Annotated in this window: 59 protein-coding genes and 1 tRNA gene (2 of these 60 only partly in view); 35 read left to right on the forward strand and 25 right to left on the reverse strand. The window is 63.4% G+C overall.

Annotated elements, in window-relative coordinates:
* The 4 genes in view from GB927_RS16585 to GB927_RS16600 are tightly spaced (at most 46 nt apart) and all read right to left on the reverse strand, a layout consistent with a single transcriptional unit that may run on beyond the window.
* Positions 1-94: the 5' portion of an SOS response-associated peptidase gene (locus GB927_RS16585; protein ID WP_256118284.1), read on the reverse strand. It extends 578 nt beyond the left edge of the window; the window shows 94 of its 672 coding nt (coding positions 1-94); the start codon lies at positions 92-94; its stop codon lies beyond the left edge, outside the window.
* 9 nt (positions 95-103) lie between these two features.
* Complete coding sequence (locus tag GB927_RS34290) at positions 104-493, reverse strand: hypothetical protein (protein ID WP_305111726.1); 390 nt, start codon at positions 491-493, stop codon at positions 104-106.
* Positions 494-539: 46 nt separating this feature from the next.
* Positions 540-782 carry a hypothetical protein gene (locus GB927_RS16595; RefSeq protein ID WP_256118286.1) on the reverse strand — a complete coding sequence of 81 codons (243 nt, stop codon included), beginning with the start codon at positions 780-782 and terminating at the stop codon, positions 540-542.
* Positions 779-1,507 carry an ImuA family protein gene (locus tag GB927_RS16600; RefSeq protein WP_256118287.1) on the reverse strand — a complete coding sequence of 243 codons (729 nt, stop codon included), beginning with the start codon at positions 1,505-1,507 and terminating at the stop codon, positions 779-781. The genes GB927_RS16595 and GB927_RS16600 overlap by 4 nt, the downstream gene beginning before the upstream one ends.
* Before the next feature lie 418 nt (positions 1,508-1,925).
* Here GB927_RS16600 and GB927_RS16605 point away from each other — a divergent pair, with 418 nt between their 5' ends.
* Positions 1,926-2,675, forward strand: a complete 750-nt coding sequence (locus tag GB927_RS16605) for a DUF5131 family protein (RefSeq protein ID WP_256118288.1) — start codon at positions 1,926-1,928, stop codon at positions 2,673-2,675.
* On the opposite strand, the gene GB927_RS16610 is transcribed toward GB927_RS16605, so the two are convergent.
* Positions 2,630-3,568, reverse strand: coding sequence for a three-Cys-motif partner protein TcmP (locus tag GB927_RS16610; protein WP_256118289.1), 939 nt, complete (start codon positions 3,566-3,568; stop codon positions 2,630-2,632). The genes GB927_RS16605 and GB927_RS16610 overlap by 46 nt on opposite strands.
* Before the next feature lie 163 nt (positions 3,569-3,731).
* Here GB927_RS16610 and GB927_RS16615 point away from each other — a divergent pair, with 163 nt between their 5' ends.
* A complete protein-coding gene (locus GB927_RS16615) occupies positions 3,732-4,193 on the forward strand; it encodes a hypothetical protein (protein WP_256118290.1) in 462 nt (153 codons plus the stop codon).
* Between the two features lie 95 nt (positions 4,194-4,288).
* Here GB927_RS16615 and GB927_RS16620 read toward each other — a convergent pair whose 3' ends face one another.
* Positions 4,289-6,226, reverse strand: a complete 1,938-nt coding sequence (locus GB927_RS16620) for a hypothetical protein (protein WP_439655500.1) — start codon at positions 6,224-6,226, stop codon at positions 4,289-4,291.
* A 563-nt stretch (positions 6,227-6,789) separates the two neighbouring features.
* On the opposite strand from GB927_RS16620, the gene GB927_RS16625 reads away from it, so the two are divergent.
* Together GB927_RS16625 and GB927_RS16630 are read left to right on the forward strand one after the other, a co-directional pair.
* Entirely contained in the window at positions 6,790-7,002 is a 213-nt protein-coding gene (locus GB927_RS16625) for a helix-turn-helix domain-containing protein (protein WP_256118291.1), read from the forward strand.
* Between the two features lie 330 nt (positions 7,003-7,332).
* Positions 7,333-7,848 (forward strand): hypothetical protein, encoded by a 516-nt coding sequence (locus GB927_RS16630; RefSeq protein ID WP_256118292.1) that lies wholly within the window; start codon positions 7,333-7,335, stop codon positions 7,846-7,848.
* Between the two features lie 102 nt (positions 7,849-7,950).
* Here GB927_RS16630 and GB927_RS16635 read toward each other — a convergent pair.
* Positions 7,951-8,040: transfer RNA gene (locus tag GB927_RS16635), tRNA-Ser, on the reverse strand.
* Between the two features lie 238 nt (positions 8,041-8,278).
* Here GB927_RS16635 and GB927_RS16640 point away from each other — a divergent pair.
* The 3 genes from GB927_RS16640 to GB927_RS16650 all read left to right on the forward strand — a co-directional run bounded on the left by GB927_RS16640 (position 8,279) and on the right by GB927_RS16650 (position 10,515).
* Positions 8,279-8,599, forward strand: coding sequence for a hypothetical protein (locus tag GB927_RS16640; RefSeq protein ID WP_256118293.1), 321 nt, complete (start codon positions 8,279-8,281; stop codon positions 8,597-8,599).
* Positions 8,600-8,641: 42 nt separating this feature from the next.
* Positions 8,642-9,292, forward strand: a complete 651-nt coding sequence (gene msrA / locus GB927_RS16645; RefSeq protein ID WP_256118294.1) for a peptide-methionine (S)-S-oxide reductase MsrA — start codon at positions 8,642-8,644, stop codon at positions 9,290-9,292.
* Positions 9,293-9,522: 230 nt separating this feature from the next.
* Positions 9,523-10,515: a BMP family lipoprotein gene (locus tag GB927_RS16650; protein ID WP_256118295.1), complete on the forward strand. Its 993-nt coding sequence runs from the start codon at positions 9,523-9,525 to the stop codon at positions 10,513-10,515.
* Positions 10,516-10,575: 60 nt separating this feature from the next.
* Here the strand turns inward: GB927_RS16650 and GB927_RS16655 are convergent, their stop codons facing one another.
* Positions 10,576-10,809 (reverse strand): SlyX family protein, encoded by a 234-nt coding sequence (locus GB927_RS16655; protein WP_256118296.1) that lies wholly within the window; start codon positions 10,807-10,809, stop codon positions 10,576-10,578.
* A gap of 155 nt (positions 10,810-10,964) precedes the next feature.
* On the opposite strand from GB927_RS16655, the gene GB927_RS16660 reads away from it, so the two are divergent.
* Genes GB927_RS16660 through deoA form a run of 7 tightly spaced genes read left to right on the forward strand, consistent with a single transcriptional unit; the run spans position 10,965 to position 17,894 of the window.
* Positions 10,965-12,500, forward strand: coding sequence for an ABC transporter ATP-binding protein (locus GB927_RS16660; RefSeq protein ID WP_256118297.1), 1,536 nt, complete (start codon positions 10,965-10,967; stop codon positions 12,498-12,500).
* Entirely contained in the window at positions 12,497-13,630 is a 1,134-nt protein-coding gene (locus tag GB927_RS16665; RefSeq protein WP_256118298.1) for an ABC transporter permease, read from the forward strand. The genes GB927_RS16660 and GB927_RS16665 overlap by 4 nt, the downstream gene beginning before the upstream one ends.
* Before the next feature lie 5 nt (positions 13,631-13,635).
* On the forward strand, positions 13,636-14,607 hold the full coding sequence (locus tag GB927_RS16670) for an ABC transporter permease (RefSeq protein WP_256118299.1): 972 nt from the start codon (positions 13,636-13,638) through the stop codon (positions 14,605-14,607).
* A 3-nt stretch (positions 14,608-14,610) separates the two neighbouring features.
* The gene (locus tag GB927_RS16675; RefSeq protein WP_256118300.1) at positions 14,611-15,003 is read left to right on the forward strand and encodes a cytidine deaminase; all 393 of its coding nucleotides are present in this window, start codon (positions 14,611-14,613) and stop codon (positions 15,001-15,003) included.
* Entirely contained in the window at positions 15,000-15,812 is an 813-nt protein-coding gene (locus GB927_RS16680; protein ID WP_256118301.1) for a purine-nucleoside phosphorylase, read from the forward strand. The genes GB927_RS16675 and GB927_RS16680 overlap by 4 nt, the downstream gene beginning before the upstream one ends.
* Positions 15,805-16,578 carry a deoxyribose-phosphate aldolase gene (deoC, locus tag GB927_RS16685; protein ID WP_256118302.1) on the forward strand — a complete coding sequence of 258 codons (774 nt, stop codon included), beginning with the start codon at positions 15,805-15,807 and terminating at the stop codon, positions 16,576-16,578. The genes GB927_RS16680 and deoC overlap by 8 nt, the downstream gene beginning before the upstream one ends.
* 2 nt (positions 16,579-16,580) lie before the next feature.
* On the forward strand, positions 16,581-17,894 hold the full coding sequence (deoA, locus tag GB927_RS16690) for a thymidine phosphorylase (protein WP_256118303.1): 1,314 nt from the start codon (positions 16,581-16,583) through the stop codon (positions 17,892-17,894).
* On the opposite strand, the gene GB927_RS16695 is transcribed toward deoA, so the two are convergent.
* The 7 genes from GB927_RS16695 to GB927_RS16725 form a co-directional block, all read right to left on the reverse strand.
* Positions 17,884-18,420 (reverse strand): TIGR02281 family clan AA aspartic protease, encoded by a 537-nt coding sequence (locus GB927_RS16695; RefSeq protein ID WP_256118304.1) that lies wholly within the window; start codon positions 18,418-18,420, stop codon positions 17,884-17,886. The genes deoA and GB927_RS16695 overlap by 11 nt on opposite strands.
* A gap of 260 nt (positions 18,421-18,680) precedes the next feature.
* Positions 18,681-19,310 carry a uracil phosphoribosyltransferase gene (gene upp / locus GB927_RS16700; RefSeq protein WP_256118305.1) on the reverse strand — a complete coding sequence of 210 codons (630 nt, stop codon included), beginning with the start codon at positions 19,308-19,310 and terminating at the stop codon, positions 18,681-18,683.
* A gap of 105 nt (positions 19,311-19,415) precedes the next feature.
* The gene (locus GB927_RS16705) at positions 19,416-20,372 is read right to left on the reverse strand and encodes an adenosine deaminase (RefSeq protein ID WP_305111720.1); all 957 of its coding nucleotides are present in this window, start codon (positions 20,370-20,372) and stop codon (positions 19,416-19,418) included.
* 8 nt (positions 20,373-20,380) lie between these two features.
* Complete coding sequence (locus GB927_RS16710; RefSeq protein WP_256118307.1) at positions 20,381-21,610, reverse strand: phosphopentomutase; 1,230 nt, start codon at positions 21,608-21,610, stop codon at positions 20,381-20,383.
* 112 nt (positions 21,611-21,722) lie between these two features.
* Positions 21,723-22,289 (reverse strand): TadE/TadG family type IV pilus assembly protein, encoded by a 567-nt coding sequence (locus tag GB927_RS16715; protein WP_256118308.1) that lies wholly within the window; start codon positions 22,287-22,289, stop codon positions 21,723-21,725.
* Positions 22,286-22,873 (reverse strand): TadE/TadG family type IV pilus assembly protein, encoded by a 588-nt coding sequence (locus GB927_RS16720; RefSeq protein ID WP_439655501.1) that lies wholly within the window; start codon positions 22,871-22,873, stop codon positions 22,286-22,288. Before GB927_RS16720 ends, GB927_RS16715 begins: the two co-directional genes overlap by 4 nt.
* Before the next feature lie 123 nt (positions 22,874-22,996).
* Complete coding sequence (locus GB927_RS16725; protein ID WP_256118369.1) at positions 22,997-23,350, reverse strand: pilus assembly protein N-terminal domain-containing protein; 354 nt, start codon at positions 23,348-23,350, stop codon at positions 22,997-22,999.
* Positions 23,351-23,735: 385 nt separating this feature from the next.
* On the opposite strand from GB927_RS16725, the gene GB927_RS16730 reads away from it, so the two are divergent.
* The 9 genes from GB927_RS16730 (at position 23,736) to GB927_RS16770 (ending at position 32,715) form a co-directional block, all read left to right on the forward strand.
* Complete coding sequence (locus tag GB927_RS16730) at positions 23,736-23,924, forward strand: Flp family type IVb pilin (protein ID WP_256118310.1); 189 nt, start codon at positions 23,736-23,738, stop codon at positions 23,922-23,924.
* A 119-nt stretch (positions 23,925-24,043) separates the two neighbouring features.
* A complete protein-coding gene (locus GB927_RS16735; RefSeq protein WP_256118311.1) occupies positions 24,044-24,556 on the forward strand; it encodes an A24 family peptidase in 513 nt (170 codons plus the stop codon).
* A gap of 184 nt (positions 24,557-24,740) precedes the next feature.
* A complete protein-coding gene (cpaB, locus tag GB927_RS16740) occupies positions 24,741-25,547 on the forward strand; it encodes a Flp pilus assembly protein CpaB (protein WP_256118312.1) in 807 nt (268 codons plus the stop codon).
* Entirely contained in the window at positions 25,519-27,102 is a 1,584-nt protein-coding gene (locus tag GB927_RS16745) for a type II and III secretion system protein family protein (RefSeq protein WP_305111659.1), read from the forward strand. Before cpaB ends, GB927_RS16745 begins: the two co-directional genes overlap by 29 nt.
* Positions 27,103-27,113: 11 nt before the next feature.
* A complete protein-coding gene (locus GB927_RS16750) occupies positions 27,114-27,824 on the forward strand; it encodes a CpaD family pilus assembly protein (protein WP_439655502.1) in 711 nt (236 codons plus the stop codon).
* Positions 27,825-27,896: 72 nt separating this feature from the next.
* Positions 27,897-29,180, forward strand: coding sequence for a CpaE/TadZ family protein (locus GB927_RS16755; RefSeq protein ID WP_256118371.1), 1,284 nt, complete (start codon positions 27,897-27,899; stop codon positions 29,178-29,180).
* A 47-nt stretch (positions 29,181-29,227) separates the two neighbouring features.
* Positions 29,228-30,703, forward strand: a complete 1,476-nt coding sequence (locus GB927_RS16760; protein WP_256118314.1) for a TadA family conjugal transfer-associated ATPase — start codon at positions 29,228-29,230, stop codon at positions 30,701-30,703.
* Between the two features lie 9 nt (positions 30,704-30,712).
* Positions 30,713-31,723 (forward strand): type II secretion system F family protein, encoded by a 1,011-nt coding sequence (locus tag GB927_RS16765; RefSeq protein WP_256118315.1) that lies wholly within the window; start codon positions 30,713-30,715, stop codon positions 31,721-31,723.
* Between the two features lie 11 nt (positions 31,724-31,734).
* Complete coding sequence (locus GB927_RS16770) at positions 31,735-32,715, forward strand: type II secretion system F family protein (RefSeq protein ID WP_256118316.1); 981 nt, start codon at positions 31,735-31,737, stop codon at positions 32,713-32,715.
* Positions 32,716-32,796: 81 nt separating this feature from the next.
* On the opposite strand, the gene GB927_RS16775 is transcribed toward GB927_RS16770, so the two are convergent.
* The gene (locus GB927_RS16775; protein WP_256118317.1) at positions 32,797-33,612 is read right to left on the reverse strand and encodes a tetratricopeptide repeat protein; all 816 of its coding nucleotides are present in this window, start codon (positions 33,610-33,612) and stop codon (positions 32,797-32,799) included.
* Positions 33,613-33,749: 137 nt separating this feature from the next.
* Between GB927_RS16775 and GB927_RS16780 the strand changes: the two genes are divergently transcribed.
* The 3 genes from GB927_RS16780 to GB927_RS16790 all read left to right on the forward strand — a co-directional run bounded on the left by GB927_RS16780 (position 33,750) and on the right by GB927_RS16790 (position 36,422).
* Positions 33,750-35,141 (forward strand): leucyl aminopeptidase family protein, encoded by a 1,392-nt coding sequence (locus tag GB927_RS16780; RefSeq protein ID WP_256118318.1) that lies wholly within the window; start codon positions 33,750-33,752, stop codon positions 35,139-35,141.
* Between the two features lie 68 nt (positions 35,142-35,209).
* Positions 35,210-35,560 (forward strand): MarR family transcriptional regulator, encoded by a 351-nt coding sequence (locus GB927_RS16785; protein WP_256118319.1) that lies wholly within the window; start codon positions 35,210-35,212, stop codon positions 35,558-35,560.
* A gap of 7 nt (positions 35,561-35,567) precedes the next feature.
* Entirely contained in the window at positions 35,568-36,422 is an 855-nt protein-coding gene (locus GB927_RS16790) for a C40 family peptidase (RefSeq protein ID WP_256118320.1), read from the forward strand.
* 3 nt (positions 36,423-36,425) lie between these two features.
* On the opposite strand, the gene GB927_RS16795 is transcribed toward GB927_RS16790, so the two are convergent.
* The 5 genes from GB927_RS16795 to GB927_RS16815 form a co-directional block, all read right to left on the reverse strand.
* Complete coding sequence (locus tag GB927_RS16795; protein WP_256118321.1) at positions 36,426-37,379, reverse strand: 2-hydroxyacid dehydrogenase; 954 nt, start codon at positions 37,377-37,379, stop codon at positions 36,426-36,428.
* 17 nt (positions 37,380-37,396) lie between these two features.
* Entirely contained in the window at positions 37,397-39,031 is a 1,635-nt protein-coding gene (locus tag GB927_RS16800; RefSeq protein WP_256118322.1) for an ABC transporter ATP-binding protein, read from the reverse strand.
* On the reverse strand, positions 39,028-40,167 hold the full coding sequence (locus GB927_RS16805) for an ABC transporter permease (protein ID WP_256118323.1): 1,140 nt from the start codon (positions 40,165-40,167) through the stop codon (positions 39,028-39,030). Before GB927_RS16805 ends, GB927_RS16800 begins: the two co-directional genes overlap by 4 nt.
* The gene (locus tag GB927_RS16810; RefSeq protein WP_256118324.1) at positions 40,167-41,243 is read right to left on the reverse strand and encodes a microcin C ABC transporter permease YejB; all 1,077 of its coding nucleotides are present in this window, start codon (positions 41,241-41,243) and stop codon (positions 40,167-40,169) included. Before GB927_RS16810 ends, GB927_RS16805 begins: the two co-directional genes overlap by 1 nt.
* 153 nt (positions 41,244-41,396) lie before the next feature.
* On the reverse strand, positions 41,397-43,247 hold the full coding sequence (locus tag GB927_RS16815) for an extracellular solute-binding protein (protein ID WP_439655503.1): 1,851 nt from the start codon (positions 43,245-43,247) through the stop codon (positions 41,397-41,399).
* A gap of 181 nt (positions 43,248-43,428) precedes the next feature.
* On the opposite strand from GB927_RS16815, the gene mepA reads away from it, so the two are divergent.
* From mepA to GB927_RS16845, 6 genes are all read left to right on the forward strand, one after another.
* Positions 43,429-44,496 (forward strand): penicillin-insensitive murein endopeptidase, encoded by a 1,068-nt coding sequence (mepA, locus tag GB927_RS16820; RefSeq protein ID WP_256118325.1) that lies wholly within the window; start codon positions 43,429-43,431, stop codon positions 44,494-44,496.
* A gap of 83 nt (positions 44,497-44,579) precedes the next feature.
* A complete protein-coding gene (locus tag GB927_RS16825) occupies positions 44,580-44,960 on the forward strand; it encodes a methylglyoxal synthase (protein WP_256118326.1) in 381 nt (126 codons plus the stop codon).
* A 66-nt stretch (positions 44,961-45,026) separates the two neighbouring features.
* Positions 45,027-46,052 (forward strand): glucokinase, encoded by a 1,026-nt coding sequence (locus GB927_RS16830; RefSeq protein WP_256118327.1) that lies wholly within the window; start codon positions 45,027-45,029, stop codon positions 46,050-46,052.
* 118 nt (positions 46,053-46,170) lie between these two features.
* On the forward strand, positions 46,171-47,964 hold the full coding sequence (locus GB927_RS16835; RefSeq protein ID WP_256118328.1) for an ABC transporter ATP-binding protein: 1,794 nt from the start codon (positions 46,171-46,173) through the stop codon (positions 47,962-47,964).
* A gap of 20 nt (positions 47,965-47,984) precedes the next feature.
* Positions 47,985-48,803, forward strand: a complete 819-nt coding sequence (gene dapB, locus GB927_RS16840) for a 4-hydroxy-tetrahydrodipicolinate reductase (protein WP_256118329.1) — start codon at positions 47,985-47,987, stop codon at positions 48,801-48,803.
* A 25-nt stretch (positions 48,804-48,828) separates the two neighbouring features.
* Complete coding sequence (locus GB927_RS16845; RefSeq protein WP_256118330.1) at positions 48,829-49,464, forward strand: 2,3-bisphosphoglycerate-dependent phosphoglycerate mutase; 636 nt, start codon at positions 48,829-48,831, stop codon at positions 49,462-49,464.
* Positions 49,465-49,635: 171 nt separating this feature from the next.
* On the opposite strand, the gene GB927_RS16850 is transcribed toward GB927_RS16845, so the two are convergent.
* Both GB927_RS16850 and GB927_RS16855 read right to left on the reverse strand, forming a co-directional pair.
* Positions 49,636-50,508, reverse strand: a complete 873-nt coding sequence (locus tag GB927_RS16850; protein WP_256118331.1) for a methylated-DNA--[protein]-cysteine S-methyltransferase — start codon at positions 50,506-50,508, stop codon at positions 49,636-49,638.
* A gap of 69 nt (positions 50,509-50,577) precedes the next feature.
* Entirely contained in the window at positions 50,578-51,078 is a 501-nt protein-coding gene (locus GB927_RS16855; protein WP_256118332.1) for a DUF2244 domain-containing protein, read from the reverse strand.
* 79 nt (positions 51,079-51,157) lie between these two features.
* On the opposite strand from GB927_RS16855, the gene nth reads away from it, so the two are divergent.
* Positions 51,158-51,922 (forward strand): endonuclease III, encoded by a 765-nt coding sequence (gene nth / locus GB927_RS16860; RefSeq protein ID WP_256118333.1) that lies wholly within the window; start codon positions 51,158-51,160, stop codon positions 51,920-51,922.
* On the opposite strand, the gene GB927_RS16865 is transcribed toward nth, so the two are convergent.
* Positions 51,912-52,487: a TetR/AcrR family transcriptional regulator gene (locus tag GB927_RS16865; protein WP_256118334.1), complete on the reverse strand. Its 576-nt coding sequence runs from the start codon at positions 52,485-52,487 to the stop codon at positions 51,912-51,914. The two genes, nth and GB927_RS16865, sit on opposite strands and share 11 nt — an antisense overlap.
* 84 nt (positions 52,488-52,571) lie before the next feature.
* On the opposite strand from GB927_RS16865, the gene GB927_RS16870 reads away from it, so the two are divergent.
* The gene (locus GB927_RS16870) at positions 52,572-52,997 is read left to right on the forward strand and encodes a VOC family protein (protein WP_256118335.1); all 426 of its coding nucleotides are present in this window, start codon (positions 52,572-52,574) and stop codon (positions 52,995-52,997) included.
* Here GB927_RS16870 and GB927_RS16875 read toward each other — a convergent pair.
* Positions 52,980-53,705 carry a sulfate transporter family protein gene (locus GB927_RS16875; RefSeq protein ID WP_256118336.1) on the reverse strand — a complete coding sequence of 242 codons (726 nt, stop codon included), beginning with the start codon at positions 53,703-53,705 and terminating at the stop codon, positions 52,980-52,982. The two genes, GB927_RS16870 and GB927_RS16875, sit on opposite strands and share 18 nt — an antisense overlap.
* Before the next feature lie 155 nt (positions 53,706-53,860).
* On the opposite strand from GB927_RS16875, the gene GB927_RS16885 reads away from it, so the two are divergent.
* Positions 53,861-55,402, forward strand: the 5' portion of a protein-coding gene (locus GB927_RS16885) for a HAMP domain-containing methyl-accepting chemotaxis protein (protein ID WP_305111667.1). It continues 480 nt past the right edge of the window; the window shows 1,542 of its 2,022 coding nt (coding positions 1-1,542); the start codon lies at positions 53,861-53,863; its stop codon lies beyond the right edge, outside the window.

A 55,402-nucleotide genomic window follows, 5' to 3' on the forward strand; every position in this document is an offset into this window, starting at 1 on the left:
GGGCCTCAGTGTTTCGGCTTTTGATATTGTCGGTGAGGCGGTAGAGCGCGACCAACTCGCGCCAGGACAGCATTTGCGTGAACCGTCCGCACATATCTCCCCCTCAGCCCTTCAGCTTTCGTATCGCGACGCTGGTCTGGTCTCCGAAATGCATCGCCAGGATGTGATGGTCCGCCAAGGAAGCGATTGCCACGCAGGCCTCGCCCTCATCCCACCCTGCCGCGACGGCTTTCCAGACCAGCGCCTGAAACTCGGCTTCCAGCTCCTGTTCGCATCGAACGAACCGGTTTTCGCCTTCCTCTGTCGGGATCGGTCCACGGATAGCCATGAGTGAAGGATAGGGCGGGTGCGTCAGCTCGACAAGGAACCATTTGCGGTGGGTTTCCCCGGCTCCTTGTATGGGTAGTGCTCCCAGCACCACCAATGCATCGGCGCTGACTTCGAGGACGCAAATCCAAAGCCGCCCCACTTGGTACAGCCCGGATGCTCGCAATGATGCTCGTATATGCCAGGCGGGGTCGTTCTTGTTGTGTCGTCGCTCACGTCTTCCCCTTATCGATCAGAATATTTGCGGCGAGCAAGCAAGGAAAGTTCGCTTCGCATCGGTCGGTCCCGTAGAGGTCGCAACCGATGGCGAGCCGGCGGCGGATTTCCATGAACTCAATGCGGGCGCCGAACTTCTTCACCAGTGCCTTGCGGTCGTAGACGCCGTGCCGGTCGCAACGTCGGCAGTCCATGTCGATGGTCTCCCCGCGGAAGTCCTTCAGCTTTGGCCGCGTCATCGTGCCATCCTCCATTGATCCTGGCTAGCGCGGGCCACCTCCATCCGGCCGTGCTCATCACAAGCGCCGACCTCGATATCGAAGCATTCGCCGGCACGGGCGCGCATCAGTTCAAGAAACCACCTTGCGCGGCCAACGCCGGCCACCGGGAGGCGTTCGGAGGGCATGATGGATATTCGCCACCGGGTGGCCGAGGCGGTGGGCTGGCCAAAGTCCGTGGCCTCCGCCTGCCGGCGCCATCGGCGGATGATAAGCCCCATCGTGCCCGACTTCTCGGCCGCCAACTGGAGACGGCGAGATGCCACCATAGGCAGGCGAACCAGTTCGGCAACCATTACCGCAACGCCTCCGAAGCGAAGTATCTCTTCCGCGCTGTCGAGGACGCCATCCTCGTTGTCGCTGTGCACGAATGTCACCCGGCCCATACAGAGCCCTGCCTGCGCAATCGCAGGGGCGAACAGATCATCTCGCACCATGCACCACAGCACCGGCCCCGTTGTGCGTGCGGCTATCCCGGCGGCGAACAGAGGGGCAGCGGCACCTGTTACCGCGTCCGCACCGCCGCCGGCTATCTCGTGCGTCGATCCGAAAGCCAGGCCACCATTTAAGCGGTCATCGATCTCAGGAATGCCAAAGGCCAGGCGGGCACGTTTTCTCGCATGACCGCCGGCAATCTTGTCGATCTGCTCTTGAAGCTCGGCAATAACGCCCGCGTTCTGCCGCATCGCTTACGTTGCCTCGGTCGATGCCACGTCCCGGTCGGCCCGGGGACGCCAGCCGCGGGCGAAACCGCGGCTCATAGCACAGCCGGCGACATCCAGTTGCCAACGGAGATACGCGCAATCGGCCAGAAGCGTGGCGATCGTGGCGCGGACATTCCCATTATGCCAAGCGAGAGCAGCATCAATTTCCGAAGGTGCTTCAGTTTGTTTCTCGGGCGGGCGCACGTCGTCGTTCTCCTGTGTTCGGTGCCACAGCAGGCATGGAAATATGATTTGCGGGTTGGCGTCGCGATGGCGCCGTGTTCTTAGTATGTTCTCCCTGGGAAAAGAGTCAAGGCGCTGAGAAGATAATCCTAGGCTCTCCATTGGCGAAAAAATTAATGGCCTTTGATACAATGCCGGATAAGTGAGAGGGGCGCCCATGGCCGAAACATCAATTGAATGGACCGATGCGACGTGGAACCCGGTGGCCGGCTGTACCATCATGAGCGCCGGCTGCACGAACTGCTACGCCATGCGGATGGCGGCTCGCCTCGATGCAATGGGCGTGGAAAAATACCGGGGCCTGACGCGCAAAACGGGCCGGCGGGCGAAGTGGACTGGAGCCCTGTATCTCGATGACAACGCGCTCGGAATTCCTGCGACTTGGTCACGACCGCGCAACGTGTTCGTCAACTCGATGTCTGATCTGTTTCATCCGGACGTGCCGATCGAATTTATTCGTAAGGTATGGGCTGCAATGTCTGCGACGCGGCGGCATACCTATCAGATTTTGACTAAACGGCCTGATCGAATGGCCGAGATTCTCCGCGACGGTTTTGATGTTTTGCCGAACGTTTGGCTAGGCGCCAGTGTCGAAGACAACCGCGTGCTCCACCGGCTCGACGACCTTCGAGAAGTTCCGGCCGCCATTCGTTTTGTGTCTTTTGAGCCGCTAATCGGCTCGGTCGCCGGCGGTCGTCTGGAAGGTATCCAATGGGCAATTGTGGGCGGAGAGTCCGGCCCTCAAGCTCGGCCCATGAATCCGGCGTGGATCGATGAGATTTTTGATATGTGCACAGACGCGAACGCCTCATTCTTTTTCAAGCAGTGGGGTGGAAAGAACAAGAAGGCCGCCGGCCGCTCCTACCGGGGTCGAACCTGGGACGAGATGCCAGCTTTGAGTATGTGACCGGCAATTTGCCTTGCCAGCTTGTTCGCAGCCTTGCTTGGATTTGATACAGCAAAGAACAGAGAAGCCATCGGCGCACCATTTTTGTGGCGCAACCGGAGAGGGGGCAGGACGCTGCCCCTAAACGTCGAGCTGAGGTGGTCGTGCACCCACTTTTCGATGACATCGACTGTCGCGACGCGCCGCTCCTTGGAGGGGATCTGGTTGCCCCATAAGTCAATCTGGTGGCTCTGCGCCTCCATGGCGTACCACTCCTGCCGCCAACGGTCCGTGCCGAACACCCTTGTCAAAGCCTCAGATTTGCCGTCGTCAAGGTCCAGCGGATCATGCGGCGCATTTCGGTAGAGACCCGACAAAGGAAAGAAGTACCAGCAATCAAGTGCCTCGGTTCGCGCGATCGCTTCGACGGTCTTCCAACTCACCTCCATGCCGTATGGGTCAAGAAAAATCACTCCTCGAATTCGTTCCTGTTGCCACCTGTACCTCGCGCAAAGCGCCTGCACGATGTCGTTCGCGTCACCCTCCCGGATCTGTGCCCGACAGTCCGGATATTCGGCAAGAACCGCTTTGAGCGCGGCTACTTTGGCGGGATCCTGTTCAATGAAGACGTTTGCGTGAAATCTAGGCTCAGTCTCGAGAGCGATCCGCGCTGAACCTGGCGTCGATACTTCTTCGAGAACCTCCACTCCATTCTCCATGAAGGGGAGCGCTGCTCGAGTTTCCGTGCGGTTGCCAGTACCGGCGAATGCATCGATGTATATCCGCGCGAAATTCTGCTTTTGAAGTGCGATGGAGTAATACTTGAGATACTCGCGGAGGCAGTGCAATTTTCGCTCGGTTTCCGAGCTCCCGAAAAAATGGTGAAGGGCGGCGTTAGGAGTGGTTTCGTTCAACGTCTCCTCCAGTCGACAGATTATGTCTCGGCGAGCGGCATGCCGGCAAATCGGCGGCATGTGCAATTGACATGCGATAGACTTACAGGTTGCATACGCAAGTCAAGCTTACTTTGCGGTGCGTGGAAATTGAATTTTGCAGTGGCTGTTTTTAGAGGGTTCGGTGACCGATAATATCGACCATTTCAACGAGATCGTGGGGCTGGTGTTTGACCAGTTGTACCGATCATTTCCTATCGAAACGGACATTGACGAAGAGGCCATCGCAAAGGCTCTGGGCATCGAGATCATCGACAACACGCCTGATGACTGGCCGGCTCCCAAAATATTGAACTACGGAGTGGTGAGAGAGGGAGTGCCGTTCCGGCTCTTATTATATGCAACCCTACGCTGGCTCAACTCTGAAGGTTTTACTACTGGGAGAGGGGAGTATTCTCAGATGAGTGTTTGCCTGTCGGCCAAGGCTCTAACCGTTCTCAATGCCTCGCCTTCTGCTTTGAGCCAAAGTCTGGGGGCAAAGCTTGGGGAGGCAGTGAAGGGCGCAGGCACCGAGGCCGGACGATCGGTTATCGGCGAAACGGTTGGCCAGATCATCGGAGGCTTCACCAAGAGCATTTTAAGTTGATGCAACTCTAGCCAATCGTTCCCGCTTTCCGCGGGATGCGATCCATCAGGTTCTCTCGGTCCCCGGCAGGAGTGTCGACTTTTCACAAGAGGCGATCATTCTTCACCCCACATTTGGTTCAGGATCTTCGCCGCCATAGCCGCCTTGTCCTGGGGAAAGAAGCGGCCGTAGTGTTTCATGACCGTTTCGGGAGTGTCCTGAATGGCGTAGCTGGCTTGCTCGTACGAGCCCGTCTTCTTGAGGACGTGGGTGGCCAGGACATCGCGCACAGAATGCGGCCCATGAGGTAGAAGACCAGCGATCGCCCCGCGGCCCGTATAGGGGTTGTAGATACCGTACCGTTGGATTGCCAGCCGCCAAGCCTCGTAGAACGTCGCCTCATCGTATGCGGCGGATGAGGTGTTTCGCTTGGTCGATTTGACGAAGAAAGTCCCTGGATCCTTTGCCGGCCCTAAGAGCCGAGGCCTATGGCGTTCAATGTACGCCTCAAGGTGGGTGTACAGCCCGGACAGGTCATCGAGAAGTAGCCGGAAAGGGTTGGAGCCGAAGAAGGACGAGCCGGCGTTCTTGAAGGCGATAGCGGGGATGTAGACCTCCCATTTCCCTTCACGGAAATTCCACCGCAGCTCGCCGCACCGTCGCTCCGCAAGGCGCCGCTCAGAGGTGGGAAGCGCATCGCGATGGCACAACAACAACTCGCGAAGATTCCGCTGGCGGAGCCCCAAATGAAGACCCAGGCGCAGCATAAGATACGACCTACACGCCTCCGCGGCGGCCATTGGAAATTCTCCTTCATCTGGTAGCCGGCGCAGAATCTCGTCAGTGATCTTCCGATATTCAAGAACCGGATTTGCGGACTCGAGAATAGGCAGGATTGGTTCGAAAGGGTCTCTGTGCACCCGGGCAACCTGCTGCACCTCGGAAAACCGAACCGTCGCGTGCTTCCTGAGGTTCTCGCAGGTGCCTTGCCAGTCTAGTTGCGCGGTAGCAATCTCCTCCTCATCAATTATCGCGGGAATTGGCGTCAGCCGCTTAGCGAGGTCTGGACGCTGCCTAAGCCACCCTGTGTCTTGCTGCACGAGCTCGATCGCCGAGCTCAGCATGTTGCACTCCCACACGGTGAAGAACCCGCGGCGGCGCTCCCGCCAAGTCAAGTACCAGTCCCACACGCCGGGGAATGCCAGCAGCGCCAGCGTCAGGTCAGACATCGGTGCGCCGGCGCCGCATACTCGTCCTGATGGCTGTGAAGAGAGTGCCCCAAGTAGCAGGCCGAAGTGCTCGATCTTTTGAGCGGCGGTGAATTGCCCCCACTTCTTGTTGCGCAGCATTCCTTTCTCCGTCAGCGTTGCCGTCTTGAAACGGACAAGGTCGCGCATCTCTGCCGCCAAAGTCGCCGGGGCAGTGCGCCGCCTGCTCGTCTTCTGTGCTGCTCGGCGCTCAAGTGCAGGAAACCTTATCCCAAAGCTCTCACTGATCGTACCGGCCTGATACCGCCGGTAGTCCGTCGTTCTGGAAATGACGTTCTCGCGCACCCATTGAATTATCTCTGCCCGCTTCTCCGGGGGTATCTCATTGAAGTCGTCGGGCAGGTGCCACGCCAGGCGCCTTCTCTCTGCCGGCCCCACGGATAGTCCCGTTTCATGGCCCAATAGCGCTCGCCCCTGATGCGGGAGTTTCATCTTGAGATATCCCTCTTTCAATCCGTACCGCACCTCGATCCGGCGCAAGATTTCGACGCTGAGAACACCGCGGGGAACCTTGGTGCCACGCAACCACGTTCTCAGGGTCGTGGCGTTAAAGCGATCTCCCTGAATCACAATATGCTTGTGAAGAAAGGAGGCCGTTTCGCCGTGGCGCTGCATCTGGAACTTCAGCGCTTCGCGAAATGTGGGCGGGTCATACTCACTATCGAAGCGGGCAACAGCCGGTGTCAGGGTCGCCAACTCGGCAGCCACGTCACGAGTACGACCTGACTGATATTTACGGGTTGTTTTTGTCGCTGTCGGGTGCTGGAGAATCCATTTTTCGATCACGAGAAGGCCGACTTGGATGTTTCTGCACAGGTTGACTGGAAAATCTCCGTCCGCCCCACATGCCAACGAAATAGCGCGCCAGTCAGGGCGACCGTACCGTTTCGGGGGAGGAGCTCGGAAGACCACGAGGCCGAGTAAATAGCTGGTTATGCTGGCACACAGCTCGGGGCTTGTTATTGGAGCGATGCGCGCTTGGCAAAAGGCGGATACGCTGACTCTAATATCCTTGGAATTTACTTCTAGCACTACAATTTCCTAAAGCGGCCAAGGCGTTGGTGGTTGGCACAATCCCCGGAGGCTTGTCGTGCTTCGCCCTGGTGTTGAATTATGAGAGCAATCTAGATCTCATAAATCTCATATATTTCAACATGTTATGTTCACATCTGCCGCCATAGCTGAATGCGAGCGAAACCGTCAATGCGGGCTAGGGGCTATCCCGCCAATAGGTTATTTTTGTCATTCGGCGACGCTGCCATGGGGACGCGCACTTACCTCATGCGACAGGACACGGCTCCTAACCGGCGCAAGCGGCAGCAACTCAAAGAAATGAGGCAGAAAAAAAAATGACGGAACCGGATGGCCGACCGCCGGAAGGCGACCTTTTGATGGGTGCTGACGCCATTGCCCGATTCCTCGGGATCTCGCGGCGCCAGGTTTACCGCCTCGCCAATGACGGGATTATGCCGTCGTTCAAACTCGGAGGGACGGTGGCGGCCCGACGGTCTTCGCTCACCCGTTGGCTCGAGGATCTCGAGAAGCGCCCCGCCGGCGACTAGTCTCCTTTAGCCCGCACGCCGACGCCGTTTCCATCGTCGGGCAGGAAGGTGCACCCTGCCGATTGAAGCGCATTCAAAACTGCCTGCACATTTGCAACAGTGCTGGTCCCCGTCCCTTTTATTTCCATACGTTTGATTGTCTGCACCGATAGGCCTGACGCCTCCGCCAGTCGCCCCTGCGACCAAGCGAGAAAACCACGCGCAGCCCTCATTTGTCCTGAAGAAATCATGTTTTGCTCCTTTCTGTACAACGTTTGGCACTTTTTGATTGCCAAAGAGTTAAGCTTCTTGTACAGATCGTACCACACATGAAACAAAAGAGGCGACAAAATGCGCAATGAGCACAATATACTTGCTGTAAAGCTCTCCCCTGGCGCCCTGGCTTTCGGTGGCGAGCAGGTCCTAATATCGGAGATCTTCCCGCAGAGTTTTACTCCGGGGGAACTTCGAGCGCGTCTCGAGGACATCCACGGTATGTTACCGCTCGCAGAGATTTACGTTGCCGGGCAAGGGCCCTTGCGGACGAGAGAGAACCAAGCGCTCTACGATTGCACCCTTGGCTTCGCCAAAGAGAATGGCTTGTCATTCGCGGAGGTGGCCGGCGCACACTACCGCGGCGCATTCACGGGAAACACGCAAAGCAGCGGTGCAATGGTACTCGAGGAGGCCACACGGCTGAACTTGGGCGCCCGCACAGTGGCCGAGGCAGAGGCGATCGCTCTTTACCACTTCGCCCTAGATGGCATTCCGCCAAGTCTGCGCGTTGCGCAGCAAGCTTCATCTCTTCGAATGGCTTTACGCAATCCGCCGGTCAGTTTTTTTTCGGATGGAAGGGAATATGCGTAGCAATCGCAGCAATCGTCAGCGCCGCAAATATGGAAGGAAATAGGGATCAAATAGCAACCACTCGAGAATTCGAAGCCAATTCAAGTGCTTACGGAAATGAGATGGCGGACAGAGCGGGATTCGAACCCGCGATAGAGTCTCCCCTATACACACTTTCCAGGCGTGCGCCTTCAACCACTCGGCCACCTGTCCATCCGCTCGCAGCCGTCGGTCAATCCGGCGCGGACCGCTTTCCTGTTTCCATTCCGGCGAGACGGCGCGATATATACCGAGGTTTCACGCGGGATCAACCGCTTTCTGACAGATTCTTGAAGGTTCTTTCACGCACAGGTGCGAAGGATTGCAGAAGGTTGGCCGTCTTCCTATTTATAGGCAGGAATGAAGCGGAGCGAAATCGAGGCTCCCGCAGGCGGCACCAGGAGGGTGCGCGATGATACGATTCGTCTTGAGGGCCATCAGTCTTGTTGCCCTGGTCATCGCCGTCATGGCGGGGACGATCGACGCGATCCAGTCGGTTTCGGCCTCCGAGCCGGTGCTGACGCCCCTGGCAGTCGCATGGAGTACCGCGAGCCCCGATACGATCGCGCTCGTTGCCGACGGCATCATGCGCAATCTTCATCCCTATGCGTGGGATCCGGCGGCGATGTGGGTGCTGTCCCAGCCGGCCTTCGCCGTACTGCTCGCCGTCTCGCTGTTCTTCTGGGTGATCGCTTACAAGCGCCCATCCCCCGCAGGCCGCTTCTCCGCCTGACACCAACCCGCCGCGTTTCGCGGCCCGGCCAGGAGGCCAGATATGTTCCTGATCGACATGTTCAACAAGAAGACCACCATGCCCGCGCCGGACGCAGCCCTGCCCGGCCGCGACCAGCCCATCCCGACATCCGCCACCCATTTCGTCAATGGACGCCCGCTGCAAGGCCCCTATCCCGAGGGTTTCAAGACCGTGCTGCTCGGCATGGGCTGCTTCTGGGGTGCGGAACGCGCGCTTTGGAAGATCCCCGGCGTATGGGTGACGGCGGTCGGCTATTCCGGCGGCTTCACGCCCAACCCGACCTATCACGAGACGACGACGGGGCTGACCGGCCATACCGAAGTCGTGCTGGTCGTCTATGACCCGGCCACGGTCTCGCTGGAAACGCTGCTGAAGACCTTCTTCGAGGTGCACGACCCGACCCAGGGCATGCGCCAGGGCAACGATATCGGCACGACCTACCGCTCGGCGATCTATCTCGACGACGAGGCGGACCTTGCCACGGCGCGCCACGCGCGAGACGTCTACCAGGCGGCGCTGACGGCCGCCGGGCGCACGGACCGCATCACCACGGAGATCGCCAAGGCGGGGCCGCTCTACTTCGCCGAGGACGTGCACCAGCAATATCTCGCCAAGAACCCGGGCGGCTATTGCAGCATGCGCGGCACGGGCGTCGCCTGCGCCATCGGCTGATTTCACAGATTTTTCATCGGGCTACCGGCCGCCGGGAATGGGGTTTTCCGCCTTCATTCCCGGCGGCTCATATTTTTTACCAACTGAAAAATTTCTGGTGAATTTTTCCCGGAGCCGTGCAAGGATGCCGCCAGCCTGACCCAAGGGAAAGGGTCGGTGGCTCCGTCGCGCGCCTTTTCGGGCGGTGCGCGGAAGGTCCCTATAAAACCAATAGCGAACAGGGCTGCACAATGAAAAAAACCCTTCTCACCCTTCTTGCCACCGCCGCCATGTCGGCCGGTGCCTTTGCCGCGGACATCAAGCCGGCGATCATCTACGACCTCGGCGGCAAATTCGACAAGTCGTTCAACGAAGCAGCCTATAATGGCGCGGAAAAGTTCAAGGCCGAGACCGGCATCGAATACCGCGACTTCGAAATCGCCAATGACGCGCAGCGCGAGCAGGCACTCCGCCGCTTCGCCAGCGACGGCAACAACCCGATCGTGATGGCCGGCTTCTCCTGGGCTGCCCAGCTTGAGAAGGTCGCAGCCGAATATCCCGACACCAAGTTCGCCATCATCGACATGGTCGTCGACAAGCCGAACGTACGCTCGGTCGTCTTCAAGGAAGAAGAGGGCTCGTGGCTCGCCGGCATCATGGCGGGCATGGCCTCGAAGTCCAAGACCGTATCGTTCGTCGGCGGCATGGACATTCCGCTGATCCACAAGTTCGCCTGCGGCTATATCGGAGGCGCCAAGTCGCTCGGCGCTGACTACAATGTCCTCGAAGCCTATACAGGCACGACGCCGGATGCCTGGAACGACCCGGTCAAGGGCGGCGAAATCGCCAAGTCGCAGTTCGACCAGGGGTCTGATGTCGTCTACCATGCAGCAGGCGGCACGGGCGTCGGCGTTCTCCAGGCTGCGGCTGACGCCGGCAAGCTGGGCATCGGCGTCGATTCCAACCAGAACGCCCTTCACCCCGGCAAGGTTCTGACCTCGATGCTCAAACGCGTCGATGTCGCCGTCTACGACGCCTTCATCTCGGCCAAGGACGATACGTTCAAGCCCGGCATCAACGTGCTCGGCCTCAAGGAGAACGGCGTGGATGTCGCCATGGACGACAACAACGCCGCACTCGTCACCCCGGAAATGAAGGCCGCCGTCGACAAGGCGCGCGCCGATATCATCGCCGGTACGGTGAAGGTGCACGACTACATGTCGGACGAAACCTGCCCCTACTAAGCGGCATTGACGGCCCGTTTGCGTGAAAGCAGACGGGCCGATTCCATTTTCCCTTACGCCTTAATAGTGCGGCGGGCGGGTAATGGCCGGGGCTTCCAAGGACCCCTCTTCCAGCGTGAGGAAACGTTCCGTCAACCGGTCGAGCTTCGAGCGGACCTGTTCGATCACGCGCCACTGCTCGGCGAGCTGGTCCGACATTTCCTCGATCGTCTTTGCCTGGTGGGCTATGTGCTCCTCCAGGCGGGCGATGCGGTCGTCTTCGGGAAGATCGGGCGTGGTCTTAGACGGTGTCATGGGCTGGTCCTCGTCGCTCGCTGCCGGCGGCCCGAGCTATAGCGAGCGCAGCATCAACCCGCAATCAGGCTGGACAAGCACGGCGGAAGCAACAAGACTAAGACCGATCGGCCGGGAGGCCTGTCGGCCCTAAATCCCCGTAAGAGTGGATCGTCATGAGCGAATTGGCAATCGAACTGAAGGGCATCGACAAGAGCTTCGGCCTCGTCCACGCCAACCGGAACATCAACCTGAAGGTCCGCAAGGGCACCATTCACGGTATCATCGGCGAAAACGGCGCCGGCAAATCCACCCTCATGTCGATCCTCTACGGCTTCTACCAGGCCGACCACGGCGACATCGTGATCGACGGCAAGACGGTCAATATTCGTGATCCGAATGCCGCCATCGCCGCTGGCATCGGCATGGTGCACCAGCACTTCATGCTGGTCGAGAATTTCACCGTGCTGGAAAACATCATGCTCGGCGCGGAAGAGAGCCAGATCCTCAATGCCGGCATCACCAAGGCGCGGGCCGAGCTGAAGCGGCTCGAAAAGGAATATGCGCTGGAGGTCGATCCGGACGCTGTGATCGAGGAACTGCCGGTCGGCATCCAGCAGCGCGTGGAAATCCTGAAGGCGCTCTACCGCCGGGCCGATATCCTCATTCTCGACGAGCCGACGGGTGTTTTGACGCCGCCCGAGGCCGACCACCTGTTTCGCATCCTCGGCCAGTTGAAGGACGAGGGCAAAACGGTCCTGCTCATAACCCACAAGCTGCGCGAGATCATGGCGATCACCGACGAGGTCTCCGTCATGCGCCGCGGCGAGATGGTGGCGACGCGCACGACGAAGGACACCTCCGTCGAGGAACTGGCCGAGCTGATGGTCGGCCGCCGCGTGCTGCTGCGCGTGGAAAAGGGGGAGGCGAAACCAGCGGACGTCAAATTCTCCGTCAAGAACCTGACGGTGCGCGACAGCCGCGGCGTGACCATGGTCGACGACGTGTCCTTCGATATCCGCGCCGGCGAGATCGTCGGTATTGCAGGCGTTGCCGGCAACGGCCAATCGGAACTGCTGGAGGCGATTTCCGGCATCCGCCGCGCCAAATCCGGCACGGTGCTGCTCAACGGCAGCCCGATCGACGTTACCGGCAATGCCGACCCGGCAGAGCTGCGCAAGCGCGGCCTGGCGCATGTGCCGGAGGACCGCCACCATGTCGGCCTCGTCCTGAAATTCGAGGAAAGCGAAAACGCCATCCTTGGCTATCACGACGACCCGAAATACCGCAAAGGCCTGCTGCTCGATGTGGACGCCATCCGCGCCGATGCGGAGGAGAAGATCGCGGCCTATGACATCCGCCCGCCGAATCCGCGGTTGAAAACCGCCAATTTCTCTGGCGGCAACCAGCAGAAGATCGTGCTGGCGCGCGAGATGGAGCGCAATCCCGACGTGCTGATCATCGGCCAGCCGACGCGCGGCGTCGATGTCGGCGCCATCGAATTCATCCACAAGCGCATCATCGAGATGCGCGACCAGGGCAAGGCCGTGCTGCTCGTCTCGGTGGAGCTGGACGAGATCCGCGCGCTCTCCGACCGCATCCTGGTGATGTTCGCCGGCCGCGTCGTCGGCGAGCGCCTGCCGGATGCCACCGAAGGAGAGCTTGGCCTGTTGATGGCCGGTGTGGAAGGCCGGAAGGAGGCCGCGGAATGAGTGTTCCTTACGCGAAACTGCCGGCCTGGGCCGAATATGGCCTGATCCCGCTCGTCAACCTCGCCGTCGCCTTCCTGATTTCCGGCCTCGTCGTGCTCATCGTCGGCGAGAGCCCGCTGGAAGCCGCCTATCACATGATCAACGGCGCCTTCGGACGCGGCGAATATATCGGCTTCACGCTCTACTACACGACGACCTTCATCTTCACCGGCCTTGCGGTGGCGGTCGCGTTCCATTGCGGCCTGTTCAACATCGGCGGCGAAGGCCAGGCCTATATCGGCGGCATCGGCGTGGCGCTTGCCTGTCTCTCCTTCGACCGCGTGCTGCCCTGGTATCTCCTCTTCCCGATCGCCATTCTCGGCGCAGCGCTCTTCGGCGCGCTTTGGGCGATGATCCCCGGCTGGCTGCAGGCCAAGCGCGGCAGCCATATCGTCATCACGACGATCATGTTCAACTTCATCGCCGCCAGCCTGATGAACTACCTGCTCAACCGGGTGTTCAAGCCGCTCGGCTCCATGTCGCTCGAAACCCGCACCTTCGAGGCGGGCGGCCAGCTGCCGAAACTCGACTGGCTGATGTCGATCTTCGGCCTTTCCGTCGGCTCCGCACCGTTCAACATTTCCTTCCTGCTGGCGCTGGTTGCCGCCTTCGGCGTCTGGGTGCTGATCTGGCGCACGCGGCTCGGCTACGAGATGCGCACGATGGGCCATAGTCCCGCGGCCGCGCGCTACGCCGGTATCAAGGAAGCCCGCATCATCGTCATCGCCATGATGATCTCCGGCGGGCTTGCCGGCATGATGGCGCTCAACCCGATCATGGGCGAGCAGTTCCGCATGCAGCTCGATTTCGTGCAGGGTGCCGGCTTCGTCGGCATTGCGGTGGCGCTGATGGGGCGCTCGCATCCCGCGGGCATCATTCCGGCAGCACTGCTCTTCGGCATGCTCTACCAGGGCGGGGCGGAAATCTCCTTCGAGATGCCCTCCATTTCGCGCGACATGATCGTCATCATCCAGGGCCTCGTCATCCTGTTTGCCGGCGCGCTGGAGCACATGTTCCGCCCGACCATCACGCGGGTCGTGCTGGCGCTTTCGCCGAAAACCCGCGACGTCGCCGCCACCAAGGGAGCCTGAGCGCCATGGAATTCTTCCAGACCTTCATCGAGCTCGCCCAGTCGACGGTGCGCGTCTCGACGCCGCTGATCCTCGCCGCCCTTGCCGGCCTTTTTACCGAACGCGCCGGCGTCTTCGACATCGGCCTTGAGGGCAAGATGCTCGGCGCCGCCTTCGCCGCCGGCACCGTCGCCTATCTCACGCAATCCGTGACCATGGGCCTGCTCGCCGCCGTGCTCGTCTCCGTGCTGCTCTCGCTGGTGCACGGCTACGCCTCGATCACCCAGCGCGGCAGCCAGATCGTCTCCGGCGTCGCGATCAACTTCGTCGTCGCGGGCTCCACCGTCATCCTCGGCGAGGCCTGGTTCCGCCAGGGCGGGCGCACCCCGGCGCTCACCGAAGACGGCCGCTTCGGCAGGATCACCCTGCCCTTCGCGGATGCCGTGCGCGAAGTGCCAATCCTCGGGCCGCTCTATTCCGGCCTGCTCTCCGGCCATTCGCCGCTGACCTACCTCGCCTTCCTGATGGTGCCGGCAAGCTGGTGGATCCTTTACCGTACCCGCTTCGGCCTGCGCCTGCGCGCCGTCGGCGAGAACCCCGGCGCGGTCGATACCGCCGGCATTTCGGTGATCTGGCTGCGCTACCGCGCCGTCATCTGCTGCGGCATCCTGTGCGGCATTGCTGGCGCCTACCTGTCGCTTTCAGCGAACGCCGGCTTCACCAAGGGCATGACGGCGGGCAAGGGTTATATCGCGCTCGCCGCGCTGATCTTCGCCAAGTGGCGGCCGAAGAACATCCTGTTCGCCTGCCTGCTCTTCGGCTTCCTCGATGCCTTCGCCATCCGCTACCAGGGTTACGCCTTCCCGCTGATCGGCAAGGTGCCGGTACAGTTCATGCAGGCGCTGCCCTATATCCTGACCGTGATCCTGCTTGCAGGCTTCATCGGCAAGGCCATTCCGCCGAAGGCCGGCGGCGTGCCCTACGTCAAGGAGCGATAAAACATGTCCCACGACCTCTTCGAGGCGGCGCGCGCGGCGATGGCCTTCGCGCATGCGCCCTATTCCAAATTCCCCGTCGGCGCGGCCATCCGCGCCGAGGACGGCAAGATCTATGCCGGCGCCAATATCGAGAACCTGTCCTTCCCCCAGGGCTGGTGCGCCGAGCCGACCGCGATCAGCCAGATGATCATGGCCGGCAACAAGAAGATCGTCGAAATGGCGGTCATTGCGGAAAAACTGCCGCTCTGCCCGCCCTGCGGCGGCTGCCGCCAGAAGATCGCGGAATTCGCGACAGCGAAAACGCCGATCTATCTGTGCGACGAGACCGGCGTGAAGAAGACCATGACCATGGAAGAGCTCCTGCCGCATGGTTTTGCCACGAACGTGATCGGATGAGCGCGCACACGACAGAACTGCTGCGCGCCCGCCTCGGCGGCGTGCTGCCGCGTTATGGCATCGTGCTCGGCTCGGGGCTCGGCTCTCTGGTGGAAGCGGTGGCAAACCCGCTGCACATTCCCTATTCGGACCTGCCCAGCTTCCCGGTCAGCTCTGTCTCCGGCCATGCCGGCGAGATGGTCATCGGCTATCTCGGCGAGGTCCCGGTCATCATGCTTTCCGGCCGCGTGCACTATTATGAACGCGGCGATGCCAATGCCATGCGCACGCCCATCGAAGTGCTGAAAGGGCTTGGCGTCACCTCGCTGATCCTCACCAATTCGGCGGGCTCGCTGCGTGAAGACATGCCGCCCGGCTCGGTGATGCGGATTTCCGACCACATCAATTTTTCGGGCAGCAATCCGCTGATCGGCATCGAGAGCGACGACCGTTTCGTCGGCATGACCAATGCCTATGATGCCGGGCTTGCCGCCCGCATGGAAGCGGCGGCGCAGAAACTCGGCATCCCGTTGTCGAGCGGCGTCTATATGTGGTTCTCAGGCCCGAATTTCGAAACGCCGGCGGAAATCCGCATGGCCCGGGTTTTCGGCGCCGACGCCGTCGGCATGTCGACCGTGCCGGAAGTGCTGATCGCGCGCCATCTCGGCCTCAATGTCGCCGCCGCCTCGGTCATCACCAATTTCGGCGCCGGCATGACGGGCGGCGAACTCAGCCATCACGAAACCAAGGACATGGCCCCGATCGGCGGAAAGCGGCTTGCCGCTATCCTTGCGGAAATGATCGCGGGCGGAGGCAATGAAAATGCATGAGGACGACACCAAGGCGATCGCGCGACAGGCGCTGTCCCTGCTCGACCTGACGGACCTCAACGACGACAGCAATGCGGCGGCCATCGAGAAGCTCTGCGCCCAGGCGCAGACACCCTTCGGCAACACGGCCGCCATCTGCATCTGGCCGCGTTTCGTGGCTCAGGCCCGCGGCATTCTCGGCAAAGGCCATGCGGTGAAGATCGCGACCGTGGTCAACTTCCCCGCCGGAGACCTGGCGGTTGCCGAGGTGATCGCCGAGACGAAGCAGGCAATTGCCGACGGCGCCGACGAGATCGACCTCGTCATCCCCTATCGCGATTTCATTATCGGCGACGAAGCGGCAGTGGTGGAGATGGTGGAAGCCGTGAAAGCGGCCTGCGCGCCGCCGATCGTTCTCAAGACAATCCTGGAAACCGGCGCGCTGAAAGACCCGGCGCTGATCCGCGAGGCCTCCGATCTCGCGATTGCCGCAGGCGCGGATTTTATCAAGACCTCGACCGGCAAGTTTGCCGTCAACGCCACCCTGCAAGCTGCCGAGATCATGCTGAATGCCATCAAGGCCAGCGGCAAGCCGGTCGGTTTCAAGCCGGCGGGCGGCGTGCGCATAGTCGCCGATGCCGGTGACTATCTGGCACTTGCCGCCGCAATCCTCGGCGAAGGCTGGGCAACGCCCAAGACCTTCCGCTTCGGCGCGTCCGGCCTGCTCGGCGATATCCTGGCCACGCTCGGCGGCCAGCCCGCGCCGGCCGCGCCCGCGAGCTACTGAAGATGCTCCCGCAGGAGACGATCCGTCGAAAGCGCAACGGCGAGCCCCTCGCCCCTGAAGACATCGCCCGCTTCATGGCCGGCGTGACGGATGGCAGCGTCTCCGAGGGACAGGTGGCGGCCTTCGCCATGGCCATCTGGTTCAACGGCATGGCGCGCGAGGAGACCGTGGCGCTGACGCTGGCCATGCGCGATTCGGGTGACGTGCTCGACTGGTCGGACATCGACCGGCCGATCGCCGACAAACATTCGACCGGCGGCGTCGGCGACAATGTCTCGCTGATGCTGGCTCCGATCGCCGCCGCCTGCGGGCTCGCCGTGCCGATGATCTCCGGCCGCGGCCTCGGCCATACCGGCGGCACGCTCGACAAGCTGGAATCGATCCCCGGCTACACGATCATGCCCTCCGCGGACCTCTTCCGCCGCACGGTGAAGGACGTCGGTTGCGCGATCATCGGCCAGACCGCCGACCTCGCGCCCGCCGACAAGCGCGTCTACGCGATCCGCGACGTCACCGCGACGGTCGATTCCGTGCCACTGATCACCGCCTCCATCCTTTCCAAGAAGCTGGCAGCAGGCCTGCAATCGCTGGTGCTCGACGTGAAGGTCGGCAACGGCGCCTTCATGGCGGACGCGGCGGAAGCCGAAACGCTCGCCCGCTCGCTGGTCGCGGTGGCGAATGGCGCAGGCGTCAAAACCTCCGCCCTCATCACCGACATGAACCAGCCGCTGGCGGACGCCGCCGGCAATACCGTCGAGATCGCCAATTGCATCGCCTTCCTGAAAGGCGAGAAGGCCGGCACGCGGCTGGAACGCAACGTGCTCGCCTTCGCCGCGGAAATGCTGGTGCTTTCCGGGGTGGAGCGGGACCCGGCTGCGGCCGAAAGGAAGGCCGCCCAGGCGCTCGCCAGCGGCGCGGCCGCAGAGATTTTCGGGCGCATGGTGCATGCGCTCGGCGGCCCCGCCGACCTGCTGGGGAAGCCCGCGACTTACCTTTCGACCGCCCCGGTCATCCGCCCGGTCCTGGCATCGGAAGCCGGCTATCTGGTTTCCTGCGATACGCGCGGCGTGGGCATGGCGGTCATCGAGCTTGGTGGCGGGCGCAGCCGGCCGGACGACACGATCGACCACCGCGTCGGCTTCGATCGGCTGTTGCCGCTCGGCACGAAGGTGGAAAAAGGCGACGAGATTGGCCGCGTGCACGCCATGAATGAGACGGATGCCGCGCGCGGCGCCGAGCGGCTTGCCGGGCTTTACCGGATCGCGCCGCAAGCGCCTGCGGCGTCTCCCGATATTCTGACGCGCATCAGCGCGTGAGGTGCAGCCTGCCGTCTTCGACGCGGTAGGAGGACAGGCCCTTCAGGAAGCTCATGCCGATCAGCGTGCCGGAGAGCGCCTTGTCTTCCAGCACCATGGCGCCGATGTTTTCCATGCGCACCGGACCGATCTCGATCCGGTCGAGGCGGATATAGGCGGCGCGCGCCTTGCCGTTCGCGGTATCGACGGCATAGCGGAAATCGAGGTCGGACCGGGCGATGCCGATGCGCTGGGCCGTCGAGACGTTGATGGCGACCATGCTGGCGCCGGTATCGACCATGCCCTCTTCCTTGCGGCCGTTGATGGCGAAGAGGCCGGTGAAATGGCCGTTCGGATCCGCATCGATCACCGCACTGCGATTGCCGGTATAACGCGCCGCACCCTGCCCCGTCTGCACGGCCGCCGTCTCGACCTTTGCGGCGGGTTTGTCGCCGGTTGATACGAGATAGCGGGTCGCGACGTCGGGCACGAAGGCCGCGGTGACAATCACGGCACCGGTGACAAAAGCGAGGCTGCGGACGGACATGGACGGGTCTCCGGAAGATCTGTCCCGAAATAACACGCATCCGGCTAACGGACGGCAAAAGGGGCGCCCGACGGCGCCCCTCTCCACGATCTTCGTTCGGCTTGGTAAATGGCAGGTTAAATGCCTTTGCAGCACCCTCGCCACCCCTCAAGTCATCCTCGGGCTTGACCCAAGGATCCACGTAGCGGGCGTACCATGGATGGTCGGGTCAAGCCCGACCATCACGGAGGAGAGGGCAGAGGCTCTGTCCGGTCAGTCGCTCACTTCGTGCCGTACATGCGGTCGCCCGCATCGCCGAGGCCGGGCACGATGTAGCCCTTCTCGTTGAGCTGGCGGTCGATGGAGGCCGTGTAGACCGGCACGTCCGGATGGTGCGCGCGAAAACTCTTGATGCCTTCGGGGGCGGCCAGCAGGCAGAGGAAGCGGATGTTCGTTGCGCCGCGGCTCTTCAGCGTGTCGATGGCGGCGATGGCCGAATTGCCGGTCGCCAGCATCGGATCAACCACGATGACGAGGCGTTCGTCGATGCTGTCGGGCGCCTTGAAGAAATATTCGACCGCTTCCAGCGTCTCGTGGTCGCGATAGACGCCGATATGGGAGACGCGGGCCGAGGGCACCAGCTCCAGCATACCTTCCAGCAGACCGTTGCCGGCGCGCAGGATGGAGGCGAAGACGAGCTTCTTGCCTTCCAGAACCGGTGCGTCGATCACCTCCAACGGCGTCTCGATACGCTGGGTGGTCAGTTCCAGGTCGCGCGTGACTTCGTAGCAGAGCAGCGTGGAGATCTCGCGCAGCAGGCGACGGAAGCTGCCGGTCGAGGTTTCCTTCTTGCGCATGATGGTCAGCTTGTGCTGCACGAGCGGGTGATCGATGACTGTGACGCCGTCCATGGCCAACCTTCCCAAATTGAGTAAACGCCTCTTTTTCCACGGAACGGCGGAGGGCCGCAAGAGAAGAGAGCCGGCCGCGGGCAACATCCCCAGCCGGAACAGGCCTCAAAGCTTCGCCAACAGCCACTGCCGCGTCGGCTCGTCCACAAAGGCCGCCTCGATGCCGGTACGCGTCATGCCGAGGATTTCCGCCTCGCTGAAGCCCATGATCGTCGCGGCGACCTCGTATTCGCGGGCAAGCGATGTGTGGAAGAAAGGCGGATCGTCGGAATTGAGCGTGACGCGCACGCCGGCCTCGTGAAGTGCCCGCAGCGGGTGGCTCTCGAAATCCGGAAAGACATTCAGCGCGACATTCGAGCCCGGGCAGACTTCCAGCACGACGCCCTCGTCCGCCAGCCGCTTGACCAGATCCGCATCCTCGATGGCGCGCACGCCGTGGCTGATGCGGGCGGGGCGAATGTGATCGAGCGCGTCGCGTACGCTGAAGGCACCGGAGAGTTCACCGGCGTGGATGGTGATGCCGAGGCCGGCGTCGCGGGCGATATCGAAGGCATGGGTGAAATCGGCGACGCGGTGCATGCGCTCCTCGCCGGCCAGATTGAAGCCGGTAATCAGTGGATGCGGCCGGCGCGCGGCATATTCGGCCGCCTTCACCACCCGTTCCGGCCCGAAATGGCGGATACCGACGATCAGGAGGCGCGTCTCGATGCCGGTCTTCGCCTTGGCGCGCTCGGCGCCCTCGGCAAGGCCGCGCACATAGGCGTCGGCGCCGATGCCGACGGCGTCGCCCTGGTCGGGCGAGACGATCAGCTCGCTGTAGATGGCGCCCGCTTCGGCGATTTCGGTGAGGTAGGTTTCGGCGAGCAGCGCATAATCCTCCTCGTCGCGAAACAGGTTGGCGGTCGCATCATAGCTTTGTACGAAGCTGGTGAAATCCTGCCAGGCATATTCGCCATTGCGGATGAAGGCGGAGGTGTCGACGCCGTAGCGTTCGGCCTGGGCAAGCGCCAGGGCCGGCGGGGTGGCGCCTTCGATATGGCAGTGCAGCTCCGCCTTGGGCATGGTCTTCGTCACAAAAAGCTCCTTCCGTGCGGACCCGGCGCAATGCCGAGGTGACGGGCAATACTCTCGCCGATATCGGCGAAGGTCGCGCGGGTTTCAAGCAGGCGCGAGCGGATGCCCGGGCCGAAACTCATGATCGGCACGCGCTCGCGCGTATGATCCGTGCCGCGCCAGGTGGGGTCGCAGCCGTGGTCGGCCGTGAGGATGACGATGTCGCCGGGTTTCAGCTTGCGGTCGACCTCCGGCAGGCGCCGATCGAAGGCTTCCAGCGCCGCCGCATAACCGGCGACGTCGCGGCGGTGGCCGTAGAGCATGTCGAAATCGACGAAATTGGTGAAGACGAGGTCGCCGTCCTCCGCCTCGTCCATCACGCCGAGCGTGGCGTCGAGCAGGGCCATGTTGCCGTTCGCCTTGGTGAGCTTGCCGATGCCCTGGTGGGCGAAGATATCACCGATCTTGCCGACGGCGCGCACCGTGCGGCCGGCCTCGCTCAGCCGGTCGAGCAGCGTCGGCTCCGGCGGCAGGACGGAATAGTCGCGGCGGTTGCCGGTACGCTCGAAGGTCTCCGGCGTTTCGCCGACGAAGGGCCGCGCGATGACCCGACCGATCCGCCCGCCCGGCCGCTCGTCGAGGACTTTTCGCACGGTCTCGCAGAAAGCCAACAGACGGTCGAGGCCGAAATAGCGCTCGTGGGCAGCGACCTGGAAAACGGAGTCGGAGGAGGTGTAGCAGATCGGCCGGCCGGTGCTGGCGTGCTCCCAGCCGTGGCGGGCAATGATATCCGTGCCCGAGGCGTGGCAATTGCCGAGAATGCCCGGCACATCGCCTGCCGCGCAGATGGCTTTCACCAACTCGGGCTCGAAAGCATCGCCTTCGGCCGGAAAGTAGCCCCAGTCGAAGATGACGGGCGTGCCGGCGATCTCCCAATGGCCCGACGGCGTGTCCTTGCCGTTCGAAACCTCGCTTGCCGCGCCATGGAGGCCGAAGACGCGCGGCGGCACGTCCATGCCCGGCGGAAAACGGCCCGTTGCGGCACGGGCGGCATGCAGCAGGCCGAGCGCCGACATGTTGGGAAGCTTCAGCGGCCCCTGCCGCAGCCCCGGCCGGTCAGCAACGCCCGCCGCGCAGAATTCGGCGATATGGCCGAGCGTATCGGCACCGAGATCGCCGAAAGCCGCCGCATCTGGGCCGCCGCCGATGCCGAAGGAATCGAGAACGAAGAGGAAGGCTCGCGCCATGGAATCACCTGTCGTCGGTCCGTGTCCGCCTTCTGAAGAGCGGATGAACTGACTGACATGACACGGGCGTCATGGACGGTTCAAGCGAAATCGGCAGGGCGCGCGGCCGCGCTCAGCAGTCGGGGCAGCTGATCGAAGAGCCCTGGCGCAGGCCGAAATAGCTCGTCTTGCTGAGCGTGATATTGTTAAGCTTTGCGGAGAGGTTCGGTGCCATGAGGAGGATCTTGTGCGGTACGCCCAGTTCGGTGCGCACGAAGAATAGGCTCTTGGCGCCTTCTATATGGCTCGGCAGGACCACGGCGGTGCCCTTGACATAGGGTTGCCCTTTGCTCTGGTCCCGCGACCAGGCGACCGTTGCCTTGCCATCCGCATCAATGGTGACGCCGGTGATCTTCAGGGTGTAACCGGTGGCCTGCGGGAAGGGCGCGATCACGCTTGCAGTTACGTCCTTCATCGTGTCCAACACCGCGGCATTGGTCGAACCGTTCTGTGTCACCAGGTCGGAAACGGTGCTGGCCGCGCGACTGACCTTGCGCGACAGGGTGAAACCGACGGTGATTTCGAAAGCGCTGACATAGGCCATGATCATCAGCGGGGCGACGATCGCGAATTCGATGGCTCCGACACCACGCCGATCCTCGACGAAACGACGCAGCCTGAGGAGGATGCCGCGCTTCATGGGTAGTCCTCATTCTGCACAACGGCTGTCGCGATCATCAGGTAGTTCTGGCGAGTGCCATCAGCCCCGCGAAAATTTGAGACATAGGGGCGGATGACGTCCGTCACTATATCCCAGCGATAATAAGCGCGTATCAAGTTGATGGAGCGCTTGCCGCCTGGCAAAAACTTGTTGGCCGCATTGAGCTCTGCGATCGTCTTCGGGACGGTTTTCGGAATGTCCGAATAGGTTGCGAAACTTTGCACCTGAATGAACAGTTTGTCCGCTTTTTTGAGCTCGCCGGCCGAGCAGGGCATCAGGATCGAGATTTCGGCGCAGAAGGTCTTGCGGAAGTCCTCCTCGCTCATGGTTGAACGGATTTCGCCGGTCCTGATCTTGCGCGCCATCGTGTCAGTGGCGCCGGCGAGGAGCTGCTCTGCGGAAAAGGCGATGAAGGTCTCGAGCGAGGCGAAGACGATCATGAAGAACGGAAGGCTGAGAATTGCTATTTCCATTGCCGTCGCGCCATCGCGACCGGCAAGGAAACGGCCGAACAGACCCTTCATCGGCCTCCGGCGGGTGGTTGCATCATGATCGAGCGACATCGCGATCCGTTCCCAGATATTGGACACGGCGAGATTAGGTGACAGACCGTTTATATTTCGTGTGTGTGGAGCCGAAGAATTGAACGGTTTCCCGCATTTGGACGCCCGAAACGGGACGCGCCGTCAGCCGCCCGAATTGGTCCTGGCGACATGCTCCTCACAATTTGGCGTGCAGGAGAGAACGGAGCGGTCGGTCTGGCGGAAGACGCGCACCGTATTGCCTTCGTCGATCGAGACGAGGATGCGCTCGTCGACGATGGCATTGCCGTCCGCATCAAGCAGGACGAGGTTAGTGGTTCCGAAGTTGCGGCCGGTGAGCACGATCGTCTGCGCATCCGCCACCGTGGCGTCGGCGACGTCAGCGTTGCCGATGATCACCTTGCTGACCGGGCGGTCGAGCTTGAGCACGCGAGCATGATCCATGTAGACGCGCATCAGCGGCTCTTCGGCAAACGCGGAAGAAGCGACCGTCGACATGATAACAATTGCGGCTGTCGCAAGCTTTGCGGCTGCTACGGCGAAGGTCCAGTCGCGTCCCATAAACATTCATCCCGGTAAGAAAACAGGGATAGCATCGCCGTGAATGGTGAACGAAGGTTTAAACCGGTCGCTAGGCTTGTCGATTTATGAATCCGCCCGGCAAACCGGATCTGAGTCCAACCGGCGGATCGTTCTAGGGAATCCGCGCGCGTAAGGGGATTTAACCAATTGGTCACCCTATTTCCCGCAGGCAGGCGCTAACCTATTGTTAACCCATTTCTTTAAGCCGATGGAAATGGCCGACCTGTAGGTTGCAATCATCCGAACAACGGAAACAGTTGGCGGACGTGCTGAACCAACATCGTGGAGCTAGGAGAATACCATGACCAAGACTTTCGCTCGCTTTATGAAAGACGAATCGGGTGCAACTGCCATCGAATACGGCCTGATCGCTGCCCTGATTTCCGTTGCTCTCATCACCGGCGCTACCGCGCTGGGCAACTCGCTCAACTCCACCTTCAGCAAGCTGGGTGGCAAGCTGACGAACGCCGTGGACAAGACCGCGCCGTAAGCTGAAGCGGCATCACTGCCCTTGTCTGGAAAGCCGCCCCCAAAAGGCGGCTTTCCGTTTTCCAGACGTTATCCTTTCCGAAACGGATCCAGCGTATTCTTCGCCAAAAGGAGAGAAGCGTGACCCAGGCCATCATCTTCGTGGTATTTCCGCTCTGCCTTGCGCTCGCGGCCGTTTCCGATTTCCTGACCATGCTTATCCCCAACAGGGCTTCGGCGATCCTGCTTGCCGCCTTCATCATCGTGGCGCCGCTGGCAGGCCTCGGCCTGACGGACATCGCGATGCATCTGGCCGCCGGCCTTATTGTCTTTGCCGTTTGCTTCACGCTGTTCGCCTTCAACGTTATGGGTGGCGGCGATGCGAAGCTTCTGACGGCGAGTGCCGTGTGGTTCGGCCTGACCTTTTCGCTTGTCGAATACCTGATCTACGTTTCCATCTTCGGCGGGTTCCTCACTTTCGCGATCCTGGCATTGCGTTCGAACACGAACCTGATCCTGGCCACTGGCCTGCCCATTCCCAACCATCTCCTCAAGGCGACGAAAGTCCCCTACGGCATCGCGATCGGGATTGGTGCGTTTGCCGCCTATCCGACGTCGCCGCTGATGCTTGCTGCCCTCGGCGGCGCCGGCTGATAGCTCTGCCTTTCCATAGGGAACATGCGCCACCCCGGGTTGAAACGCCCGGGGCGAAGCCGTTCCAGCAGATGGCGGCGTCAACCCGTCGTTAACCATAGCCGTAAGGCAGCTATTAACCATAATTATACCATTGCCGGTCAATGTGGGCGGATAGAACTGTCCGCAGCCCCAGGGAATCCACATGAGACCGGCGCGAATCATCATTCTGGCAGTGGCCGTCGTTTCGGCCGGCGTCGCAGGCCTCCTGGCCTTGCAGATCGCCGGCGGCGGCACGCCCGCCCTGCCCGAGGCCGTCGTCGAGCGCGAGCCGACGATCAACGTGCTTGTGGCGAAGGAAAGCCTGCCGGTCGGCGCACGCCTTAATCCGGAAATACTCGCTTGGACGGCATGGCCGGAAAGCTCGGTGGTCGAAGGATTCATCACCGACCAGAACCGGCCCGACGCGATGGAGACGCTCAACGGTGCGGTCGTGCGCCTGCCGGTGTTCAATGGTGAACCGATCCGCCAGGAGAAGATCGCCGACTCGAGCAATCGCATCATGTCGTCGCTGCTTCCCTCCGGTAAGCGCGCCGTCGCAACAGAAATCTCTGTGGCAACGGGTGCAGGCGGTTTCATCCTGCCGAACGACCGCGTCGACGTGATCATGGTGCGCAAAAGCGCCGAAGGCTCGTACATCACCGAGACCGTGCTGGCGAACGTGCGCGTGCTCGCCATCGACCAGCAGATCCAGGAAAACGAGGACGGCTCGAAGGCCGCCATCGGCACCACCGCTACACTCGAACTCACCCCCGACCAGACCAAGGTGATTGCCGTCGCCCAGCAGATGGCAGAGCGCCTGTCGCTGGCGCTGCGCAGCGTGGCGGACGCCCAGGAGCCCGATACAGGTGCGGCCGACTACCTGCTCAGCGGCGGCGACGGCATGCCGATCATCCAGGTGATCAAGACCGGTGAAATCGTCAATGGCGGTTCGCCCGCGACACAGAAGTGACCAGGAGCTGACCGTGTTTGGAATCGCAAAAACTTTTCGAGCTTCCGTCGCGGGTGGACTGAGTTTCTGCCTGGCGTTTTCCGGCATGCCGGGCCTCGAGGGCGCGGGCGTCGCGACCGCGCAAGCATCGACCGCGTCGGTCATCCGCATTACCAGCAGCGGCCCCGGTGCCCGCAAGTCTGTAAAGCTCGGCCTCAACAAGGCAATCGTCGTCGATCTGCCGACCGACGCGCACGACATTCTTGTCGCGGATCCGGTCAAGGCGGACGCCGTCACCCGCACGTCGCGCCGCATCTATCTCTTCGGCAAGGAAGTTGGCCAGACCAACATCTTTATCTTTGGGCCGGGTGGCGAGGAGATCGTCAGCATCGACCTGAATGTCGAGCGCGACATCGACGGCCTGCAGGCGAACCTGCGCCGCTTCATCCCCGACTCCGACATCGAAGTCGAGATCATCTCGGACAATATCGTGCTGAACGGCACGGTGCGCACGCCACAGGATGCCGCGCAGGCGACGCGTCTTGCGGAAATCTTCCTGAAGGGCGGCGAGGCCACGACCCGCACGATCGTCTCCCAGGGCAACAACGGCGATTCCGCGATCTTCGGCGAAGCGCGCCGCAGCTCGCAGGTCGTCAACATGCTGAAGATCGATGGCGAGGACCAGGTCACGCTGAAGATTACCGTGGCGGAAGTCAGCCGCCAGGTGCTGAAGCAGCTCGGCTTCAACGGCTCCGTCCAGGGATCGAACGGCGGCATATCGTTCCGCAACCCGACCAATCTCGGCGGCGCGGCCGACTGGGTCTCCAACGGCGTTGCCAGCGGCACGCTTGGCGGCCTGTCGCTTGCCGGCAGCATGAGCGCCATGGAACAGGCCGGCGTCATGCGCACGCTTGCCGAACCAAGCCTCACGGCCATTTCCGGCGAGGAGGCGAGATTCTATGTCGGCGGCGAGTTCCGCCTTCCGACCGAACAATCGATCGACGTCGACGAAGAAACCGGCAAAGCGACGGTCGGTCGCACCATCGATCAGGTCGAATACGGCATCCGTCTAAACTTCCGCCCTGTCGTGCTGTCGCCTGGCCGCATCAGCCTGAAGATTGAGACCGAGGTGTCGGAACCGACCTTTGAAGGATCGGCGACATCTATCGCCAACAGCAACATTCCCGGCCTGACCGTGCTCGGCATCCGCCGCCGTGAGGCTTCCACCAGCGTCGAACTGCCGTCGGGCGGCTCCATCGTCATCGCCGGCCTCGTCAAGGACGACATCCGCCAGGCGGTTTCGGGTCTGCCGGGCCTCTCGAAGATCCCGATCTTCGGCACCCTGTTCCGCTCGAAGGATTTCGTGCGCAACGAGACGGAAATGGTCATCATCGCGACGCCCTATCTCGTGCGGCCTGTAGCGCGCAACGCGCTCTCGCGTCCGGATGACAATTTCAACGCCACTAACGACGCGGCAAGCTTCTTCCTCGGCAAGGTGAACAAGATCTACGGCCGCAAGGAAGAGGCGATGCCCTCGGGCAATTACCACGGCTCCATCGGCTTCATCTACAAGTGACGGGACGGAAGATGCGCGACAACAATAGCCAGATCCGACTTCCCGCAAGGAACCGCACCATGCACAAGCCGATGCGCGCTGCGCTTGCAGCGACCTTCATTCTCTCGGCCGCGGCCCTTTCCGGCTGTGGTGCGCGCCCGGACCGGTCCACGACGGGGTCGATCCCGGACGATTACCGCACGCGCCATCCGATCGTGCTGTCCGAGACCGCGCAGACCATGGACATTCCGATCGCCACCGGCGACCGGGCGCTGACGGTCGCCATGCGTGACAACATCCGCGGTTTCGCCGCCGACCATCTCGCCAAGTCGCGCAGCGCCGTGCAAATCATGCTGCCGGCCGGATCGGCGAATGCGGCCACGGCCGACCACTTGCGCAAGGATATCCGCGCGACCCTCGTCGGCGCCGGCTTGAAACGCGACCAGCTGATCGAGACGCGTTACGATGCCAGCGGCTACGGCTCGTCTGCGCCGATCCGCCTTGCCTTCTTCGCCATCACGGCCAAGGCTGGCCCCTGCGGTGAATGGCCAGAAGATCTCGTCGTTAACACGATGGAAAACCGCAACTACCATAATTTCGGCTGCGCCTCGCAAGCCAACCTTGCTGCCCAGATCGCGAACCCGATGGATCTTCTCCAGCCGCGCGGCATGACCCCGATCGACGCCGAGCAGCGTTACGTGGTCATCCAGGACTATCGCGCCGGAGAAAGCAGCGCGGACTAACGACGGTGGAACGGCCACTGGCAAGAGACAACCATTCATCCGGTCAACCGGACACCAGGAACGGGCATGACGATGAACCCAGCAGATTACACCATTGAGCACGCCGCAGGCGCCGAGGCTGAAGAGCCGGTTCGGCCCTCCGAACTCGAGGCCGTGCGTTCGCTGCCCCGCATCTCGGTGCACGCCTTCTGCGAAAGCGAGGCGATGCTGCGCACCATGGAGCGCTGCGCCCAGGACCGGCGCCTCTCCAAGGTGAGCCTGCGCGTCTCCAGCGCCAGCATCGCGGCCGCCGCCAACATGTTCGCCTCCGCGCCGACACCGAATCTGCTGATCCTCGAAACTTCGACCGAGCCGCGCGGCATCATGGACGAGCTTGCGCCGCTCGCCGAGGTCTGCGACCCGAGCACCAAGGTCATCATCGTCGGCAATTACAACGACATCCCGCTCTATCGCGACCTCATCCGCAACGGCATTTCCGAATATATGGTCGGCCCCGTCGGCATGGCCGATATCCTGAACGCCATGTCGGCGATCTTCGTCGATCCCGATTCCGAGCCGCTCGGCCGCACGATCGCCTTCATCGGCGCCAAGGGCGGCTCCGGCTCCTCGACGATCGCGCACAATTGCGCCTTCGACATTTCGAGCCTCTTCCAGACGGAAGTCATCCTCGCAGACCTCGACCTGCCCTATGGCACCGCCAATATCGACTTCGACCAAGATCCCCCGCAGGGCATTTCCGAGGCGATCTATGCGCCGGACCGGCTCGACGAAGTATTCCTCGACCGCCTGCTGACCAAGTGCTCGGAGCGCCTGTCGCTGCTCGCGGCCCCGTCCATGCTGGATCGTGCCTACGATCTCGAACGCGGCTCCTTCCAGCCGATCATCGAAGTGTTGCAGCGCAGCGCCCCCGTGACCATCCTCGACGTGCCACATGCCTGGTCGGAATGGACCCGAGCGCTGCTGTCGGAGGTCGACGAGTTGATCATCACGGCCGTGCCGGACCTTGCGAACCTGCGTAACGCGAAGAACATGCTCGACGCCTTGAAGAAGCTCAGGCCGAACGACAAGCCGCCCCACCTGATCCTCAATCAGGTCGGCCTGCCGAAACGCCCGGAAATCGCCCCTGCCGATTTTTGCGAGCCGCTCGGCATGCAGCCGATCGCGATCATCCCCTTCGACGCGCAGCTCTTCGGCACAGCCTCAAACAGCGGCCGCATGATCGCCGAGATGGATCGCAAATCGCCGACGGCGGAAACCTTCTCGCAGATCGCCCATATCGTGACGGGCCGCGCGACGATCAAGAAACCCAAGAAGGCCGGCCTCGGCAAGATGCTCGGCCTGCTCGGCCGCAAGTAAGCCAAGGTAGGCCCTAAGGGGCGGCGCAACAGACTGGATGAAGTGGCATGTTCGGCAGACGCGGCAATGAAGGTACAGGCAAGAGCGGCACGGCGGGCCAGACGGCCCATGCCGTTCCGGCTTCCGCCACGACCATGACGGCGGAGCGTCCGGTCACGGCCGCACCCCAGCCCGTCTTCGAGCCGGCCCCGCCGCCGGTCATGGCACCCGCGCAGGCCGCAACGGGACGCCGCCGCACGCCGCGCACGGAAGATTATTACGACACGAAGAGCCAGGTCTTCTCCGCGCTCATCGACACGATCGACCTGTCGCAGCTCGCCAAGCTCGATACCGAGAGCGCGCGTGAAGAAATCCGCGATATCGTCAACGACATCATCACGATCAAGAACTTCGCGATGTCGATTTCCGAGCAGGAAGAACTGCTCGACGACATCTGCAACGACGTTCTCGGCTATGGCCCGCTGGAGCCGCTGCTCGCACGCGACGACATCGCCGATATCATGGTGAACGGTGCCGGCAAGACCTATATTGAAGTGGGCGGCAAGGTGCAGGAATCGGAGATCCGTTTCCGCGACAATGCCCAGCTTCTGTCAATCTGCCAGCGCATCGTCAGCCAGGTTGGCCGCCGCGTCGACGAATCGAGCCCGATCTGCGACGCGCGCTTGCCGGACGGCTCGCGCGTCAACGTCATCGCCCCGCCGCTCGCCATCGACGGCACCGCGCTCACCATCCGTAAGTTCAAGAAGGACAAGCTGACGCTCGACCAACTGGTCAAGTTCGGCTCGATCACGCCCGAGGGTGCAGCACTCCTCCAGATCATCGGCCGCGTGCGCTGCAACCTCGTCATTTCCGGCGGCACGGGCTCGGGCAAGACGACGCTGCTCAACTGCCTGACGAACTATATCGACCGGGACGAGCGCGTCATCACCTGCGAAGACTCGGCCGAACTCCAGCTCCAGCAGCCGCATGTCGTGCGCCTCGAAACGCGCCCGCCGAACATCGAAGGCGAAGGCGAGATCACCATGCGCGATCTCATTAAGAACTGCCTGCGTATGCGGCCTGAACGCATCATCGTCGGCGAAGTGCGCGGACCGGAGGTCTTCGACCTCCTGCAGGCGATGAACACCGGCCACGACGGCTCGATGGGCACGATCCACGCCAACACGCCGCGCGAATGCCTGAGCCGTATGGAATCGATGATCGCCATGGGCGGCTACACGCTGCCCGCCAAGACGGTCCGCGAAATCATCGCCGGCTCGATCGATGTCATCATCCAGGCCTCGCGCCTGCGCGACGGCTCGCGCCGCATCACCCACATCACCGAGGTGGTGGGCATGGAAGGCGACGTCATCGTCACGCAGGACCTGATGCGCTTCGAGATGCAGGGCGAGGATGCCAACGGCCGCATCATCGGCAAACATACGGGCACGGGCATCGGCAAGCCGCATTTCTGGGACCGCGCCCGCTATTTCAACGAGGACAAGCGCCTGGCGGCAACGCTCGACGCGATGGAAAAGCCGTAAGGGGCGCCGATGTTCGGACTGGATATCACCATCGTGGCGATCTTCGCGCTGGCGGCGCTCTCCACCGCCGGCCTCGCCTATGGCCTGCTCTTCTCGCGCATCGAAACCGAGAGGAAGACGGAAAACCGCGTGCGCCGGGTGCAGGCGGCAGAGACGGACCAGGGCAAGGCCAAGGCCTCCCGCGATCGCTTGCAGGAACTGTCCAAGCGCCGCAAGTCGGTGCAGGATTCGCTGAAGGACCTGGAAAAGAAACAGCAAGAGCAGACCAAGCGCGTTGCCGCCACGCTCAAGGCGAAACTGGTGCAGGCCGGTCTTTCGATCACCATCTCGCAATTCTACATGATCAGCGCCGCCTTCGGCCTTTTCGTTTTCCTGCTTGTGCTCCTCGCCGGCTCCGGCCTCATCGTCAGCCTCGGCGCCGCCTTCATCGGCTCAGCCGGCCTGCCGCGCTGGATCGTCGGTTTCCTCGTCAAGCGGCGGCTGAACAAGTTCCTCGAGGAGTTCCCGAACTCGCTCGACGTGATGACGCGCTCGATCAAATCCGGCCTGCCGCTGACCGATGCGCTGCGCCTGATCGCCTCCGAGGGCCAGGAGCCGGTGCGCACGGAATTCCGCCGGCTCGTCGAGGCCCAGCAGGTCGGCCTCAACGTGCCGGAAGCCTGCGCGCGCATGTTCACCAACATTCCGCTGCAGGAAGTCAACTTCTTCGCCATCGTCATCGCGATCCAGAGCCAGGCTGGCGGCAACCTCTCCGAAGCGCTCGGCAACCTGTCGCGCGTCCTGCGCGAGCGGCGCAAGATGAAGGCCAAGGTCAACGCGCTGTCGATGGAAGCCAAGGCATCCGCCGCCATCATCGGCGCCCTGCCGTTCATCGTCGCCTTCCTCGTCTACCTGACCTCGCCCGACTACATCATGATCCTGTTCCAGGATTCGCGCGGCCACCTCATTCTCGGCGTCTCCGGCGTCTGGATGTCCATCGGCATCCTCGTGATGCGCAACATGATCAACTTCGACATCTAGAGGCCAGGGTCATGTCCATCGTCGAAACTCTTACCGACCCGAACGTCCTGCTGCCAGCCTTCGTGATGATCGCGGTGCTGGCCACCTTCTATACGCTCGCCGTGCCCTATCTCGACCGCGGCGACCTCGACAAGCGCATGAAGTCGGTTGCGCTGGAGCGCGAGCAGATGCGGGCACGCGAACGCGCTCGCATGAACGCGGACTCCCCGCAGAACAAGGCATCGCTGCGCGCGCAGCACAACACCTCCGTTCGCAACGTCGTCGACCGGCTGAACCTTCGCGAGGCGCTGGTCGACGCCAACACGATGAACCGACTGCGCCAGGCCGGCTACCGCTCGCAGAACGCGCTCAACATCTTCCTCTTCGCCCGTTTCGTGCTGCCGTTCGTCTTTGGCGCGCTCGGCGCGTTCTACATCTTCTACCTCGGTTATCTCGGCGACAAACCGCTGCCGATGCGCATTCTGGCAACGATCGTCATCGCCTATATCGGCTTTTACATGCCGAACATCGTCATCTCCAACAAAGTGACGAAGCGGCAGAAATCGATCCGGCGGGCTTGGCCGGATGCACTCGACCTCATGCTGATCTGCGTCGAATCCGGTATCTCCATCGAGGTCGCCTTCAAGCGCGTGGCCGACGAAATCGCCATGGCCTCGCCGGAACTCGCCGAGGAACTGGTGCTGACCACGGCGGAACTTTCCTTCCTCCAGGAGCGCCGCGCTGCTTACGAAAACCTTGGCATGCGAACGGGCCTCGACACGGTGAAATCGGTGACGCAGGCCCTCATCCAGGCCGAGCGCTACGGCACGCCGCTCGCCCAGGCGCTGCGCGTTCTCGCCCAGGAATGCCGCGACCAGCGCATGAACGAGGCGGAAAAGAAGGCCGCCGCCCTGCCGCCGAAGCTGACCGTGCCGATGATCCTGTTCTTTCTGCCGGTGCTGATCGCCGTCATCCTCGGCCCCGCCGGCATCCAGGTCGCCGACCGCTTCTAAGCACAAACCCGGACACGATAAAAAACGCCCCGGTCGAAAATTTCGGCCGGGGCGGAGTCGTCCTTGGGAGGGAGGCTCTGGTTAGTTGGTATTGCCGCTATCGTCGGCGGCGAGTTTCTTCCAGGCATTCTGCTGGGTCAGCATGGAGCGGAGATAGGCGACGTTTGCCTCGGCCTGCTCGGAGGTCAGCTCACGGCGGGCAATGTTTTCCGCCTCCTGGAAGCGGCCCTGGAGGCCGACGGCGAGAGCCAGGTTCTGGCGCACGCTGCTGTCGGCGCCGGGCTGCGAGGCCGCGGAATGCAGATAGGTCTCGGCGGTCTTCAGGTCCTTTGCCAAGAGATAGGACATGCCGAGATTGGACAGCACCGAGGGCTCGTTCGGATTGAGATCGAGCGCCTCGCGGTAACGCTGGCGGGCGTCGCCGGCGCGGCCGAGCTGGTCGAGGATCGCGCCTTCCGCCGATTTCAGCTTCCAGTCCGGCCGGTCCGGTGTCTGGGCACGCATGATGGTGTTCAGCGCCTGTTCGAGCTGGCCGGCCGCGGCCTGCGCCTTGCCGTAGGCCGCGAGCACCTCGCGGTCGTTGGGATTGCTGATGGCGACCTGCTGCATGACGGCGAGCGCCTGGTCGTTGCGCCCGTTCATGCGCAGCACATTGGCATAGTTCATGCCGACGGTGCGGTCCTTCGGGTTCTTCTCATAGGCCCGGCCGAAGCTGTCGGCGGCGCCGCGCAGTTCCGTCGTGTTCATCTCGGACACCGGCTTCGACATTTTCGGAATGGAGCCGGTGGTCAGGTTGCTCTTGCCGGCGCAGCCGGCCACCGCGACGGCGATGGTCAGAAGTGCTGCACCCTTGAGGAGCCCCGAATAGAAGGATGAACGCGTGAGGCAAGCGGCCATGATTAAGTCCCCGAAGCGATTTCCGCATGTCGCGGCGGTTAAGGAATCACGCCGCAATCTTCGCTCCAGCAATAATCTGTTAACCCTAACAGAGTGTTAATTGGCCGATTCTCTCGGCTCTCTTCAAAGGTTTCGCCATGGCCCCCTTCCAGTTCATCGACCGGCCCTCTCCCTTCAACACGAAGAACGGAAAGACCCTGCCGATCTTTGCGATCACCCCGGCCCATATCGAGACCGGAACGATCGACCCGATCGCGCTCGACTGGGCGAAGAAGGCCGGCTTCAAGGCGGAATCCGGCGCACTCCTGATGGTGCCGACCGCCGACGGCCATCTCGGCGGCGCCCTGTTCGGCCTCGGCCGCAACCCCTCCGACGCGCCGTTCCTGACGGGCAAGCTCGCCCGCGCGCTCCCCGCCGGCGACTGGCATATCGAGACCGCGCCGCTGACGGCCAATCGCCTGGCGCTCGGTTACGGCCTCGGCAGCTACCGCTTCGAGCGCTACAAGGCCTCCGCCTCCGAAGCACCCACCCTGCTCATCCCCAGCGACGCCGACGCCACCGACATCAAGCGCCAGCTCGCCGGTGTCTTCCTCGCCCGCGACCTCATCAACACCCCCACCAACGACATGGGGCCGGACGCGATGGAAGACGTTTTCCGCGGCCTCGGCACGCATTACAAGGCGAAGGTCTCGGTCATCACGGGCGAGGACCTGCTGAAGGAGAACTTCCCGCTCATCCATACCGTCGGCCGCGCCTCCGCGCAGGCGCCGCGGCTCCTCGAACTGCGCTGGGGCAAGAAGGGCCACAAGCGCGTGACGCTCGTCGGCAAGGGCGTGTGCTTCGATACCGGCGGCCTCGACATCAAGCCGGCCTCCTCCATGCTGCTGATGAAGAAGGACATGGGCGGTGCGGCCAATGTCATGGGCCTCGCGCTGATGATCATGGATGCCAAGCTGAAGGTGGACCTGCGCGTGCTGCTGCCGGTCGTCGAAAACTCGATCTCGGCCAATGCCTTCCGCCCCGGCGACATCTACAAGAGCCGCAAGGGCCTGACGGTGCAGATCGACAATACCGACGCCGAGGGACGCCTCATCCTTGCCGACGCGCTTGCCTATGCGGACGAGGAGGAGGCCGACCTCGTCATCGACATGGCGACGCTGACCGGGGCTGCCCGCGTGGCGCTCGGCCCGGACCTGCCACCCTTCTTCACCGACGACGGCGACCTTGCGCACGATCTCACCGAAGCGAGCCTGACGGTGGACGACCCGATGTGGCGCATGCCGCTCTACATGGGCTACGACAAGGACGTTTCCGCCCGCATCGCAGACCTCACCAATGCCCCTTCGGGCGGCATGGCGGGCTCGATCACCGCGGCGCTGTTCCTGAAGCGCTTCGTCACCCGCAACAAGCGCTGGGCGCATTTCGACATCTACGGCTGGGCGCAGGCCGAGCGGCCGCATTCGCCCGTTGGCGGCGAGGCGCAGGCGATCCGCGCGCTCTACCACCACCTGCGCAAGGCGACCGCTTGAGAGGAAGACTTTCCTTCGGGGGAACGATACGGTAGCGTAACGAAAATCCGCTCGCATCCGGAGGAGCCGTGCCGGTAGATCTGACCCCAACGCAGGCACTCGGCCTTTGGCACGAGGTGACGCTGCAGCAGGTGCATCAGGACGGGCGCGACCTGACGCTGCGGCAACTCGCAATCCTGCTGGAGATCTATCTCGTGCCGCCGCCGCATACGGTGCGGGGGCTCGCGGCGAAACTCGGCGTGACCAAGCCGGTGATCACCCGCGCGCTCGACACGATGGGCGAGCTCGGCCTCGTCACCCGCATGCGCGACGACCGCGACCGCCGCAACGTCGTCATCAAGCGCACCGTGGACGGCGCGCTCTATCTCGAACACCTGGGCGACCTGATCATCGCCCGGGGCCGTGCGCAAACCCTGTGAGACGACCATGACCGCCCTGCCCGACCGCCGCCTTAACGCCTACCGCCCCGATCTCGCCGAAGAGGCGCTGCGCGGCACCGTCGCGGCGGAGCGTTACGTGGCGGGCACGCCCGCGCGGATCGCCGATCCGGTCGCCGCACTCCGGCCCCGGCCGGACCTCACTGCCGGCATCGATACGCAACTGCTGTTCGGCGAGAACGTTCGCGTGCTCGACCGGGCGGATGGCTGGGCCTGGGTGAAATCGGATTTTGACGGTTATGTCGGCTATCTGCCGGAAGCAGCACTTGCCGAGGATGAACAGGCTGCGACCCATATCGTGGCCGTGCCGCGCAGCTTTGCCTATTCCGGCCCCGACCTGAAGACGCCTGCCGCCTTTGCGCTGTCGATCGGAAGCCGGCTAACGGTTGTCGGCGAAAGCGAGACGCGCGGCACGCGCTACCTGACGCTGGCGGGCGGTCAGTCCGTCGTGGCCGGCCATTGCCTGGCCATGGGCGAGACGGCGGGGGACGACTATGTGTCCATCGCCGCCCGTTTCCTTGAAACGCCCTATCTCTGGGGCGGGCGCTCCGGTTTCGGCCTTGACTGCTCGGCCCTCGTGCAGCTTGCGATGATGATGACCGGCCGCACGGCACCGCGCGATTCCGACATGCAGGCTGCCGGCCTCGGCACGCCGATCGAGCGCGCGGACCTTGTCCGCGGCGACCTGGTCTTCTGGAAGGGCCATGTGGCGATCATGGAAGACGCCCAAACCATCCTGCACGCCAACGGCCACACGATGAGCGTGGCGCGCGAGGGGCTGGACGCGGCGATCGAGCGCATCGGCTGGCTCTATCAGCAGCCGACGGGCTACCGCCGACCCTAAGCTTCAGTACCCCGCGCTGCGATCGACGAGATGCTCCAGCGGCTTGCCGCTTTCGAGCCGCTCGATCTGCCCGGCCACATGGCGGAAGAGGGCAGCGACGTCTGAAGCCGCCGCCGCGTGCGGCGTGATGACCACCTTGTCCATCGACCAGAGCGGGCTTTCGAGCGGCAGCGGCTCGGTCTCGAACACGTCGAGCGAGGCGCCGCGCAGCGTGCCGTCATTGATGCTGGCGACGATATCCGCCTCCACCTGGCTGCCGCCGCGGCCGGCATTGATGAAGACCGGCGCACCGAGCGGACCCTTGCGGCTGAGGCGGGTGAAGAGGCCGGTGTTGAAAATGCCCTTGGTGTCCGGCGTCAGCGGCAGCAGGCCGACGAGAATATCGGTCTTGGCGAGGAAGGCATTGAGGCCGCTCGCATCGAAGGTCTCGAAACCATCCACCTGCTTACGGCTGCGCGACCAGCCGATCACGTTGAAGCCGAGCGTCTTCAGCTTTGCCGCCGCATCCTGCCCGAGCACGCCAAACCCCATGATGCCGACGGTCAGTTCCTTGGCTTCCGGCTGGACGAGTTCGCGCCAGACGCGCTTCTGCCGCTGCGCCTCATAGGCCTGATGCTGGCGCAGATGCAGCAGGCACTGCAAGACCACCCACTCGCTCATGCGCGTCGTCAGCGTATCGTCGACGAAACGCACCAGCGGCACGTCCGGCAGGCCGGGCAGCGTCAGCACATGATCGACGCCGGCGCCGCCGGAAAACACGACCTTGAGGTCTTTCGCCCGCGAAAAAAGATCGGCACCCGGCCTCCAGACCACGGCATAATCGATGCCGGAGAGGTCGCGCTTGCGGCTGCCGGGATGGAGCAGATTGATCACCTCCCGGTCGGCAAAAGCGCCCTTGAGCGCGGCGGCAACCTGCTCCTGGTCGAATTTCAGATCGATGATGACCGGGCTTTTCATGGCATTTCTCTTCATGTCTACTGGCGGATGCTGTCGGCGCGGATGGCTTCCAGATCGAAGGCGGCGGCCATCAGTGCCTTGGTATAGGCCTCGCTCGGCCGTTCGATGATATCCTTCGCCGGCCCCTTTTCCACCACGCGCCCGGCCCGCATGACGATGATGTCGTTGGCGAGCGCGCGCACGACCTTCAGGTCGTGGCTGATGAAGAGATAGGCGAGATTGTGCTTCACCTGGAGGTCACGCAGGAGTTCGACCACCTGCGCCTGCACGCTCATGTCGAGTGCGGAGGTCGGCTCGTCGAGCATGACGAATTCCGGCTTCAGCACCATGGCGCGCGCAATCGCGATGCGCTGGCGCTGGCCACCGGAAAATTCGTGCGGGTAGCGCCATCGGGTCGTCGGGTCGAGGCCGGTTTCCTCCAGCGCGGAGGCAACGCGGTGGTCGCGCTCGGCCTCGGAGAGCGACGGCTCATGGATCTTCAGGCCTTCCGCGACGATGTCGGACACCGACATGCGCGGCGACAGCGAGCCAAAGGGATCCTGGAAGACGATCTGCATGCGGCGGCGCAGCGGCCGCATCTCGCCGAAGGAATGGCCGGCGATGTCCTGCCCGACGAAGGCGATGCGGCCCTGGGAGGAGATCAGCCGCGTCAGCGCGAGCCCCAGCGTTGTCTTGCCCGAGCCGGATTCGCCGACGACGCCGAGCGTGTGGCCGGCGCGCAGCTTCAGGTCGATGCCATCCACCGCCTTCACATGATCGACGACGCGGCGCAGGAAGCCGGCCTTGATGGGGAACCAGACCTTGACGTCCTCGGCTTCCATGACGATCGGCTGGGCGTCGTCCGCCGGTCGTGGCTGGCCCTTGGGCTCGGAGGCGAGCAGGTGGCGCGTATAGGCGTGCTGCGGGTTGGAGAAGATTTCTTCCACCGGACCGGTCTCGACGATCTTGCCCTTGGTCATCACGCAGACCCGGTCGGCGAACTTGCGCACGATGCCGAGGTCGTGCGTGATGAAGAGCATGGACATGCCGTGCTCTTCCTTGAGGTTTTTCAGGAGCGCCAGGATCTGCGCCTGCACGGTGACGTCGAGCGCGGTCGTCGGCTCGTCGGCGATGAGCAGTTCCGGCCGGTTGGCAAGCGCCATGGCGATCATCACACGCTGGCGCTGGCCGCCGGACAGCTCATGCGGATAGGCGGCAAGCCGCTTTTCCGGCTCGCGGATGCCGACCTGGTTCAGGAGTTCGAGGATTTTCGTGCGCGCGGCCGCGCCCTCGATGCCCTGGTGCAGTTCCAGGATCTCGCCGATCTGCCGCTCGATCGAATGCAGCGGATTGAGCGAGGTCATCGGCTCCTGGAAGATCATGGTGATGTCGTTGCCGCGCACGTCGCGCAGCGTGGCATCCGACGCCTTCAGCAGGTCCTTGCCGCCGAAGAAAATCTCGCCGGAAGGGTGGCTGGCGGCAGGATAGGGCAGCAGCCGCAGGATGGAATTCGCCGTCACCGACTTGCCGGAGCCGGATTCGCCGACCAGCGCCACGACCTCGCCGCGCTTGATGTCGAACGAGACCCGGTCGACGGCGAGCGACGTGTTGCCGCCCTGGTGGAAGGCGACCGAGAGATCGCGAACGGACAGGATGGTTTCGGGAGCGCTCACCGGAAGGTCTTCCTCGGATCGAAGGCATCGCGCGTCGCTTCGCCGACGAAGATCAGGAGCGACAGCATGATGGACATGACGGCGAAAGCGGTGAAGCCAAGCCAGGGTGCCTGGAGATTGTTCTTGCCCTGCGCGATCAGCTCGCCCAGCGACGGCGCGCCCGGCGGCATGCCGAGGCCCAGGAAGTCGAGCGAGGTGAGCGTGGTGATCGACCCGGAGAGGATGAACGGCAGGAAAGTGAGGGTCGCGACCATCGCGTTGGGCAGCAGGTGCCGGTACATGATCGTCGCATTGCCGACGCCGAGCGCACGCGCGGCGCGCACATATTCGAAATTGCGGGCGCGCAGGAATTCCGCGCGCACGACGCCGACGAAGCCGGTCCAGGAAAACAGCAGCATGATGGCGAGCAGGATCCAGAAGCCGGGCGGCAGGATCGAGGCGATGATCAGCAGGATGTAGAGCACGGGCATCGACGACCAGATCTCGATCACGCGCTGCATCAGAAGATCGGTCCAGCCGCCGAAATAGCCCTGGATGGCACCGGCCGTGACCCCGACGATGGCCGACGCGATGGTCAGCGCCAGGCCGAACAGCACGGAGATGCGGAAGCCGTAGATGACGCGGGCGAGCACGTCGCGCGCCTGGTCGTCGGTGCCGAGCCAGTTGAGATTGTTCCAGTTGCAGTTCGGGTCCGCGGCACCGCCCGGATAGCCGGCGCAACGCTCCGCCTCCGACATCAGCCAGAACGGCTTGGTCGGCGCGGAATGCGGGATGTTGGAATTCGTCGTGTTGTAGGAATAGCGGATCGGCGGCCAGATCATCCAGCCATTGGCGTTGATCTCTTCTGCGATAAAGTCCGAGCGGTAATCGGTCTCGGCCAGGAAGCCGCCGAATTTCTCCTCCGGATAGTCGATGACGACGGGGAAGAGGATCTCGCCCTTGTAGGTCGCGATGACCGGCCGGTCGTTGGCGATGCCCTCGGCAAGCAGGCTCAGGACGAAGATGACGAGGAAAATCCACAGCGACCAGTAGCCACGGCGGTTCGCCTTGAAATTCTCCCAGCGGCGCAGGTTGGTCGGGTTGAGCAGGCCCTTGCGCGGCGGGGCGATCGGTTTTGCGTCAACGACGGCGCTCATCAGACGTCCCTCCGCTCGAAATCGATGCGCGGGTCGACCCAGGTATAGATGAGGTCGGAGATGAGGCTGACGACGAGGCCCATCAGCGAGAAGATGAAGAGCGTGGCGAAAACGATCGGATAGTCGCGCCGCACGATGGAATCGTAGCCGAGGCGGCCGAGGCCATCGAGCGAGAAGATATATTCGATCAGCAGCGAGCCCGTGAAGAAGGCCGAGATGAAAGCGCCGGGAAAGCCCGCAATGATGATCAGCATGGCGTTGCGGAAGACGTGGCCGTAGAGCACCTGGCGCTCGTTGAGGCCCTTGGCGCGGGCCGTCGTGACATATTGTTTCTTGATCTCGTCGATGAACGAGTTCTTCGTCAGCAGCGTCGTCGTGGCGAAGGCCGACAGCAGCAGCGTGATCAGCGGCAGCGTCATGTGCCACAGGTAATCGAGCGGCTTCTGCCACCAGGCGAGCGTGTCGAAATTATCGGACACGATGCCGCGCAGCGGGAACCAGTCGAGGAACGAGCCGCCGGCGAAGAGCACGATCAGCAGGATGCCGAAGAGGAAGCTCGGCACCGCGTAACCGATGATGATGATGCCGGAGGTCCAGACGTCGAAGGCCGAGCCGTCCTTTATTGCCTTGTGGATGCCGAGCGGGATGGAGATGGCGTAGGAGAAGATGAGAATCCACACGCCGAGCGACACCGAGACCGGCATCTTCTGGGCGATGAGGTCGATCACGGAGGTGTTGCGGAAGAAGCTTTCGCCGAAATCGAAGCGCAGATAGTCCCACATCATCGTGAAGAAGCGTTCGAGCGGCGGCTTGTCGAAGCCGAACTGCTTTTCAAGCTTGGCGATGAATTCCGGATCGAGGCCGCGCGCGCCGCGATAGGCGCTGTCCTGCGAGAGCTCCTGCGACATCTCGGTTCCGCCGGAAAGGCGATCGCCGGAACTCTGGTTGGTGAGGTCCGAGATCACCTGCTCGACCGGGCCGCCCGGCGCGAACTGCACGATGGCAAAGGAGATCGCCATGATGCCGAAGATCGTCGGGATCATCAGCAGGATTCGGCGAAGGATATAGGCGCCCATCAGCGATTACCCGCCACAGCCTGTTGCCGGTCTTCTTGTTTTGGCGCAGTCCCGTCGGTCAAGCCCAACCCTTCCGTTCTGCCGCCGCTCGCCGCGGCGGTGATTCGTCGTCGCTATATGGAGCCGAGGACGCCGCACGGCGCAAGCCCCGGCTCATTTCGCAGCATTTTTCGACCACCAGACATCCGGAAAGCCCAGGCCGTAATAGGGCAGTTCCGCGGGGCGCACGAGGTGGTTCCAGTAGGCGATGCGCTGGGCCTTGGAGTAGAACAGCGGCACGACATAGTGATGCGCCAGAAGCACCCGGTCGAGCGCGCGCGTGGTTGCAATCAGTTCGTCTCGGGTCGGCGCGAAGATGATCCTGCGGATCAGGTCGTCGATTGCCGGATCGGAGATGCCCGCATAGTTCTTCGAGCCCTGCTGCTCGACGGAAGCCGAGCCCCAATAGTCGCTCTGCTCGTTGCCGGGCACCAGCGTCTGCGCCCAGATGCCGTAGATCATGTCGTAGTCGAAGCTTCTGACGCGGTTGGTATATTGCGAGGCATCGACGGTGCGCATGCGCGCGTCGATGCCGATCTTCTTCAGGCTCGCCACGAAGGGCGAGACCGTGCGCTCGAAGGACGGACTGGACAGAAGGATCTCGAAGGCGAAGGGTTCGCCGGTCTTGGCATTGACCAGCTTGTTGCTCTTCAGCTCATAACCGGCCTCCCTGAAAAGCGCGATCGCCTTGCGCAGGTTCTCGCGGACCTTCTGCGGGTCGCCGTTCACCGGGTTGGTGTAGGGCGTGGTGAAGACTGCGGCGGGAACCTTGTCCTTCAGCTCTTCCAATATCTCTTTCTCACGGCCTTCCGGCAGGCCCGTGGAGGCAAGCTCGGTGTTCCAGAAATAGCTGTCGACACGCTGGTAGGCGTTATAGGCGAGGGTTTTGTTCAGGTCCTCGAAATCGAAGGCGTAGTTCATCGCCTCCCGCACCTTCTGGTCCTTGAATTTTTCGCGCCTGAGGTTCGGCACGAAGGCTTGCATGATGCCCACGGCGCGCAGCGGGTTCTCGATCTCCTCGCGCACCACGCGGCCATCCTTCACGGCCGGAAAATCGTATCGGGTGGCCCAACTGCTGGCGCTGCCATCGCGGAAGAAGTCGACATTGCCGCCGCGGAAGGCTTCGAACTCGACGCTCCTGTCGCCGAAGAACGTGTAGGTGATCGTGCCGAAATTGTTCTGGCCGACATTCACATTGACGTTCTTGCCCCAATAGTCGTCGCGCAATTCGAAGCGGATCGAGCCGCCGGCCTGGAAAGAGGCGATCTTGTAGGGGCCTGAGCCCATCACCGGTTCCAGCGTGGTGTTCGCGATATCGCGCTTGTTGCCCTTCGCGTCCTGGCCCTCCCACCAATGCTTCGGCACGATGGGGAACTGGCCGAGAATGTTCGGCAGTTCGCGATTGTTCTTCTCGTCGAAGCGGAAGGTCACGTCGCGCTCGCCGGTCTTTTCGGCCGAGATCACATGGCGATAGTAGTTCGAGAGAAGGGGATTGTGTTCCTTCGACTTCTCGAAGGAGAAGATGACGTCTTCCGCCGTGACCGGCTGGCCGTCCGCCCATTTCGCTTCGGGACGCAGCCGGAATGTCGCGGAGGAATAATCGTCGGGATAAGAGACGCCCTCGGCGAGCAGACCGTAGGAGGCGGTGATCTCGTCCTCGGCGGATTTCAAGAGCGTATCGAAGACGAGCGACGTGACGGCGGTGGCCGCCTCGCCCTTGGAAAGGATTGGGTTGAACGTGTCGAAGGTTCCGGTTTCCGACATCTTCAGCTCGCCGCCCTTCGGCGCGTCCGCGTTGACATAGTCGAAGCGCTCGAAGCCGTTCGGGCGTTTCAGCTCGCCGATGGTGGAAATGCCGGTGCGCCAGACCGGATCCTTCGTTTCCTGCGCCTTCGTGCCGGTCGCGACCGCCAGCGACAAAGCCAGCGCCGTGCTGAACACCATTTTCCCGAAGGCTGAATGCATGCCAATTCCCTTTCAGTCGTTTTGCCGGAGCTTGCACGAGAGAATAGGCAAAATCCGGGCAAATGACAGGCCCGCCATCAAAGCGGCGGTTTTTGCCGCCCCAATCCCGGCCAGTGATTCACTTCCGCGAAAGGATGATCCTTTAACCTTTCGCAACGATTGCGATTTTTGAGACCGGATTATGCCCGTGCATTCCTTGATTTCCCGACTGACGACCTGCCTGATCGCCGCCGGGCTTGCGCTGAGCGCGCTGGCCGGGCCGCTTGCCGCCGAAGAACGGCCGGCGAAGGAACTGTTCGGCGCCAAGCGCCTGCCGGCGAAGATGGCGACGAGCCCCTATGGTTCCTATGCCAAGGGCTGCATTGCCGGCGCCGTGGCGATCCCGACGGACGGGCCGGCCTGGCAGGCGATGCGCCTGTCGCGCAACCGCCGCTGGGGCCATCCGCAGATGATCGCGCTCATCGAGCAGTTTTCCGCCGACGCCCAGAAGCTCGGCTGGCCGGGGCTGCTGCTCGGCGATATTTCGCAGCCGCGCGGTGGGCCGATGCTGTCGGGCCATGCCTCCCACCAGGTCGGCCTCGATGCCGATATCTGGTTCACGCCGATGCCCGACCACAGGCTTTCGGCCGCCGAGCGCGACGCGCTGCCCTTCACCTCCATGCTCGACAAGAGCAAGTTCCTGACGGTCGATTCGCGCCGCTGGACCTCCACCCATGCCAAACTCGTCATGAAGGCGGCGAGCTATCCGCAGGTCGAGCGCGTCTTCGTCAATCCGGCGATCAAGAAGAAGCTCTGCGAGACCTGGCAGGGCGACCGCTCGCTGCTCGGCAAGGTGCGGCCGATCTACGGCCATGACGAGCACTTCCATATCCGCATCAAGTGCCCGGAAGGGGCGGCCGGCTGCAAGCCGCAGGCCCGCGTGCCGGCCGGCGACGGCTGCGATGCCTCGCTTGCCTGGTGGTTCACCAAGGAGCCCTGGGCGAAGCCGAAACCGAAGAAGGACGCCAAGCCCGTCAAACCCTGGTACGTCAAGATGTCGGACTTGCCGAAGGCCTGCCGCACGGTGCTCGCCGGTCCTTCGCCGGCGTCCGAACAGGAAGTGACCTACCAGGGCAATGGCGGCACCTCGACGGCGCTCGCCTTCTCCGGTGCAGGCGAAAGCGCCGGCCGTTCGATCGAATCGGTCATCGCCGCCGATACCGCGCTCCCCGCCATTGTGCCGATCCCGATCCCGCGGCCGTTCCAGTAAGCGATCCCACGGCGGGGCTTTTCAAGGCTCCGCCGCGTTTGTATAAGGCGTTCAAATCGATTTAAAACCGCCAGGGAACGCCCATGCCGCGTCAGAAATGCATTGCGCTCATCGCGCATGATGAGAAGAAGGACGACATGGCGGCCTTTGCGCGGCAGAACGAAGCCGTGCTGTCCAAGGCGAAGATCGTCGCCACCGGCACGACGGGCGGCAAGGTGCTGGAGGCCTGTCCCGGCCTCGACGTCACGCGGCTGAAAAGCGGACCGCTCGGCGGCGACCAGCAGATCGGCGCCCTGATCGCCACCGGCGAGGTCGATCTCCTCATCTTCTTCGTCGATCCGCTCACCCCCATGCCGCATGACGTGGACGTCAAGGCGCTGATGCGGCTTGCCATCGTATACGACATTCCGATGGCGCTGAACCGCGCGACGGCCGAAAACCTGCTCGACTTCGCGACCGATTGACGGCAGCCTCCGCCCCCGATAGGCAAAATGCGGGACCATCCACGCGAAAGAGAACGGGACAGCTTGATGGCAAGGCCGAGCGACAACGAGACGAACCTCCCCTTCCCCATCCTGGTCGGCGATATCGGCGGCACCAATGCGCGTTTCGCGCTGCTGCTCGATGCCTTTGCCGAGCCGAAGCAGTTCCCATTCGTGCGCACCGCCGATTTCGCCAATATCGACGACGCGCTCCAGCAATGCATTCTCGATAAAAGCTCCGTCCAGCCGCGTTCGGCGATCCTTGCGCTCGCCGGGCCGATCGAAGGCGACGAGGTGCCGCTGACCAACTGCCCCTGGGTGGTGCGCCCGCGCGACATGATCGCCAATCTCGGCTTCGAGGACGTGCTGCTCGTCAATGATTTCGAGGCGCAGGCCCTTGCCATTGCCTCGCTGACCGACGGAGAGCGTGAGAAAATCGGCCCCGGCGTCGAGCGCGCCGCAGCCTCGCGCGCCGTGCTCGGCCCCGGCACCGGGCTTGGCGTTGCCGGCCTCGTGCATGCGCGCCACACCTGGTTTCCTGTTCCCGGCGAAGGCGGCCATGTGGATGTCGGCCCGCGCAGCGAGCGCGACTACCAGATCTGGCCCTTCCTGGAGCCAATCGAAGGCCGCATTTCCGCTGAGCAGCTTCTGTGCGGCCGCGGTATCATGAACATCTACCACTCGGTCTGCGCCGCCGACGGCATCGATGCGCCGCTGGAAACGCCGGCCGACGTCACGGCGAAGGCGCTGGCGCACGAGGACCGCGCGGCGGTCGAGACCGTCTCGCTGTTTTCGACCTATCTCGGCCGGGTCGCCGGCGACATGGCGATGATCTTCATGGCCAAGGGCGGCGTGTTCCTTGCCGGCGGCATCTCGCAAAAAATCCTGCCGGCACTGCGCGGGCCGGAATTCCGCGCGGCCTTCGAGGACAAGGCGCCGCACAGCGAGCTGTTGAGGACGATGCCGACCTATGTAGTCACCCATCCGGTCGCGGCCCTTGCCGGCCTTGCCGCTTTCGCACGCATGCCCGACCGTTTTGGTGTTGCAACCGAGGGACGCCACTGGAAAAGGTGAGGCCACGCCTGGCGCTTCGGCGCGGCGCGGACTCGCCAAAGGCAGGCCGACACCCTATAGAGCGGCCAGTGCAGCGCTTCCTCCCGGCGCCGCAGGACCGTGCAGGAAAGTCAGTGTATTGGCCGAAAAGAGTCGCACCCAGCGCCAGCCCATAAGCTCCGACACCGTCACCACCGTGCTCAAGCGCATCATCGCCGAGAATGGCCGCGAGCACGTCCGGGGCTATGTCATCGCCATCGCCTGCCTTGCGGTCGTCGCCGGCACCACGGGCTTTACCGCCTGGATCATGGAATCGGTCGTCAACGAGGCTTTCGCCAACAAGCGCGCCGACCTCGTCGCCCTCATCTGCGGCTCGATCTTCATCGCCTTCGTGCTGCGCGGCTTTGCCACCTATTACCAGGCCGTCATCCTGTCGAAGATCGGCAACAACATCGTTGCGCGCTACCAGCGCCGGCTGTTTTCGCACCTGATGGCGCTCAGCGTCGGCTATTTCAACGAGTCGCGTTCGGCCTATCTCGCCGCCCAGATCAGCCAGAACGTCACCGGCATCCGCGACGTGCTCAACATGACGGTGACGTCGGTGGCGCGCGACTTCCTGACGCTCGTCGCCCTCATCGGCGTGATGATCTCGAAGGACTGGGTGCTGACGCTGATCGTCTTCGTCGTCGCACCGCCGCTGCTTCTCGGCCTGCGCTACGTCTCCAAGCGCCTGCGCAGCGCCACGCGCGAATCCGTCGAGCTGAACAGCCACGTTCTCGGCGCCATGCAGGAGACGGTGCAGGGCATCGCCATCGTCAAGGCCTTCACCATGGAGGCGCAGCTCAAGACCAAGGTCGAGGGCATCATCGACCGCGCCGAAAGCCGCTCCAACCGCATCGCGCGGCTGACCGAGCGCACCGCGCCGATGACCGAAACCTTCGCGGGCTTCGCCATTTCGGGCGTGCTCGCCTATGCCGCCTACCGCTCGATCTATGGCGGCGTGCTGCCGGGCGCCTTCTTCTCCTTCGTCACCGCGCTGCTGATGGCCTACGACCCGGCAAAACGCCTCGCCCGCCTGCAGGTCTCCCTGGAGCGCGCGGTCGTCAATGCCCGCATGATCTACGAGATCCTCGACCTGAAGCCGCGCCAGGCCGACCTGGCGGATGCCAGGCCGCTCGCCGTCTCCGACGCGACCATCGCCTTCAACGGCGTGCATTTCGGCTATTCGGAGACCGAGACGATCCTGAAGGGCGTGAGCTTCACCGCCGAGGGCGGCAGGACGACGGCGCTCGTCGGGCCGTCCGGCGCCGGAAAATCGACCGTCATCAACCTCATCCCGCGCTTCTACGACCCGGCCGAGGGCGAAATCCTGATCGACGGCCAGGACATCGCGCATGTCACCAAGCAGTCGCTCCGCAATGCCATCGCCTATGTCTCGCAGCAGCCCTACCTCTTCGAGGGTACGATCCGCGACAATATCCGCTATGGCCGGCCGGATGCGACGGATGGCGAGATCGAGGAGGCCGCGCGTCACGCCTATGCGCATGATTTCATCCTCGCCCAGCCGCTCGGCTACGACACGCCCGTCGGCGAAAACGGCGTGACGCTTTCGGGCGGCCAGCGCCAACGGCTGTCGATCGCCCGTGCGCTGGTGCGCAACGCGCCGATCCTGCTGCTCGACGAGGCGACCTCGGCCCTCGATACCGAGTCGGAACAGGCCGTGCAGAAGGCGCTCGACGAGGCGATGAGCGGGCGCACCGTCGTCGTCATCGCGCACCGGCTGTCGACCATCGTGCGCGCCGACAAGATCATCGTGATGCAGGACGGCAAGGTTGCCGAGGAAGGCACGCACGAGGCGCTTGCAGGCCGGGAAAACGGCCTTTACGCTCGCCTTAACAGCCTTCAGGCGCCCGCCGGCAGCACGGGCAAGTAGAGAATGGACGGACAAGGGATATGAGCGGCACTGCAATGAAGCTGGTCGTCGTGGGGGCTGCGGGCCGCATGGGCCAGACGCTGATCCGGACGATCCACGCCATCGAGGGCGCGGAAGTTTTTGCCGCGGTCGAGCGCGAGGGCTCGCCCTTCGTCGGCCGTGACGCGGGCGAGATCGCCGGCCTCGGCCCGATCGGCGTCCCGATTACCGACAAACCGCTGGAAGCCTTCGTCGCGGCGGAAGGCGTGCTCGATTTCACAGCACCCGCCGCAACGATCGAATTCGCCGGCCTCGCCGCGCAGGCGCGCATCGTGCATGTCGTCGGCACGACCGGCTGCCAGCCAGCGGACGACGAGAAGATCAAGGCGGCGGCGCGCCATGCCCGCATCGTCAAGTCCGGCAATATGAGCCTCGGCGTCAACCTGCTCGGCGTGCTGACGGAAACGGCCGCGCGCGCACTTCCAGCCGGCGATTGGGACATCGAGGTGCTGGAAATGCACCACAAGCACAAGGTCGATGCGCCCTCCGGCACCGCACTTCTGCTCGGCAATGCGGCCGCCAAGGGCCGCGGCATCGAGCTTGCAGACAATTCCGTGCGCGTGCGCGACGGCCATACCGGCCCGCGGCCCGCCGGCACGATCGGCTTTGCAACGCTGCGCGGCGGCTCGGTCATCGGTGAACATTCGGTGATGCTGGCCGGCGAAGGCGAGCTGGTGACGCTGTCGCACAGCGCCACCGACCGCTCGATCTTCGCCCGCGGCGCGGTCAAGGCGGCACTCTGGGCGCGCGACAAGAAGCCCGGCCTCTATTCCATGCTCGACGTGCTCGGGCTCAACTGACAGAACCTCTCGGGAGACAGATGATATGAGCGGAACCCTCGTCCTCGTTCGCCACGGCCAGAGCGAATGGAACCTGAAAAACCTCTTCACCGGCTGGCGCGACCCGGACCTGACGGAACTCGGCATCGAGGAAGCCAAGACCGGCGGCAAGGCGATCGCCGAGACCGGTATCAAGTTCGACATCGCCTTCACCTCCGATCTCTCCCGCGCCCAGAAGACGCTGACGCTCATCCTCGACGAGATCGGCCAGCAGGGCCTTGAGACGATCCGCGACCAGGCGCTGAACGAGCGCGACTACGGCGACCTCTCCGGCCTCAACAAGGACGACGCCCGCGCCAAGTGGGGCGAGGAGCAGGTCCACATCTGGCGCCGCTCCTACGACATCCCCCCGCCGGGCGGCGAAAGCCTGCGCGACACCGGCGCCCGCGTCTGGCCCTATTACCTCACGGAAATCCTGCCCCGCGTGCTGCGCGGCGAAAAGGTCCTCGTCGCCGCCCACGGCAACTCGCTGCGTTCGCTGGTCATGGTGCTCGACAAGCTGACGAAGGAAGAGATCCTGAAGCTCAACCTCGCGACCGGCGTGCCGATGGTCTACACGCTGAATGCGGATTCGACGGTCAAGTCGAAGGACGTGCTCGGGGATATGTCGGGCGCGCATTGAGGGCTTCGCCCTTGGCGATAGCCGCTGCCCTCTCCTCCGTCATGGTCGGGCCTGACCCGACCATCCACGCCGCGGATGCAGGTGGATCCTCGGGTCAAGCCCGAGGATGACAAGATGAGAGGTAAGTGCCCTCCAAGGATAAAGGCCGGCTCTCGCCGGCCTCTTTTGTTCTCAAGCCTTGCCCGATTCCCACCCCAACATCGCGCGCTTGCGCGTCAGGCCCCAGTGGTAGCCGGTGAGCGCGCCGCTCTTGCCGAGTGCGCGGTGGCAGGGTACCACGAAGGAAATGGGGTTGCGGCCGACGGCGGCGCCGACGGCGCGGGATGCGGTCGGCTGGCCGAGCTTTTCGGCGATCGACGAATAGGTGACGGCGCAACCCATGGGAATGCGCAGAAGCGCCTCCCAGACGCGGACCTGGAAATCCGAGCCGATCAGCACGACGCGCAGCGGCTCCTTCGGGTCCCAGCGCTTCGGGTCGAAGATGCGCTCCGCATAGGGTGTCGTCGCCGCGCTGTCCTCGACATAATGGGCGTTCGGCCAGCGTGACGACATGTCCTCGAAGGCGTCCATGCCACCCGGCTCGTCGGTGAAGGCGAGGCCGGCAAGGCCGCGGTCGGTGATCATGACGAGCGCCTGGCCGAAGGGCGAGGGATGCAGGCCGTAGCGGATCGTCAGGCCGGCGCCGCGCGCCTTCCATTCGCCGGGCGACATGGCCTCGTGCGTGACGAAGAGATCGTGCAGGCGGCTCGGACCGGAGAGGCCTACCTCGAAACTCGTCTCCAGCAGCGGCAGCGCTTCCTGGCGCAGCAGGCGCTTGGCATGGTCGAGCGTCACGGCCTGCAGGAACGCCTTCGGCGAGAGGCCGGCCCAGCGGGTAAAGGTCTTTTGCAACTGCGTCGGCGACTGGCCGAGCTGGCCGGCAATATCCTCCAGACCGGGCTGCGCGCGATAATCCTCGGTGATCAGCTCGATGACCCGGCGCACGGTGGTGTAATCATCGCCCTCGGGCGTGATATCGGATTGCAAAGTCGCGGCAATATTCATCAGTCTTCTCCTGTGCCGCCAGAAAAGCACGCCCTTGGCGTGCCCGCCACCCGATTCCTGCGGGGACCCTTAGTAGCCGCGTTTCACACGGGCGAGTGCCCCGGAAAAGGCGGAGGCGAAACGCTCGCGGTCGTCGGGCGGCAGGAAGGTTCCGACGTCGGTCTCGCGGCCGTTCCCGCGCACATGCATGGCGGTGATGCCGATCTTCGCCTTGCGCGAGACGAGGAAGCGCGCCCAAAACGGGTTGAAGACATGTTCGGTCTCGCGGCCCGACGGGCTGATCTTGCGGATCGAGATGTTGGTGCGCGACAGCGAGACGACCTCGCGGGCCTTCGCCGCCCGGTTGTTCAGCCAGAAGGCGCCGAACAGCACCAGGAAATCCAGGCCGAAGAACAGCACGACCGGCCAGGCGCCCGAGATCAGGAAGACGACCATATGGGCGAGGCACATGGCGCCGGCGATGATGAAAAAGATCCTATGCCCGTTGCGCCCGAGCGAGCGGTAGGGGTGGAGCTCCGCGGAGAAGACCGGGCGCTCGTTCATCGTCATGTCGGCGTTGCCTTGCGTCATGACGCATGACTATAAGCATGTCGCGCAAAAGTGTGTAGCGGTTTTGCGGCAACGACATGCGCTCTACATTAGAAGCATCATGGAAAACGGAAAGATCAAAAAGACAGCGAGCACCGCTCCGCAACGTCGCAAGGCGGCGGCGCGGCCGAAGAGCCTGTATTCGCACGCTGAACTGAGCGAAATCTTCCGCCGCTTCTCCATCCAGCGGCCGGAGCCGAAGGGCGAGCTGGAGCACGTCAATCCCTTCACGCTCGTCGTCGCCGTCGCCCTTTCCGCGCAGGCGACGGATGCCGGCGTCAACAAGGCGACGCGGGCGCTGTTCAAGGTGGCCGACACGCCGGAAAAGATGCTGGCACTCGGCGAGGAGAAGGTGCGCGACTACATCCGCACCATCGGGCTCTACCGCAACAAGGCGAAGAACGTTATCGCGCTCAGCCAGATGCTGGTGGAGCGCTTCGGCAGCGAGGTGCCGCGCACGCGCGAAGAGCTGATCCTGCTGCCGGGCGTCGGGCGCAAGACGGCGAATGTCGTGCTCTCCATGGCCTTCGGGCAGGCGACGATGGCGGTCGACACGCATATTTTCCGCATCGCCAACCGGCTGCTGCTGGCGCCCGGCAAGACGCCGGACGAAGTGGAGGACCGGCTGATCCGTATCATCCCGGACGAATATCTCTACCACGCCCACCATTGGCTGATCCTGCACGGGCGGTACTGTTGCAAGGCGCGCAAGCCGGAATGCGAGCGCTGCGTCATCGCCGATCTCTGCAAGTCGCCGGAAAAGACCTGCGACGTGCCCGCGCCGCTGGTGGAACTGCCGCCGCAGCTTTTCGGCCCTACGCCCTGACGAGCCCGTCGATGAGATCGGCGATGGCACCTTCGTAAGTTTTGCGGTCCGCGCCGGTCTCGATGGCGATCGCCGCGCGGTCGAAGGCAGCGGAGAGCATTTCCGTCAGCGCCTTGAGTGCTGCGGCATTCGCGCCTGCGCCGAGGAAATCCGCAAGCCCCACCCTTAGCGTGCCTTCCGCATTCTCCCGGTCGATCGCCACAACGCTTTCGAGGCCCAGCACGGCCGGCGCCTCCAAGAGGAGAAGCCGCGTGCGGCCGGGTGCCGCCATGGCATCGAAATAGGCGGACGCGCCGAGGAGCAGCGCCGCGCGGGGCGATGTACCCTCCAGCGCGACGCCCTCGATATGGGCGGCCACCGCCTCGCCTTCCCGCTCCAGCACGGCGCGGAAGAGCGCCTTCTTGTCCTCGAAATGGTGGTAGAGGGCGCCGCGCGTCACGCCGGCCTCCGCCACGATGTCGGGCGTCGCCGTCTCCGCATAGCCCTTTTCCACGAAAAGCCGCCGCGCCGCCTCGATCAGAGCGAGGCGTGTCGCCTCCGTGCGTTCCTTGTTGCTGCGTGCCATTTTTTACCTTTACATACAAACTGTCTGTATGTTAATTGATAGAAACATGCAGACTGTATGTTTATTTTCACGAAAGGGAAAGAGATGAAAACGACGAGCTATTATCCGGTGATCATGACCGACGACGTTGCCGGCACCGCCGCCTTCTATGAAAAGCATTTCCGCTTCGAGGCGCTGTTCGACAGCGGCTGGTACATCCATCTCCAATCCCGCGAGGACGAGAAGGTGACGCTCGCCGTGCTCGACGGCAGCCACGCGACGATCCCCGCCGCCGGCCGCGGCAAGGTCTCGGGCCTGCTCCTGAACTTCGAGGTGGAGGATGTCGATGCGCTCTACGACGCGCTGCGCGCCGCCGACCTTCCCATCCTGCTCGACATCCGCGACGAGGATTTCGGCCAGCGCCATTTCATCACCGCCGATCCGAACGGCGTGCTGATCGACGTGATCAAGCCGATCCCGCCGAAGGGCGAGTATGTCGCGCTCTACGACGCGTCAGTTCTGCCGCAGTGAGAAGCCGGAGTCCTTGCGGCTCAACGCCTTGTGGAGATGCACCATGAGGCCGGCGGCAAACAGCGGCGTCAGCAGGTTGACGATAGGGATCGCCAGGAAGGCCGCGACCAGCAGGCCGGCGAGCAGCACCGTGGAGGCGTGTTTGGCCCGAAACAGCCGCGCCTCCGCGGGCGTGCGGTAGCGCATCGCCGCGAACTCGAAGAATTCCCGGCCGAGCAGGTAGCCGTTGACCAGGAAGAAGGCCACGAGGTTGACGCCCGGGATGAACAGCAGGAACAGCGCGATCAGGTTGCCGAGGATGACGATGCCCAGAAACTTGATCGAGCCCGAGATCGCCTGGCCGAGCGGCAGCGCCGTACCCGGCGGTTCCGCCGGATAGTCGCGCTTCTCGATGACCTCGGCGACGTCGTCGAGGAAGAAGCCGGCGATGATGGCCGTGACGGGTGCGAGCAGCAGCGCAAGACCCAGCGCCAGGCCGAGGCTCGCGATGATGCCGAAGACGAAGGTGAGCCAGCCCGCCCATTCCGGCAGGTCCGGCATGACGGCGCCTTGCAGCCAGGGCCAGGCAAAGGCGACGAAGGTTTCCCGCAGGCCGAACCAGATGACGACGAGGGCAAGGACGGTGAGCCCGATGACCTTCCAGAACACGCCGCGCGTCTCCGGGGCGAAGAGGTTGGCAAGCGAGAGCCGGGCAGCGTGAAGGATCATCGAAAAACTCCTGTTCGTCTCGCATGTAGGGTGTGGAAAAGCGGGCGGCAAGGCAGGAGATCAGGGCGGCCCATTAAGCCCACGTTAAACGACCGCTCCTAGACTTTCGCCCACACGCACGCAGCCGTGCGTCTCAAGAAAACCAGGGAACCGTCATGCGTAACGTCCGGATCAGCAGGCTCCTGCCCGCGCTCTTCGTCCTCATGGTCGTGCTGGGCGCGCTGCAAGGCGCCGTCGCCTTCCGCTCGCTCTCGACGATGACTGGCCATATCGAGCGCATCGGCACGGACCGCATGCCGCAGATGAGCTCGATCCTGCAATTGAGCCACGCCTTCTCGGAGCTCAACGCCACCTATTCCGAGCACCTCCTGTCGATGGACCCGGACGAGATCGTCCACATCGAGGCGCGCATCAAGGAGCGGGCGGACGCGTTTTCCGGCATGGTCGACAGCTACGGCGCCGCCAACACCGCGGACCCGGCTGCGACGGCCGAAATCGACGGCATCAAGGCGACGCTGAAGACCTATATCGACGATTCCGCCAAACTCATCCAGTTCTCCGCCATCGCCGCCAAGGGGCCGGCGCTGGAAGTCTACAAGGGGCCAATGCAGGCGAGCGCCGACGCGATCACCACCGCCCTCAACGACCTCGTCGCCAGCACGCAGAAAGTCACCGAGGAGACGATCCTCTCGGCGCGCGGCGAAGAGGGTTCCGCCTTCGCGCTCACCTGGGCGTCGCTCGCCATTTCCATGGGCCTTGCGATTGCCGCGATCTTCCTGGTCAACCGCCGCGTGGTGAAGCCGCTGAACGGCCTCGGCGCCGCGATGAAGCGGCTGGCCGGCGGCGACACGGCCGTCACCATTCCCCATGCCGACCGCACCGACGAGATCGGCGAGATGGCCGGCACTGTTGCGATCTTCCGCGACAATGCCGCCGAACGCCAGCGCCTGGAGCGCCAGAGCGAGGACGACCGCCGCCACGCCGATGGCGAGCGCCAGGCCCGCGAGGCCGAGCGCACCCGCGACAGCGGCCGCGTGCAGGAGGCCGTCGCGAGCCTTGCCGATGCGCTCGGCCGGCTTGCCAGCGGCGACATGACCTGCCGCATCGAAAAACCCTTTGACGGCGACCTGGAGCGGCTGCGCGAGGATTTCAACGCCTCCGTCTCGCGCCTCAGCGACGCGCTGCGCGAAGTCGGCGAGAACGCCCGGGCGATCGATGCCGGCGCGAGCCAGATCCGCGCTGCCGCCGACGACCTCTCGCGCCGCACCGAGCAGCAGGCGGCCTCCGTCGAGGAGACGGCCGCCGCCCTTGAAGAGATCACCACCACGGTCAAGGATTCGACCCGCCGGGCGGAAGAGGCCGGCCAGCTCGTTGCCCGCACGCGCTCCGGCGCCGAAAAATCCGGCGAGATCGTGCGCCGCGCAGTTTCCGCCATGCAGGAGATCGAAAAGTCGTCGAGCGAGATCACCAACATCATCGGCGTCATCGACGACATCGCCTTCCAGACGAACCTCCTGGCGCTGAATGCCGGCGTGGAAGCGGCGCGCGCTGGCGAGGCCGGCAAGGGCTTTGCGGTCGTGGCGCAGGAGGTGCGGGAGCTTGCCCAGCGCTCGGCCAAGGCCGCCAAGGAGATCAAGGCGCTGATCACCACGTCCGGAGAGCAGGTGCGCACCGGCGTGTCGCTGGTCGGCGATACG

This window comes from Shinella lacus (genome assembly GCF_010994755.1).
In the GTDB taxonomy this organism is placed as follows: Bacteria; Pseudomonadota; Alphaproteobacteria; order Rhizobiales; family Rhizobiaceae; genus Shinella; species Shinella lacus.

Bases quoted from the DNA above. Each gene is read 5' to 3' on its own strand.
- GB927_RS16595 (WP_256118286.1), bottom strand. From the start codon at position 782: ATGACGCGGCCAAAGCTGAAGGACTTCCGCGGGGAGACCATCGACATG.
- GB927_RS16600 (WP_256118287.1), bottom strand. From the start codon at position 1,507: ATGCGGCAGAACGCGGGCGTTATTGCCGAGCTTCAAGAGCAGATCGAC.
- GB927_RS16605 (WP_256118288.1), top strand. From the start codon at position 1,926: ATGGCCGAAACATCAATTGAATGGACCGATGCGACGTGGAACCCGGTG.
- GB927_RS16625 (WP_256118291.1), top strand. From the start codon at position 6,790: ATGACGGAACCGGATGGCCGACCGCCGGAAGGCGACCTTTTGATGGGT.
- GB927_RS16630 (WP_256118292.1), top strand. From the start codon at position 7,333: ATGCGCAATGAGCACAATATACTTGCTGTAAAGCTCTCCCCTGGCGCC.
- GB927_RS16640 (WP_256118293.1), top strand. From the start codon at position 8,279: ATGATACGATTCGTCTTGAGGGCCATCAGTCTTGTTGCCCTGGTCATC.
- msrA (WP_256118294.1), top strand. From the start codon at position 8,642: ATGTTCCTGATCGACATGTTCAACAAGAAGACCACCATGCCCGCGCCG.
- GB927_RS16650 (WP_256118295.1), top strand. From the start codon at position 9,523: ATGAAAAAAACCCTTCTCACCCTTCTTGCCACCGCCGCCATGTCGGCC.
- GB927_RS16655 (WP_256118296.1), bottom strand. From the start codon at position 10,809: ATGACACCGTCTAAGACCACGCCCGATCTTCCCGAAGACGACCGCATC.
- GB927_RS16660 (WP_256118297.1), top strand. From the start codon at position 10,965: ATGAGCGAATTGGCAATCGAACTGAAGGGCATCGACAAGAGCTTCGGC.
- GB927_RS16665 (WP_256118298.1), top strand. From the start codon at position 12,497: ATGAGTGTTCCTTACGCGAAACTGCCGGCCTGGGCCGAATATGGCCTG.
- GB927_RS16670 (WP_256118299.1), top strand. From the start codon at position 13,636: ATGGAATTCTTCCAGACCTTCATCGAGCTCGCCCAGTCGACGGTGCGC.
- GB927_RS16675 (WP_256118300.1), top strand. From the start codon at position 14,611: ATGTCCCACGACCTCTTCGAGGCGGCGCGCGCGGCGATGGCCTTCGCG.
- GB927_RS16680 (WP_256118301.1), top strand. From the start codon at position 15,000: ATGAGCGCGCACACGACAGAACTGCTGCGCGCCCGCCTCGGCGGCGTG.
- deoC (WP_256118302.1), top strand. From the start codon at position 15,805: ATGCATGAGGACGACACCAAGGCGATCGCGCGACAGGCGCTGTCCCTG.
- deoA (WP_256118303.1), top strand. From the start codon at position 16,581: ATGCTCCCGCAGGAGACGATCCGTCGAAAGCGCAACGGCGAGCCCCTC.
- GB927_RS16695 (WP_256118304.1), bottom strand. From the start codon at position 18,420: ATGTCCGTCCGCAGCCTCGCTTTTGTCACCGGTGCCGTGATTGTCACC.
- upp (WP_256118305.1), bottom strand. From the start codon at position 19,310: ATGGACGGCGTCACAGTCATCGATCACCCGCTCGTGCAGCACAAGCTG.
- GB927_RS16705 (WP_305111720.1), bottom strand. From the start codon at position 20,372: ATGCCCAAGGCGGAGCTGCACTGCCATATCGAAGGCGCCACCCCGCCG.
- GB927_RS16710 (WP_256118307.1), bottom strand. From the start codon at position 21,610: ATGGCGCGAGCCTTCCTCTTCGTTCTCGATTCCTTCGGCATCGGCGGC.
- GB927_RS16715 (WP_256118308.1), bottom strand. From the start codon at position 22,289: ATGAAGCGCGGCATCCTCCTCAGGCTGCGTCGTTTCGTCGAGGATCGG.
- GB927_RS16720 (WP_439655501.1), bottom strand. From the start codon at position 22,873: ATGTCGCTCGATCATGATGCAACCACCCGCCGGAGGCCGATGAAGGGT.
- GB927_RS16725 (WP_256118369.1), bottom strand. From the start codon at position 23,350: ATGTCGACGGTCGCTTCTTCCGCGTTTGCCGAAGAGCCGCTGATGCGC.
- GB927_RS16730 (WP_256118310.1), top strand. From the start codon at position 23,736: ATGACCAAGACTTTCGCTCGCTTTATGAAAGACGAATCGGGTGCAACT.
- cpaB (WP_256118312.1), top strand. From the start codon at position 24,741: ATGAGACCGGCGCGAATCATCATTCTGGCAGTGGCCGTCGTTTCGGCC.
- GB927_RS16745 (WP_305111659.1), top strand. From the start codon at position 25,519: ATGGCGGTTCGCCCGCGACACAGAAGTGACCAGGAGCTGACCGTGTTT.
- GB927_RS16750 (WP_439655502.1), top strand. From the start codon at position 27,114: ATGCGCGACAACAATAGCCAGATCCGACTTCCCGCAAGGAACCGCACC.
- GB927_RS16755 (WP_256118371.1), top strand. From the start codon at position 27,897: ATGAACCCAGCAGATTACACCATTGAGCACGCCGCAGGCGCCGAGGCT.
- GB927_RS16760 (WP_256118314.1), top strand. From the start codon at position 29,228: ATGTTCGGCAGACGCGGCAATGAAGGTACAGGCAAGAGCGGCACGGCG.
- GB927_RS16765 (WP_256118315.1), top strand. From the start codon at position 30,713: ATGTTCGGACTGGATATCACCATCGTGGCGATCTTCGCGCTGGCGGCG.
- GB927_RS16770 (WP_256118316.1), top strand. From the start codon at position 31,735: ATGTCCATCGTCGAAACTCTTACCGACCCGAACGTCCTGCTGCCAGCC.
- GB927_RS16775 (WP_256118317.1), bottom strand. From the start codon at position 33,612: ATGGCCGCTTGCCTCACGCGTTCATCCTTCTATTCGGGGCTCCTCAAG.
- GB927_RS16780 (WP_256118318.1), top strand. From the start codon at position 33,750: ATGGCCCCCTTCCAGTTCATCGACCGGCCCTCTCCCTTCAACACGAAG.
- GB927_RS16790 (WP_256118320.1), top strand. From the start codon at position 35,568: ATGACCGCCCTGCCCGACCGCCGCCTTAACGCCTACCGCCCCGATCTC.
- GB927_RS16795 (WP_256118321.1), bottom strand. From the start codon at position 37,379: ATGAAAAGCCCGGTCATCATCGATCTGAAATTCGACCAGGAGCAGGTT.
- GB927_RS16805 (WP_256118323.1), bottom strand. From the start codon at position 40,167: ATGAGCGCCGTCGTTGACGCAAAACCGATCGCCCCGCCGCGCAAGGGC.
- GB927_RS16810 (WP_256118324.1), bottom strand. From the start codon at position 41,243: ATGGGCGCCTATATCCTTCGCCGAATCCTGCTGATGATCCCGACGATC.
- GB927_RS16815 (WP_439655503.1), bottom strand. From the start codon at position 43,247: ATGCATTCAGCCTTCGGGAAAATGGTGTTCAGCACGGCGCTGGCTTTG.
- mepA (WP_256118325.1), top strand. From the start codon at position 43,429: ATGCCCGTGCATTCCTTGATTTCCCGACTGACGACCTGCCTGATCGCC.
- GB927_RS16825 (WP_256118326.1), top strand. From the start codon at position 44,580: ATGCCGCGTCAGAAATGCATTGCGCTCATCGCGCATGATGAGAAGAAG.
- GB927_RS16830 (WP_256118327.1), top strand. From the start codon at position 45,027: ATGGCAAGGCCGAGCGACAACGAGACGAACCTCCCCTTCCCCATCCTG.
- dapB (WP_256118329.1), top strand. From the start codon at position 47,985: ATGAGCGGCACTGCAATGAAGCTGGTCGTCGTGGGGGCTGCGGGCCGC.
- GB927_RS16845 (WP_256118330.1), top strand. From the start codon at position 48,829: ATGAGCGGAACCCTCGTCCTCGTTCGCCACGGCCAGAGCGAATGGAAC.
- GB927_RS16850 (WP_256118331.1), bottom strand. From the start codon at position 50,508: ATGAATATTGCCGCGACTTTGCAATCCGATATCACGCCCGAGGGCGAT.
- GB927_RS16855 (WP_256118332.1), bottom strand. From the start codon at position 51,078: ATGACGCAAGGCAACGCCGACATGACGATGAACGAGCGCCCGGTCTTC.
- nth (WP_256118333.1), top strand. From the start codon at position 51,158: ATGGAAAACGGAAAGATCAAAAAGACAGCGAGCACCGCTCCGCAACGT.
- GB927_RS16865 (WP_256118334.1), bottom strand. From the start codon at position 52,487: ATGGCACGCAGCAACAAGGAACGCACGGAGGCGACACGCCTCGCTCTG.
- GB927_RS16870 (WP_256118335.1), top strand. From the start codon at position 52,572: ATGAAAACGACGAGCTATTATCCGGTGATCATGACCGACGACGTTGCC.
- GB927_RS16875 (WP_256118336.1), bottom strand. From the start codon at position 53,705: ATGATCCTTCACGCTGCCCGGCTCTCGCTTGCCAACCTCTTCGCCCCG.